Here is a 57,671-nt window from a genome sequence, read left to right as displayed (position 1 = left end):
TGGAATTTGTTGACAAGATCACGGTTAGTCGAATTCGCCGTGGCAATGAATGGTTGATTCCGCATGGTTGGACTGTAATTGAACCAAATGATATTTTGATCTTTTCCGGGGCCTTTAAGGATGCGGATCAAGTAAAGAAATTATTGAGTCATCAAAATTAACCAAAAAAACTAGTTGCAAATTTTGCAGCTAGTTTTTTACTATCTTAATGATTTTGTCCTTCTACGGCTTTTATATCACTTTGACCATCACGCTCAACAATTGCGCCAATTGCTGCGGTTAGGCCTTTAACAATATCAGCTAGTGCCATCGAAGGCTGATTTGGCCTGGTGATAACCTGTTCTGGCAAAAATGGAATATGAATGAAGCCAGCTTTAAGCTTAGGAAATTCTTTTGCGCGCATGTACTGCACTTGGTAAAAAATATGGTTGCAGACATAGGTGCCAGCTGTGTTAGAAACTATTGCTGGTAAACCTGCCGTCCGAATTGCCTTGGCCATGGCCTTGATCGGCAGTTGTGTGAAGTAGGCGGTGTCCCCATCTGGTTGAATCGGTTCATCTAGTGGTTGATAGCCATCATTATCAGGGATGCGGCCATCGTTAATGTTGATGGCTACACGCTCAGGAGTTAGGGCTGACCGACCGCCAGCTTGACCAACATTGAGTACGTAGTCAGGTTGCTCTTTTACGATTGCTTGATGCACGACTTGGGCTGATTTATTAAAAACTGTAGGGATTTCTAATTTAATAATTTTTGCTCCCTTGATGGTATCAGGCAATTTTTTGACTGCCTCAATGGCAGGATTAATCTTATCGCTGCCAAAAGGATCAAAACCAGTTACTAGAATTTTCATTGTTTGTCTCCATTTAGAAAATTTTGAGAATAGTTAAATCATTGAATTTCTTGCTTTGGTCAAAATTTGCATTGTCTCTAAAGTATTCACGAAAGCTAAGTCAGCTTTTTGGGTATCATGTTGGTTGATCATTTGAGCAAAGGCATTAAACTCAGCCGCCATACGGTGAGGATATTTGTTTAAGCTGTAACGCTTAGGCTTTTCATTGCGCATCTCAACTGTGAAATTATCGAGCGTTCCCGTTGAACCGTCAAAGTAGATGCTGCCTTTTTCACCTTCAATAAAGGAACGTGGTGTTACGTAGCTATCTTTGGCCGCAGTGAGGGATGCTTGCTTATCAGGGTAAGAAAGATGAAGAATCCCAGAAGTATCAACGCCTTTTTGCATATTTGCATAATATTGAACTTGATCAGGCAAGCCAAACAACGCAGCTACTAAGTGAATATTGTAGATATTCAAGTCCATCAAGGCGCCACCATCTTTTTTAGGGTCAAAAACTGGGGCAATTTTACCAGTCAAGAAGGCATCATAACGGCTGGAATATTGCGTATAATTCAGATTAATGATGTGGATTGGGGCGATCTTAGCTATTTCTGCTTTAATCTGTTTGAAGTTCTCTAAATAAAGGTTAGTAATGGCTTCAACAATGATTAAGTCTTTTTCGTCAGCGAGCTTTTTTAGTTCTTCAGCTTCGGCAGTGCTTTGGACAAAAGGCTTTTCACAGATGACATTTTTGCCATGTTCAAGCGCAGCTTTAGCAACTTCGTAATGAAGAAAGTTGGGTACAGCCACATAAACTGTGTCAACTTCAGGGTCGGCTAGCAATTCATCATTGTCGGTGTAAGTGCGGGCAATGTGATATTGCTGGGCTAAATCTTGCGCAATTTTTTCACTACGTTTAGTTGATGAAATGGCCGTAATCGTCATGTTTTTTATTTGGTCAGCGGTTGTTAAAAAATCGTGGACGATCATGCCGCTGCCGATAATTCCTAATTTCATTTTTGACCTACTTCTTTTTAGTATTAGTGGTTGGCAAATCTTTGGCGTTGGTTGCGGAAGTTGGGACTTTCAAGAAGTCGTGACTGCCGAAATTGCCGTAACTTTGACCAACCTTAACGTGCATTAATTTGCCTAGTTTTAAGTTAACAAAGACATTAAAGGTGGATAGTTTATCATCCTTAACAACAGCCTTTACATTCATTGATTGGTATTTGCCCAATTTTTGAATTTGCTTGAAAACCTTAGCTTGATTGGTGCTTTGTGCAGTAGTGTTAAAAATTGGTGCTGCCGCCTTTTTCATTAAAGCTTGATCAGTACTTTTAGCAGTTAAAGTGTAAGTATAAACACCATCTTTTTTGCTTTTCTTCATCTTATAAGCTGAAACTAACTGATCACTTGGGTTGGTAATCATGTGATTATTCATAATTGCATCAGTTAATTCAGCGTAATTGTGGCCAGTAAGTTTTTCAAGATCAGCCTTATACCAAGTGTTTTGCCCATTGATGTAAACTTTATTGAGGTTAACCCATTCTTCATTGGAACTGGTTTTACCTTTATTGGTTGTTTGGTTAGTGATATGGTAAACCGTGTTTTTCCCACCAAAGGTAGTATTGGCTAAAGCTACTTGACTTGAAGTATCTGTTCCCAAGGTAACTGATTGAATAACTTGTCCAGATTGAAAGCCTTTCTTCATCTTTTGCACCACTTGAGTCTTGGTTAAAGCTGGCGCAGCTTTCTTTTCTTGTTTACTACAGCCCCCTAATAAAAAGAGGGCGGCGAAGGATAAGCCGATAATTGTTTTCTTTAATTTCATTTGCATTTCTCCTGTATGTTTCAATTAATTCTATTATAACTAAAAAATCTGCTTCTTATTGACGAAGCAGATTATTCTTTAATTTTATTTTGTATTAAGCTTGCCTAAATCAACGGCTGACTTCTTAACTGAAGCGGGTACAGTTAACTTTTTAACTTGGTTAATTTGATCAATTTGCATGGTGAAGTTCTTCTTTTGACCGTCGTCTTTGTAGGTCGAGTCAATATTAACCTTTTTGATATGATAGTTTTGATCAACGTTAATTTGGATGTCATTTTTGATCGGCTTCACATTATCAAGATCAATCCCGATTAAAGCAGTGAAAGCCGAGTCAGAAATAATGGCATTCCAAATTTTCTTGTTGTTTCCTTTATAAATGAGCAGGTAATCTTTGCCGTTTTGCTTTACCTTAAAGGATTTAGCAGTAGGGATAAAAGGCATGAGCAAGCTGCCGTTTAAGCTATCGGTGATGGCGCCGTAAGCACTAGTTTTAGATAATTTAGTCTTGAACCAGTGTTGTGAGTTGGTACCCTTCATTTTGATGTAATTGTTTTTGCCTTCAATCCACATTTGATAGTGGTTAGAATTGCTAGAAACATTGGCATAAATGACAGTTGGCTTTTTAGTGTATTGTGCTTCAGCTTTTTGTTGCGTTTTTTGATTAGCTGATTCATTCCAAGAAGCGTGCATTGAATTAAAATTATCTTTTTCTGCCTTGGTTAAAATAGTTTTAGCAGTAGGTAAATTAGCTGTTTTGTTTGAATCTGTTTTAGAGCAAGCCGTTAAAAAGAGTAATGCTAATAAAACGGTAATGATAATATTTTGGTGTTTAAATTTCATATATAACTTTCTTTCATTAAATTTTTTCTTTTAGTATAGCAAGAATAACGTTACAAAATTGAAAAAACACGATTTTTTTAGCCTTAACTCTATGAAAAAATTTGTGAAATGTGTAAAATATGGATGAAACATTGAATTTTAAAAGGAGATATTTCATGTCAAAATTAGTTTTAATCCGTCACGGTCAAAGTGAATGGAACCTTTCAAACCAATTTACTGGTTGGGTTGACGTTAACCTTTCAGAAAAAGGTGTTGAAGAAGCTAAGAAGGCTGGCCGTTTAATCAAGGAACACGGTCTTGAATTTGACCAAGCTTACACTTCATTATTAACTCGTGCTATCAAGACTTTGCACTTTGCACTTGAAGAAAGTGGCCAACTTTGGATTCCAGAAACTAAGACCTGGAGACTTAACGAACGTCACTACGGTGCTTTACAAGGCTTGAACAAGAAGGCTACTGCTGAAAAGTACGGCGATGAACAAGTTCACATTTGGCGTCGTTCATACGATGTTTTGCCACCAGCTATTGATGATGACAACGAATTCAGTCAAGCACATGACCGTCGTTACGCAAACTTGGACCCACACATCGTTCCTAAGGCTGAAAACTTACACGTATGTCTTGATCGTGTAATGCCATTCTGGGAAGACCACATTGCTCCAGATTTACTTGACGGCAAGAACGTAATTATCGCAGCTCACGGTAACTCACTTCGTGCTTTGACTAAGTACATCGAAAACATTTCTGATGAAGACATTATGAACTTGGAAATGAAGACCGGTGAACCAGTTGTTTACACATTCGACGAAAACTTGGATGTTGTTAACAAGGAAAAGTTGGACGACTAATTTATTAAGTAGTTATTCACACAAATAGAACTTCGGCGTAAGTCGGAGTTTTTTTATGCACCAAAAAAGGCATCACCGTTAAGGGATGCCTTCTTTGTATCAACTTGCTCCAAAAACTATAATTATTTCTTTGATTTCATAATTTTTTTGGAACAACTTCATTATATTATAAATAAAGAAAGATCGCCATTTTTTCTAAGAAAGTGGTGAAAATTGACAGTTGTATATGATAAGTGCTATTTTGAGTTACAGGAGTGTAGAAATTGGGAGAAAAATATGCAAACAATCGATAATTCTCTCTTTCAAGTCTCTGTCGATGAGAATGGGGCCCGGATGGCACATCTGGTGTCTTTAACAGATCAATTTAATTATCTCGGCGAGCAAGAAAGTGAAGAAGGTATGGCACTTGCTTTTCCAGTAATGGATCAAGCCGATAATTTGGCTAACAAGTTGCCTTGGACCGTTGTTGACAAAGGTGATACTCGCGTAAGTCTAACTTTAATTGATACGCCGGAGAGCTATAAGAGTTTTCCATATCATTTTGAAGTAATGACTACTTATGCTTTGGAGGGTAATCAAGTCAACATATCCTTTTATTTGAAAAATTCTTCAAATAAGGAACTGCCATTTTCTTTGGGCTTTATCTTACCAACTTCTTGGCAAAGTGAAAGCCAGGTCAATAAGATTAGTTTGACTGGCAAAGAACATGGCATTGATCTTACTTCAACTGATTTTAAGTTGAGTGCAAAAGAAGGAAGCGTTACAGCTTTTACGGATAAAATTGAATTAGAGGCAAAAAGTAGCCATAATTTTGCGTTAAGCTTGACTTTGAAGTAAAAATTAGTAACGATTTTAATAAGATATACTAAGCAAGTCAGCGATGATTTGCTTTTTTTGTTATAATACATTCAATGTGAATTTACATCATAATAGGTATATTTTATGAAAGATAGAAAACAAAGATCTAATCACCCGCATAATAGTCGGGTAGACACACACAGTTATAAAAATCGTCATATTTGGGTCTGGGTTATTAGTATCGTAGCCTTGCTTGCGGTTGCTGGAGCGGCGTACTTTGCCTCAGTTTATTTCCGTACTAAGTCAGCGGTTGATAAGACCTATGATCCTAAGACTGCAGTGAAAACTACAGGTGAATTTGATGGAAAGAAGAAGTTCGCTGTTTTACTGATGGGGACTGATACAGGTGCCCTTGATCGAACTGAAAAGCGCGGCCGGACTGATACCATGATTTTAGCTGTAGTTAACCCTGCTAAGAAGCGTTACACATTGGTCTCAACACCGCGTGATACGATGGCACAGATGGTTGGAAGCGAGAGCTTCAAGACAGAAAAGATTAACGCCGCTTATGAATTAGGCGGGGCTAAGATGTCAATGGATTCAGTTTCTAAGTTAATCAATGTGCCAATCAAGTATTATGCCGTCGTTAACATGGGTGGAATCATGAAGATGATTCGCTATGTTGGCGGAATTAATATTAGACCAACGCTTAGCTTTGAATATGGCGGTTATATTTTTAAAAAGGGCAAGCTGACCCATATGGGTGGTGCAGGTGCGCTAGCATATTCTAGAATGCGTTATGATGATCCGCGTGGAGATTATGGTCGTCAAGAACGACAGCGGCAGGTAATTACCACCTTGATCAAGAAGGCAGTTTCAATTAGTTCATTATCAAATCTGGATTCAATTTTGACTTCTGTGTCAAGCAATGTTCGGACTAACTTGCCATTTAGTGCGATGCAGCAGATTGCGATGAATTATCGTAGTTGTGCCAATTCGTCATCTAGTGATTATCTACATGGTTACAATGCAATGATCGACGATGCGGCTTATCAAGTACAGCCAACTAGTGAATTGCAACGGATTTCTAACCTGGTGCGCAAAGAATTAGGTTTACCTAAGGAAACGATTTCAAATAATGAAACTTTCCAAAACGAAAAGAATATTGCAAATGGCTTTAGCTTTAAGAGCGAAAAAACGCAGCACTATCATATCTATGATTACACCGAAGAAGGTGATAATTAATGGCGCGCATTTGGGCTACTCTGATTGGCTACGTTTTTGGAAATTTCTTAACGGCGATGATCGTTGGCAAAATCTTTTTAAAAATAAATCCTACTGAATACGGTTCACATAATCCAGGAACGGCTAACATGGGTGCTGTTTTTGGTAAAAAATGGGGTATTTTAACCTGTTTAGGCGATTTGCTTAAAAGTTTAATTGCCTTGTTTATTGTATATTTTGCTTTTCCAGCTCATATTAATATTGCTTATACAGGGCTAGGCCTGATCTTAGGACATTGTTTTCCAATCTGGGATCATTTTCGAGGTGGCAAAGGAGTTGCGGTTGCAGCTCAGGTAGCAGTTTTTTATAATTGGAAAGCTGGCTTTGCTACTTTATTAGTGGCTTTGGTATTAACAGCAATTATGCAAAATTTGACGATTCCGCCTTTAGTGTTTATGCTTTTATTCAGTATAAATACATTCTTGCATAATCAAGAAGCAGGAATTGTTTTTATCGTGATTACTTTGATTATGTGCTTTAAGTTCTGGCATGATATCGTAGACTTTTTCACCGGTCATGGCAAAAAGGTTGATATTCTGCTTTCAATTAAAAAGAAGCTAGGGATCATTAAGTAATGACAGAAATTTTTAGTGAGGACACAGACTAGAGAAAATGAGTGAGATTAACAAGAAAAAATCACTAAATGCTCTTCAAATCATTTGTTTGATTGTCGCAGCATTCTTTATGCTAGTGCAGATGTATTCTTGGGGGAGCACTTTTGGTAGATTACCATTAAGTACCCTAATGAGATTTATTCCAGGACTACTTGGTCACAGTACGATGGTACTAGTACCAATGGTCTTTGGTGCTGTTTATAGCAAAAGAAAGGTTCATCCAACTGAAGCCTTTAAGTTTTGGATTATAGCGGTTGTTACACTAGTGCTTTTATACTTGGTGAACTTCTTTAAACGACCAGGTACTTTTAATATGTGGAAACTCTGGGGAGTATTTTTCCCAGTTTTGACTAGTACATCAGTATTGTTGGCTGGCTTAATTTTTAGCATGCTAGTTCAACCATACTTGTATGAATTACAACATCGCATTACTACTAAGCAAAATGTGTTATTGCTTAGCGCATTAACTTTGACTGGTTTTGCGACTAGTGCAGGTACAATGATCTTTAACAAGTCAATTTATGGCATTTATTTGATCTTGTACTTTGCTTGGGGGATGTTTTTAGCTAACGTTAAAATTCCTAAAAAGGTCTTTGGCTGGTCAATTGCAGCTGGAGTAATGTCTTTCTTCGTAATGTTTATCGGTGTTCCCGGATTTAATGGGGTTTACTGGTACCAACGATTATCTGGTCGAAGTGGCGTTTATTCTTGGAATCCTAAATTTTTAAGTAATATTGCTTCACCATTTTTGTTCTTAATGGTTTTAGCAGCCTTCTTAATCTTTAGAAAAGTGATTGTTAGCTATAGTGCTAAGCAGATGCACTTCTTTATTCCAGTAATTATTTTTATGGACGCTCCAATTATTGGTGGTTTTGTTAAATCGTTCCGCTTTACCAATAGCGCTGGATTTAACAAGTTCTTGATGATTGTCATCATGATGCTAGCTGCCTGGGGCTTAAGCTGGCTATATGAGCGCTATTTATTCAAGGTGAAGCCGGTTAAACGGACGGTTGCTTTTTTCAAGCAACATAATAACTTAGCAGAAATTGTTGAAGATGCTTGGACTAACTTCACTGCTTGGATAGTTGAAAATCGAGTACGACTACTTACATGGGGCTGGTTCTATGTATTAAGTTTTGCTTCATTCTTAATTGAATCAGATAATCTGCGGATCCAAATTACGACTGCAACTGATATCAATGCCGTAATTTTCTTGCTCGGGACTAGATTCTTCGCTATTATTTTGACAGCAATCTTCCTTGATGCAATGTTTGCAATTTTCTACTTCATTACTACGCGTTACTGGACTTCAACAGTTTTAGTAACTGTAATTACAATTGGTTGGGCTATTGCCAACAAGATTAAATTAGATCTTCGTGGGGAACCAATTTATCCAACTGAATTAGACGAAATTGTTAACTGGAAGACCTTGATGCCAATGGTCGGCCAACAAAAGATAATTATGATCGCTATTGCCTTAGTAATCATTATTGCATTGTGTGTCTTCCTTGAAATCAAGTTTCCAATTAAGAAAAAGGGTTCATGGAAACGTCGTGGTATTTGGGCATTGTTGAGTTTGCTTTTGTTCATGACACCAGTGCGCTTTAACCACGATGGCGGAATTATTTATCACATTAACCGTGGCTTTGATAATAAGCAATCGTTTAGAAACCCTGAACGTGATATTCAAATTAACGGTCCATTATTGAACTTCTTGAATTACTTTGACCTGCAGATTATGAATAAGCCAACTAACTATTCAAAATCTACAATTCAACATTTGAACCAAAAGTACAGCAAACTTGCTGATAAAATTAACAAGACAAGAAAGAATACTTTAAAGGATCAAACTATTGTCTACAACTTGAGTGAAAGTTTTGTTGATCCATATACTTTCCCAACAATTAAGATTGATCCAAAAACTCCAAACCCAGTTAAGTTTATCCAATCAATGAAGAAACGTGCCACATACGGTAGCATGCTTAGTGCCGGTTACGGTGGTGGTACTGCCAACATGGAATGGGAAACTTTGACCGGATTCAACATGGGTATGTTCAAGTCAACCTTGACTCCATATGTACAAATCGTACCAAACTACGACTTCTACCCAACCATTGGTATGGACTTCAACTACAAGTCAGCTGTTCACCCATTCATTGGTACTTACTACTCAAGAGTAGAAGACTACAAGAGATTTAAGTTTAACAAGTTCGTTTACCTTGGTTCTAAATACAAGATCATTGATCAAAAGAAACTTGGTAAGAGTACTTACAACTCTGACTTCACTGCTTATGCTAACGGTTTGAGACAAATCAACAGCATGAAGGGTGGTCAATTTATTAACTTGATCTCAATTCAAAACCACATGCCTTACAACAACTGGTATCCAAACAATGAATACATGGGCAAGGTATCTGGTGAACTCTTCAACACTGCCGCTGTTCGTGAGCAAATGGCAACTTACATCAAGGGTACGCAATACACCGACCAAGCTGTTAAGAAGTTTATTGGTCAAATTGATAAGATCAAGAAGCCAATTACCATTGTCTTCTACGGTGACCACTACCCAAGTATCTTGTCACAAAACTACACTGGCAAATATCCTGTTCAAATGCACTCAACTCGCTACTTCATTTACTCAAACAAGTACGCAAGACAACACGGTGCTAAGAACAAGTTGACTCACAACACTAACTTCGTCAACACTAGTGACTTCACTGCTATGATGCTTGAACAAACTAACACTAAGGTAACTCCTTACCAAGCACTTTTGACTGAAGTTCACGAGAAGCTTCCTGCAATTACCATTAACTTTAATGGTGACAAAGGCTTCCAATTGGTTGACCAAAAGGGTCACTTTGTAGATCCTAAGAAGTTGACTTCAGAACAACAAGCTATATTGAACGATTACGAAATGGTTCAATATGATATGACCGCTGGTCAAGCTTATGGCCTAAAAGCTAAGGGCTTTTACAAGATCGGTGACTAGCTAGAAGAAAGCTTGAGAGAAATCTCAGGCTTTTTTTGTGGCAAAAAGAGTTGACGAAAGATGGTCTTCACGTTAAGATATCCTTATCTAAGTAGCAAATCAGCTCAGCGTTCAGAGAACTAGCGGTGTGGTGTGAGCTAGGCAGGCTGATTTTGACGAAGTACTAATGGGGTAGTTTCCATAAAGACTATTAAGAGGCGCGATACGCGCAAACGTGGGTGGTACCACGGCTAATAATGTAATTTAGTCGTCCCTTGGTCTTTTGACCAGGGGACGTTTTTTATTGGAGGAAAAACTATGGCAAAATTTGATATTTTGGAAGATTTAAAATGGCATGGTGCCATTAATCAAGAAACTGATGAGGAAGGTTTGAGAAAGTACTTAGCAGAACATGACGATTTGGCATTGTACTGTGGTACTGACCCAACTGGTGATTCCCTTCACATTGGACACCTTATTCCATTCATGATCTTGAAGAGATTCCAAATGGCGGGCTACCATCCAGTAATTTTAATTGGTGGTGGTACTGGTGCGATTGGTGACCCATCAGGCCGTAAGACTGAACGTACTTTACAAACTGCGGAACAAGTTAAGCACAATGAAGAAAGCTTAACTAATCAAATGAAGAAGTTATTTGGTACTGAAAATTTTGAAATTAGAAACAATGCTGAATGGCTAAGCAAGCTTAACTTGATCGACTTCTTGCGTGATTATGGCAAGTTCTTCCAAGTTAACAATATGATTAACAAGGATGTTGTAGCTAGCCGTCTTGAAAATGGTATTTCATTTACTGAATTTACTTATCAAATTTTGCAAGCAATTGACTTCTACCACTTGAATAAAGATGATGGTGTTCAACTTCAAATTGGTGGTAGTGATCAATGGGGCAACATTACTGCTGGTATTGATTTAATCCATAAGCTTGAAGGCGCAGATCGTCCAGCCTTTGGTTTAACTATTCCATTGATGCTTAAGGCTGATGGTACTAAGTTTGGTAAATCTGCTGGTGGTGCTGTTTGGCTTGATCCAGAAAAGACTAGTCCTTATGAATTTTACCAATTCTGGATTAATCAAGATGACCGTGATGTGGTTAAATACTTGAAGTACTTCACTTTCCTTAGCCGTGAAGAAATCGAAGATTTAGCTGAAAAGACTGAGAAAGAACCTTGGAAACGTGCTGCACAAAAGAAGCTGGCTGAAGAAGTTACCAAGTTTGTTCATGGCGAAGCAGGTCTTGAAGAAGCTAAAATGATTACTGATGCCTTGTTCTCGGGCAATATCAAGAACTTATCAGTTGCTCAAATTGAACAAGGCTTGAAGAATGCTCCAAGTGCGGAAGCTGGCAATGAAAAGAAGAATATTGTTGATTTCTTAGTTGACACTAAGATTGAACCTTCTAAACGTCAAGCTCGTGAAGATGTAAAGAATGGTGCCATTTATGTTAATGGCGATCGTGAGCAAAGTACTGATTTCGAAGTTGATCCATCAAGTGACTTTGATGGTAAGTACGTTATTATTCGTAAAGGAAAGAGAAAGTATACTTTAGTTACAATTAAATAATTAAATATATGATTTTAACATTTTATATATAAAAATAGAGGGATTTTTTCCTCTATTTTTTTAGCTAATAATCGGAGATATTTACTACCAACTAATATTTGTAAAAGATAATGATTTGTGTAAAATAATATTTTACTTCTTAAATTGTTATTTTATTTTCTAAAATCAATTGCTACAATCTATTTATTAAGTTATTCACAAATTCACATTATTACTATACGATTTACTGCTTCAAGTGCAATACCAACATAAAATAGCTGCGTATACCTTTTGCAAATGCTGATGCAAAGCACTTGATTGAAAAAACTGACTTTTAATAAAAATATGTGAAAAGCAGCACTATCTACTTTACTTCTAATCAAACAGTGTTATAGTAATAGTGTAAAGAGAAAGTAAGTAAATAAAAAGAGGTTATTAAAATGTTAGAATCTAAAAAAGCTATTAAGATTATTTCAAGTTTGGTAATCGGTTTGAGTTTAGACTGTGTTCTTACTCCTATTGCTCAAGCTACTTCATTTACTGCTCCTAAATTGGGTACTGCAACACAAGCTCCAACCAATCCTGCTATTAAAAAGGGTGATAAGATCTTTGTTGTTATTAAAGACACCAAAAATCAAAAAGTAGCTGTTTACAATAAAAATGCTGAAAAAACTAGCAAAAAAGTTGCAATGGGTTCTACTTATACCGTAAAAGACGTTAAGAAAGTTAATAAAAAGAAGATTGTCAGAATCAACAAGAGTCAATGGTTGAATATTAAAGACGTCGTTAAGAACTAAATAAAAGCAAATTTAATAACCGTTTTGAATACTTATTTTCTAAAAATACTTGGAGAGAATAAATAAGGACGAGGATGTTCAAATGAATGTCTTCGCCTTTTTTGGTACAATGAAGACGCCGCTTTAGCTCAATAGGTAGAGCACCGCCGTGGTAAGGAGGAGGTCCCCAGTTCAAACCTGGGAAGCGGCTTAGTTGTTGTTTTTGGCAAGAAAGGAAAAATTTTATGAAGCATGAACTTACAATGAATGAAATTGCTAAATTTCAAAAAGAATATGAGCAAAAACCACAAAATCGGGTTGCGGAATTGGCTGTTGTTAATAATGGTGTGGCTAAGGCTAGTTTGGATTCAGAAAAGGTTAGGAAATTGAACCGCACTTTTTCAATTGAAATCCCAACTGATAATGTTACTGATCAAAAGCAATCGGGTCGCTGCTGGCTATTTGCGGCCTTGAATACATTGCGTCATGGTTTTGCTAAGAAGTATAATGCTAAAAACTTTACTTTTTCACAAAATTATTTATTCTTCTGGGATCGAATTGAACGAGCAAATATTTTCTTTGATAATATTTTGAATACCGCAGATCGTCCACTTAGTGACAGAACAGTGCATACTTATATGCAGGGACCTGATACTGATGGTGGCCAATGGGCTATGGCTGTTTCTTTGATTAGGAAGTACGGCTTAGTGCCAACCTATGCTCAAGATGAAAGTTTCACTGCCAACAATACTGCTTTCTTCAATCGTATTTTGAATAATAAGTTGCGAGAAGATGGACTTGTGTTGCGTAAGTTAGCTCAAGCAGGTAAAAATGATGAAATTGAAGCTAAACGTCAAGAATTTTTGAGTGAGGTTTACCGTATGGCAGTAATTGCTTTCGGTCAACCAGTACAAAAATTTGACCTTGAGTTTAAGGATGATGAAGGTAAGTATCATTTTGATGGTGATCTTACTCCACTTGATTTCTTTCACGACTACTTTACTGATGACTTGGATGACTATATTGTTTTGTTCAATGCACCAGATCATGAATTTGATAAGCTGTATGCTTTGCCATTTGAAGACAATGTAGAGGGCGGAAGTCCAGTTCATTTCTTAAACACTAAAATTGAAAATCTTAAAGAAGCTGCGATTAAGCAACTTGAAGCAGGCGAAACTTTTTGGTTTGGTTGTGATGTAGGTAAAGATAGCGATCGTCAAAAGGGAATTTTAGCTCATAACCTCTATCAAACTGATACTATTTTTAATATTGAAACTAAGTTAAGCAAAAAAGAGAGACTGGAAACTGGTGCTTCGGGTTCAACTCATGCCATGACGATGGTTGGTGTGGATGTTGTTAATGGAAAGCCACGTCAATGGAAAATTGAAAACTCATGGGGAAGCAAGGTCGGTGAAAAAGGCTACTTTGTGATGGATGATAACTGGTTTGATGAATATCTCTTCAAAGTAGTTGTTAAAAAACAATATGTACCGGAAAAACTGGTTAAGATTTGGGAAGGCAAAGCAACGCCGGTAGAAGCATGGGACTCAATGGCATAATGGAAATTAAACAAGTTATCGATTTTACTCAAACACACTTAAAGAATGAAAAAACGGGTCATGATTTTTATCATGGCGAACGTGTAGCTAATTTGGCTAGTCAAATGTATTTAGTAGATCATGCTGATGCTCATGAAGATAGCCGGGTAGTTGCTATTATTAAAACAGCAGGTTATTTGCATGACACGATTGATGAAAAAATCTGTGCTGACCCACAAAAGGTGATTGATGAAATTGAAGAGTTATTGCCGCAAGTAGGGTTTAATGAACTAGAGGCATGGGATATTTTATTCACCATTCAACACATGTCATTTTCAGCTAATATTGAGCATCACTATCATTTGCCTTTATCTGGACAATATGTGCAAGATGCTGATCGTCTAGAAAGTTTGGGTGCGATTGGAATTGCCCGTGCCTTTACGTATGGTGGTAAACATGGCAATAAGATTTACGATCCAGAGATTAAGCCAGCCGTTTTAACTAGTCATGATCAATATCGTAACCATGTCGAAACCACAATCAACCACTTTTATGAGAAACTTTTTCATTTAGAAGATTTAATGAATACTCCTGCTGCCAAAAAAGAAGCGGAAAGACGAACTGCATACATGCGCGACTTTGTACGTGAATTTATGCAAGAATGGAATGTTTAGAATAATTTAATTTTGAATAAGCCTTGATACATCAGTATTGAGGCTTGTTTTTTAAATAAATTAAAAATAATATTAAAAAAAACTTGCAAAGCAAAAAATATTTAGCTATACTTATAAACAACTTAAAGAGTTCTATTATTTTACAAACAAGACATAAAAATAATCTCTCTTCACTTGTAATTGCGTAATAATAGTCTAGCTATGATTTGATGAATAGATAGAAGGAGCAACCATGTGAAGGTTGCTCCTTTTTTGTAATAAAAAAGAATGAGGATCAAAATGAAAAAGTGGAAAAAGTATTTTAGTGCAAGTTTATTAACCGTCGTATCAGCTGCAACTTTGGCAGCCTGTTCAAATAAAAGTTCGTCATCTGGTACCAAGCAAACCTTGAATTGGATGACTAAATCAGAATTACAAACTTTAGATTTGTCCAAGGTGACTGATGCAACTAGTTTAGATCAAATTAATAATTCGATGGAAGGACTCTATCGTTTAGGTAAAAATTCTAAGGTGGAAAATGCTTTAGCAACCAAGACTGAAGTTTCAAAAGATGGTAAAGTGTGGCATTTTACTTTGAGAAAGAATGCCAAATGGTCTAACGGTGATCCAGTTACTGCTAAAGATTTCGTCTATTCATGGCGTAGGACTGTTGATCCAAAGACTGCCTCACAATATGCTTATCTTTTCTCAGGAGTAAAGAATGCAGATGATGTTGTGGCAGGAAAGAAGAAGGTTGAAACACTCGGTGTTAAAGCAGATGATAACCAACATTTAACCGTTACTTTGGATAGAAGAATTCCATACTTTAAGTTATTGATGGGCTTCGGAGTTTTCTTCCCACAAAATGAACATGCTGTTGAAAAATATGGCAAAAATTATGGTACCTCATCTAAAACAATGGTTTATAACGGACCATTTGTCTCAAAAGGCTGGACCGGTTCAAACTTGTCTTGGAAGCTAGTTAAGAATAAGGACTACTGGGACAAGAGCAAGGTAAAACTAAGCAAGATTAATTACAGCGTGCAAAAGACACCATCAACCGACTACAACTTGTATCAATCTGGAAAATTAGATGTAGCATTATTGGCACCACAAGCTACAAAACAATTGAAGAACCAGAGTGGTTATACAATTAGACCAGCTTCTTCAACACAATATTTACAATTAAACGAAAAGAACAAGCTTTTCCAAAATACTGACTTCCGCCGTGCACTTTCATTATCAGTTAATCGTAAAGCATTAACTTCAGCTGTAGGTGGTGCTAACAAGCCAGTCACTACCTTTTCGCCAAATAGTATGACTGAAGTAAATGGCAAAGATTATACTGAATTAGTCAAAACTGCTGAAACTGATAAGTTAATGACATATAACCCTACTTTAGCTAAAAGTTATTGGAAGAAAGCACAAAAGGCTTTAGGACAGAGCAAAGTTAACTTCACTTTGCTAACCTATGACGATGATGATGCCAAAAAAGCAGGTGAATACTTGCAAAGTACTATTGAGTCAAACTTGAAAGGCGTTAATGTCAGAGTAAATAGTTTACCTAAAAAGACTGCCTTAGTTCGTAGCCAAAATGGCAACTTTGATGCTTTATTGATGGGTTGGCAAGCTGACTTTACTGATCCAATCTCATTCCTTGACTTGAACACCTCAAATGCTTCATACAACTGGGGTAAGTGGGCTAATAAGGAATATGATAAGTATGTAGCAGCTTCTAAAACTACTGGAAACGAAAATACTCGTTTTGAAGACTTAGCTAAGGCTGAACGTGTATTGTTAACTGAGCAAGGTGTAGTACCACTTTACCAGCCAGCAGAAGCTTGGATGGTTCGTCCAACTGTCAAGGGCGTTGTATATAATGGTGCTGGAGCTAACTATAACTTCAAATATGCTTATGTTGAAAAGTAGACTAAAATCCTAAATATCTAAATAATAGAACTTATAACAATAAACAACTCCTCTATGTAATCAAAAAGTAGACCGAAAAAATCGGTCTGCTTTTTGATTTTCGCTTGAAAAAAGCAAGTTAGGCTAGTAAAGTAAAACTAATAATTTTTTGAATGAGAAAAGGAGAGCATAATGTCTAATTGGGATACAAAATTTGCCAAAAAAGGTTTAACTTTTGATGATGTTTTATTGATTCCAGCAGAAAGCCATGTTTTGCCAAACGAAGTCGATTTGAGCACACAACTGGCAGACAACATTAAATTAAATATTCCATTGATCAGTGCAGGAATGGATACTGTTACTGAGGGTGCAATGGCAATTGCAATGGCTCTCCAAGGTGGGCTAGGCGTTGTGCACAAGAATATGTCAATTCAAGCGCAAGCTGGTGAAGTAGCCAACGTAAAGAGCGTAGTTGTGCCAACTAGTGCTGCAAAGGCCGCAACTGATGATCAAAATCATCTGCTCTGTGCTGCAGCAGTTGGTGTAACCAGTGATACTTTTGAAAGAGCAGAAGCATTGCTTGAAGCTGGTGCTGATGCGATCGTTATCGATACTGCTCATGGTCACTCAGCTGGGGTATTGCGCAAGATCAAAGAAATCCGCGATCATTTTCCAGAAGTAACTTTGATTGCTGGTAATGTTGCGACTGGGGATGCAACTAGAGCACTGTTTGATGCTGGTGTTGATGTCGTTAAAGTTGGTATTGGCCCTGGATCAATTTGTACTACTAGAGTTGTTGCTGGTGTTGGTGTGCCACAAATCACGGCTATTTATGATGCTGCTACAGCTGCACGTGAATATCACAAGCCAATCATTGCAGATGGTGGAATTAAATATTCAGGTGATGTTGTTAAAGCTTTAGCAGCGGGTGGCAATGCTGTCATGCTTGGCTCAATGCTATCAGGTACTACTGAAGCACCTGGCGAAATTTTTGAAGATAATGGCAAGAAGTATAAGCGCTATCGCGGAATGGGGTCTGTTGGTGCGATGGCCCAAGCACACGGTTCAAGTGACCGTTACTTCCAAGGTGGCGTAAACGAAGCTAATAAACTTGTTCCAGAAGGTGTTGAAGCCCGAGTAGAATACAAGGGTGATGTATCTGATGTAGTCTTTCAAATTGATGGCGGATTACGTTCAGGTATGGGATATTGTGGTGCTGCAAATATTCCGGAATTAATTGATAAAGCTCAATTTGTTCAAATCACTAATGCAGGTTTACGTGAATCACATCCACATGATGTTCAAATGACCAAAGCTGCTCCAAACTATAAGTAAAGCAAAATAGATATAATAAAAGTTAAAAATAAGAGAGAAAGCAAAATTTCTCTCTTATTTTTTTAATTTTTTGGAAATTTTCACTAGATATATTTATTTCTTTTGGTATAATTAAAACAACATTAAAAAGTAAATGAAAGCATAAAATAAAATGAGGGAGCAATTAATATGGCTAGATACCTATTAAAACGTATATTTTATATGATCCTCACTTTGCTTATCGTGGCTACGGTAACTTTTTTCTTAATGAAATTGATGCCGGGTTCACCTTATGCTAATGAAGCAAAGATGACGCTAACTCAGCGGCAAATTATGGATCAACAGTATGGTTTAAATAAACCTATCTGGCAACAATATTTGATTTATATTGCGGGGATGCTTCACGGTGATTTTGGGACATCCTTCCAATATAGTAACCAACCGGTAGCTTCATTAATTGGGGCGCGTTTGGGTGCGTCAGTACAATTAGGTTTACAAGCATTAATTTTGGGAGTTGTCCTTGGCGTAATCGCTGGGGCAATTGCTGCTATGAGACAGGGTACTTGGGTTGACTCAACTGCTACTGTAATTTCTATTTTGGGTAAATCAGTTCCTAACTTTGTTTTAGCAGTTTTGCTTCAATACTACATCGGTTTAAAGCTAGGTTGGTTCCCAATTGCTGGTTGGGGGCAATTTTCTCAAACGATTATGCCAACGATTGCTTTGGCAGTTGGACCATTTGCGGAAACAGCTCGGTTTATCCGAACCAGTATGGTTGATACCTTAAGTAGTGACTATATTGAGTTAGGTAAGGCCAAGGGATTGAGCAGAATGGAAGTTATTAGAAAACACGCAATGCGTAATTCAATGATTCCATTAGTAACTCTGATTGGTCCTTATGCTGTAGCCTTGATGACTGGTTCAATGGTTATTGAAAATATCTTTAACGTTCCTGGGATTGGTGAACAATTTGTTAAGTCGATTTTGACTAACGACTATCCAACAATCATGGGAATTACGATGGTTTACTGTATTGGATTAGTAGTAATTCTGTTGATTACTGATATTGTTTATGGATTAATTGATCCAAGAATTAGATTAGATGAAAGCGAGGCCTAGAAGACAATATGACTGAAGAAAAATTAAACCTTCCTGCAGATGCCTTTGAACCCTTACCAAAAGATGAAGCACAGGATAACGAAAACATTGCAGGTCCATCTTTATCGTTTGCACAAAATGTTTGGCTTCGCTTCAAGCAGAGAAAAGCAGCTATTATTTCTGCAATTATTGTTATTTTGATGATTGTAGTAGCTTTTGGTTCAACCCCATTCATCAATAAATCTACTTTAGTTAAATCGCACCCACAATATGCCAATTTGCCTGCTAAAGTGCCAGGAATGAGCGCAATTAACGGGTTGAACGGTAAGATTAAGCAAAATGGCAAGTGGGTTGATGCTTATGCTCAAAATGGTGTGCCTAAAGATAAGTATTTTATCGCAGGTACAGATTATTTAGGCAGATCTTTGGGACAAAGAATTATCTATGGTACAAAGATTTCATTGATCGTCGCTTTAGTTGCAGCTTTCTTTGATTTAACTATCGGGGTCGCGTACGGAATAGTGTCCGGATGGAAAGGCGGGGGAGTCGATAACGTGATGCAGCGGATAATCGAAATTATTTCCTCCGTACCCAATTTGATCATTGTAGTTTTGATGTTGGTGGTATTAAAACCAGGTATTAAGTCAATTATCTTGGCAATTGCTATTTCAAGTTGGACAACAATGGCGCGGCAAGTTAGAGCAGAAACTCTGAGTTTGAAAAATGAAGAATATGTTTTGGCAGCTAGATCATTAGGTGAATCACCTTGGAAAATTGCTTGGAAACACTTAGTGCCTAACCTTTCAAGTATCATCATTATTCAAACGATGTATACTATTCCAACTGCTATCTTCTTCGAAGCCTTCTTAAGTTTCATCGGAATCGGTATTTCAGCCCCAGAAACTTCACTAGGTGTACTTTTGAACGAAGGACAAAAGAATTTTCAATTCTTGCCATATCAGATGTGGTATCCAGCAATCGTATTGTGTGTGTTGATGATTGCCTTTAACTTATTAGGTGATGGTTTGCGTGATGCCTTCGATCCACGGGGACAAAGATAGAAAGGATTAACCTAAATGCCAGAAGAAAGAGTTTTAGATGTTAAAAATTTAAAAATTGATTTCCACACTTATGCTGGTGAGGTTAAAGCTATTCGTAACGTTTCCTTTCACCTAAATAAGGGAGAGACGCTCGCAATTGTAGGAGAATCAGGTTCAGGTAAGTCGGTTACTACCAGAAGTATTATCGGTCTGTTAGCACGAAATGCTCAGATTGAGGGCGGCGAGATTGATTTCCACGGCAAAAATTTGCTAGAGTTATCTGAAAAAGAAATGCAAAAAATTCGTGGGAATGAAATTTCGATGATTTTCCAGGATCCAATGACTTCGCTTGACCCAACTATGAAGATTGGGCAGCAAATTGCGGAGCCATTAATCAAACATAAGGGTGCCTCTAAGAAAGAAGCTTGGGCTAAAGCCTTGGAAATGATGAAGGCCGTGGGAATCCCAAATGCAGAAGAACGAATTAATCAATATCCTCACCAGTTTTCAGGTGGGATGAGACAAAGAATCGTAATTGCGATTGCTTTAATTTGTGAGCCAGAGATTTTGCTGGCTGATGAACCAACTACAGCTCTAGACGTGACTGTCCAAGCTGAAATCTTGGACTTGATGAAAGACTTGCAAAAGCGGGTTAAGACCTCAATTATTTTCATTACGCACGACTTGGGCGTGGTGGCCGGTATGGCAGATAGAGTAGCTGTAATGTACGCTGGTGAATTCTTAGAATTCGGTGGTGTTGATGAAATTTTTTATGATCCACAGCATCCATATACTTGGGGATTAATCAATTCAATGCCTACTTTAAACAGTGATACTTTGGAGTCGATTCCAGGTACGCCTCCTAACTTGCTTGATCCGCCCAAGGGTGATCCTTTTGCACCAAGAAATAAGTATGCCATGAAGATTGATGTGGAAAGAAAGCCACCATTTTTCAAGGTAACTGATACTCACTATGCTGCAACCTGGCTTTTAGCACCAGGTGCACCTAAAGTGGAACCACCAGCTGAAATTACACGTCGCTGGAAAAAATATAACTTGATGAAACAAGAAGATAAACTGCCAGAGGTTAACTAGTCGCGGTAAAGGAGATTTTTATGCCAGAAAAAAAGAAAATTTTGGAAGTAAAACATCTAAAACAATACTTTAAAAATGGTCGTAATGTCACCAAGGCTGTTGACGATGTAAGCTTTAATATCTATGAAGGTGAAACTTTCGGCTTGGTAGGTGAATCTGGTTCTGGTAAGACAACTACTGGGCGCTCAATTTTGCAATTGTATAAGCCAACTAGTGGCGAAGTGATTTTTGAAGGCAAAAATGTAGCAGATTTAAAAAGTCGTGCAGACAAACTAGCTTTTACACGGGATGCACAAATGATCTTTCAAGATCCTTATGCTTCACTTAATCCTAGAATGACTGTTGAGGACATTATTGCTGAAGGATTAGATATTCACCATTTGGTTAAAAATAAAGATGAACGAACTGAGAGAGTAGAGGAATTATTGGAAACTGTTGGCTTAAATGCAAGTCATGCTAGCCGTTTTCCACATGAATTCTCAGGTGGTCAGCGTCAAAGAATCGGGATTGCTCGCGCCTTAGCCGTAGAGCCCAAATTTATTGTTGCAGACGAACCTATTTCAGCTCTAGACGTATCAATTCAAGCTCAAGTAGTTAACTTGATGATTGAATTACAGAAAAAGCGTGGTTTAACTTACTTGTTCATTGCCCACGATTTATCAATGGTTAAGTTTATTTCTGACCGAATTGGTGTAATGCACTACGGTAAACTACTGGAAGTAGGTCCAGCCGATGACGTCTATGATCGACCACTTCATGATTACACGAAGAGTTTGATTTCTGCAGTGCCAATTCCTGATCCAGAAGTTGAGCGGAGCCGGACAAGGATTCCTTATGACGCTCAAAAAGAAGAAATGGACGGAAAGCAACGCTCAATGCATGAAATTCGTCCAGGACACTTCGTACGCTGCTCTGACGATGAAGTCAAGCATTACGAAGAAGTAGCGGCAAGCTACGAAAATTAGATACCAAATCTAATGCAACTCTCTCTATATTAATATTATATTTATGCTAAAAAGGCGATCCGATATGGATCGCCTTTTTATATGATCATTGCTCGTTAAGCTAATGAATCCCATGCTGGTAGGTCAGTGATTGGACCTTCAGCGAGCTTCTTTTGGTTTTCAGTTAAGTACTTCTTGTGGACTACAACTTCGTAAACATAGTCCTTAAACCATTCATTATTCATGACGTAGAAGCCTTTAACACCAGATTTATCGCCCCATGAGTTCTCAACTTTCCATTGACGAACTTCGCCGTTGTCTTCATCAACACCAACTAAAGTCATGGCATGTGACACTTGACCGACGCCGGTCTTTAATCTGTCTGCTTTAGACATTTTAAGGTCAACGCCGAATAAGTCATCTAACTTGTACAAATTAGTGTCAAGGTAACCAGTCTTACGGTCCATTTGACGTAAAACATCGTTACCAAACCAAACAGCTTCGCCGTCTTTTAATTGAGCGATAGCAGCGCTGGACAAATATTCCATTGGTACATTCAAAAGCTTGATTCTCAGTGAGCCTTCGATGTTGTCTTCAGATGGTAGACCATAAAGCTTGTTATAGTCATGATCTGGAGCATTGGTTAAAACAACATAGTCATCAAAATCGACATCGCCCATGTACTTATGCAAGAATTCAAGTGGAGTAAGGTTCTTTTCTAAATGATATTTCTTATCATCATCACGATATTCAAGATCGAAAGTCTTAGGTGGTTCACCTACTGCGATAGCAGTCATTTGGTAAACTTCGCTTAAAAATTTTTCGCGAACCTTTTTAATTTCATCATCTTTGCCGTATTGCTTCAAATGGCGCAATACTAAAGCATCCTTCTTTAACTTATCGCCCAAAGCAGTAGCAAAACCAGTTGTATCGTTGGTGTTAAAAGTTTCTGGCATAGCATATGAAGGAACAACACCATATTTTTCAACTAAAGCAGCAGCCATTTGGAATTGTCCACCATCACTACCAGCAAAGTCTAAGTCAGCCTTAACTTGACGTGAATCAAGTGGCATATCAGCACTGTCTAAGATTCTGTTGTAGAACATGTTGGCACGTTCAATCTTGTCCCAGAAAAAGTTGTAAGCTTGTGAGAAAGTGAAATCTTTAGCCTTGTATTTTTTACCAAAAGCATGACGTAAAACGTTCAAAGTTGCGAACAACCAGCAACGACCTGAATGCTTTTGATTAGTAACGTTGTTGGTGTCAAGTTCGGTTGAAAAGACGCGGGTTAATTGTCCTTGAACACGATCATTATAAGATGCTTCAAGTACACCACTGCGTTGAGCTGCACGAGCAACGACTTTATTTTCAGGTTTTTTATTAAATTCGGCAGAGAACTTTTCTAGTTCTTGCACAGTTAATTCATGAGCCATAAAAAATCTCCTTTTTAATTTTATAATTTTTTTCTAAACTAACTCTATTTTAAAGCAAAATACAAGCGGGTTCAATTAGAACTCGCTTGTAGAGAATTATTAATCCGTTAACTTATTAGACCTCTTGCATAAACCTAATAAATTAATCAATTTTTATAGAATTGCCATCATCGCCGGCAGTTTCCTTAGGCAAAGTGATGGTCAATACACCATTATCATACTTTGCATGAATCTCACTTGCAACTACATTTGGTAATCTATAGCTTCTAGAAATACTGCCCTCACTTCTTTCCTTATGAATGATATTTCTATTTTTATCGCTAGTGTCCTTAAATGATTTTCTTGTGCCGCTGACATTTAACGTACCGTCATTATAGTTAACGTTGATATCCTGCTTATCCATGCCAGGCATGTCAATCTTAACTAGATAGTCCTTATCAGTTTCTGCAACATCAGATTGCATAATGTTTTCAATTTCATTATCGTCAAAGAAGTTTCTTGGAAAACCAAACCAATCATTCATTGCATCCATCATGTCGTTGCGCCGATTCATCATATCGTTTGCCATAAATAAAACTTCCTTTCATTTTTGTATTTGCTTAATTAGAATATAAGGAAAAGATCAACTCATTTCTTGATCTCTTTTCTCCTTACACTGTTTATTGTAGTCGCTTTTTATAGAAATGACACAAATTAGCACTCAAAAATGTATAGTGCTAATTTTAGACTGATAACGCTGCTACAATAACATTCTGAGATTGTAGATAATTATTACGTATAAAAAAATAAAGAAAGTTTGTGAAATAGAAATGGTATATTTTCAGAAAATGACTCCAGAAGGCTATCAACAAATTGAGGATGAAATTGCTCGATTAAAAAAAGATCGGCCACGTAGAATTAAAATTTTGCAGGCTGCACGAGCTTTAGGTGATCTTTCGGAAAATACTGAATATACTGAAGCAAAACGTGATCTAGGTCACTTACAAAGTCGTCTGCGTTACCTAGGCAAACAATTAAAGTATGCCGAAATTGTTAAAGCTGAAGATGATGGTAAGGTTGATCTAGGAAAGACCGTTGTGCTTAAGTTTGATGACGATGATGAAACAGAAGAATACAAAGTAGTTGGGCGAATGGAAGCGGATCTTGCTGCTGGCAAGGTTTCTTTTGATTCTCCATTGGGTCAAGCAATCATGAAAAAGGAGGCTGGTACAACAGCAACGGTGGCGGCACCAGCAGGTGAATATCAAGTAACGATTGTGGAAGTTAAATAAGTTGAGAACTATAATAAACTGTCTTTTTCTGGTATAATATGGGTTTTGTAGGATACAATTCAGAGTAGGAGTGAAGAATTTGAATACGCCACGATCAAGAGAGGGTAATGTGATCCGCTATGCCGTTTATTTAGCTGGCTATGTCGCTGTGTTTGCAGTAGTAAAGCTAGTTACTAGAAAATCTCCGGTTCATATTTGGGATTTGATTTTATTCGGCTTAGTTGCAGCCATGATTCTGTTGTTTTATGTTTATCGTTTCAATCGAGAGCAACGCTTTTTTGCCCGTGATCTTAAACTTCCATGGTTGGGCAGTTTGTCAACTGTTGTTCTATTAACATTAGTGATTACAGTTACACAGATTTCGATTTCATACTTACAATCATATGGCAGGATTAGTCATTATGATTTCCAATTGATATATGCCAAAAGTGAATCAGTTAACATGTTTTGGTTTTTAATCGTTGTCCAAGGAATTGTATTACCAATCCTACAAGAATTTTTGGCGACTGGCTTTTTGTTCAATTATGCTTTTCGGCGAAATACTAAGCAAGTTGCAATTATGGGGATCATTGTTTCAGGTCTGATTTATAGCTTACTGAACTTTCAAAATTCAGTAGTACTCTTTATTATTGATGCAATTTATGGCATGGTGTTTGCTTGGAGCTATATGTACACACAAACATTATTGATGCCAATTTACTTAGCTGTAGTTAGTGGCGTACTTACAGTGATTATGATTTAAAAACAAAAGGATGAGAAAAATTCTCATCCTTATTTTTGTATAAAAAAAGCGGATAGCGTGAATCGAACCCGCATCTACAGCTTGGGAAGCTGTCGTTCTACCATTTAACTATACCCGCAATATGTTTTTATTTTAGCATTTTTTCTATTTGAAGATCAACACTTTTACGATCAATTAAGCTGGTAAAATTTTGAAAAAGCCAGCGGCGTAGTTCGTTGGGCATAACAACTAGAGGCATTCTATTATGGATTGGCGCCATATCTTTGTTAGGCGCGGTAGTAACCATTGAAAAATAATCCTGATCATAAATACCTGCAATTAAGGTAAGTGGTTGATTAGTGCGGAAGGCGTAGCGATCATGGTATTTACGACCGTTTTCAGCAATATGGGTAGTTTTAGCGTATTCAAAGAATTTTTCGGTTAAGATTAAGCAACGTTGCTTGGCAAAGGATTTGTCCCACATTGAAGGCGCTGAATCATAAAATCGCTCAATTCTAGCGTTAAATAAAGGCTTTTTTGGATCAACGGGACTTGGATAGCCCCATTTTTTGTTGCTTAATTGCAATTGACCATTTTGATAAAGCAAAACAGGTGCTACTTGGTTAGGAAAAATATCTTGTGCTTGAATGTCAAAATTTGGTGTAACTAAGGGCAGGTCAAGATCGCTTTTGAGATATTGTTGAATTTGTTTTAAATTAGGTAAACGAAACTGGTTGCACATACGCATTTCCTTTCTTTAGGGCTAGTTTAATCATAGCCTATTTTTTGTTAAAATTAGGTAATTAAACAATTAATATTAATAAAAAAATAAACTTAAAAATTAGAAAAGAGCAAAAAGATGACGAAAGAAATTTTATTAACTGGTGACCGTCCTACTGGTAAGCTGCACATTGGTCACTATATCGGTTCATTAAAGAATAGAGTAAAATTACAAAATTCAGGTAAATATGATCCATATATTATGATTGCGGATACACAGGCTTTGACCGACAATGCTCGTAATCCGGAAAAAATTCGCAATAGTTTGATCCAAGTAGCTTTAGATTACTTAGCTGTTGGTATTGATCCAGCTAAATCAACTATTTATGTTCAATCACAAATTCCTGCTCTATTTGAATTGACTGCTTACTACATGGATTTAGTAACTGTGGCTCGGCTTGAAAGAAATCCAACTGTTAAGACAGAAATTAAGCAAAAAGATTTCAAAGACTCTATTCCAATTGGCTTTTTAAACTATCCAGTTTCTCAAGCTGCTGATATCACCGCTTTTAAAGCAACCGTTATTCCTGTTGGAGATGACCAGGAACCAATGTTGGAACAAACACGTGAAATCGTTAGGACTTTTAACCGTGTTTATAATTGTGATGTTTTGGTTGAACCTAAAGGTTATTTCCCACCTAAAGGTCAAGGACGTTTGCCAGGACTTGATGGTAATGCGAAGATGTCGAAGTCACTTGGCAATGCGATTTATCTTGCTGATGATACAAAGACAGTTCAAAAGAAAGTTATGTCAATGTACACGGATCCTAACCATATTCACGTTGAAGACCCTGGTAAGGTTGAAGGTAACACTGTCTTTACATATCTTGATGTCTTCGATCCAGATAAGGACAAGGTGGCAGAACTTAAGGCAGAATACCAAAAGGGTGGCTTAGGTGACGTTAAGATTAAGCGTTACTTAAACAAGGTCCTTGAAGCAGAGCTTGCACCAATTCGTGAACGTCGCGAAAAGTTTGCTCAAGATGAAGATGCGGTTTATGAAATGCTTCTGGAAGGTTCAAAAAAGGCTAATAAAGTGGCTAATGCAACACTTGAACAAGTCCGTGACGCAATTGGTTTGAACTATTTCAAGAATAGATAAGGCTGAGGTAAAGTTATGCACGATCGAATTCCTTGGAAACAATATTTTATGATGCAGGCGCTAGTAATTGCGCAACGCTCTACTTGTAATCGCGCATTAGTTGGTAGCGTCTTAGTAAAAGATAATCGGATTATTGGCACTGGTTATAATGGTTCTGTTTCAGGGCAACCGCATTGTGACGATGTGGGTCATCAAATGGTTGATGGTCACTGCGTTAGAACTATTCATTCAGAAATGAATGCGATCATTCAGTGTGCTAAGTTTGGTGTTTCTACAGAAAATACCGAGATTTATGTGACACATTTTCCTTGCTATAATTGCTGCAAATCCTTGTTGCAGGCAGGCGTGAAAAAAATTAACTATTATTTTGACTATCGCGATAATCCATTGGCGATGCAACTACTTCATGATAGCGGGGTGCCTTATGAACAGATTAAGATTAATCGCAAATACGTGGAAAGCTTGGCCTATAAACTTGAAGAAGACGAGAATTAATTTAATTTGGTTAATGGGACTAGTAACTGTATTTTTAATAACGACAGGATTTGTCCAGCCAAATATTGAAGATCATGCTCATATTTTAGATAAAGAAACTCGCACTTTGGTTACGGAAAAAAATAATCGCTATTTTCAGACTAAAGAACAACCGCAAATTGTCGTTATAACGGTTAAAAGGCCGAATAAGTTAACACCTAAGATGCTAGATCATTCTAAGCGAACGGTCTTTATTGTGGTAGGACAGAAAGGTAAAAAGCGTAATGTGCAAATTTATTCAACTAAAGATTTGCATAGTGCCTTCACCGAGGTCGCTCGGGGCAATATCTTGCGTGCTGAAGTAGATAAATTGCGTAGTCAAAATAATGCAACTTTTAACAAGGGAATTCGCTTCGTCTTTCGGGCATGTGCGACTAGAGTTGATCAACAATATCAATATGCACTTGATAAATATGATTTGACGCAAGCAGAACAAAATAAAGTCGCGCGTCCACATAGTGTAGCTTTACCAATCGCACTGGCACTGGCATTTTTAATTGCGGGAATTACTTATTTCTTGCGTAGATTTAGTCATCGTGATCCAATTTCTAAGAAATAGTCGGCTTGACTTATTTGCATTTTGTCCTTACACTTTTTGTAGACATAATTAGCGAAAAACTGTTAGGTGAGACTCCTACGTGAACACACGCTATCGCCCAGAAACATCCAGAGATGCCAACGGGTTAAATAGGTGTCGTCGACTTAAGGCGAGATCCAGATAGCTAGCATGTGCTTACGTCACGTAGTGTTAAAACTGAACGACGAGTATGACAGAGCCTTGTTTGGCAAAAGTCACCTGCAGAAATTACAGGTGGCTTTTTTGTTTTGCTTGTCCCAATTAAAGAAGGGAGCAAATGATGTTAAAAGCAGCTAGCAAGAAGCGATCGAATATTGATATTCAGAGTATTCAACGTATTGCACGTGAATCGCGTAGCGAGACGCTGGCGCGTTTACAGGCGAGTGCTGAAGGGCTTTCGACTAATAAGGCTGAAGAAAACCGTAAAGAATATGGTCAAAACGAGATTATCACTAATACCAATGCTTCTAAATGGCGTTTGCTTTGGGAATCGGTTGCGACACCATTTACGGTAGTGTTATTAGTATTAACTTTGCTAACGCTTTTTACCAGTTATATTTTGATACCACAAGGCAATAGTGACTCAATCACAATTATTGTGATGGTTATTATGTTAATTGTGTCAGTGCTGGTTAATTTTATTCAAAAGATTAAGATTGCTAGAGTAACAGATCAGTTGCTCAATCGGGTATCGGTTACTACGAATATTCGGCGTGATGGACACAATGTCGAGCTACCCACAGATGAAGTAGTGATTGGGGATGTAATTAATTTATCGGCCGGCGACATGATTCCAGCGGATATGAAATTGCTAACTAGCAAGGACCTCTTTTGTTCATCAAGTTACTTAGATGGTGACCCTGAACCAGCTGAAAAAGTAGCGAATGTAATAATTAAGCCGAGCATGAGCAATGATTATTTAAACTATCCTAACATCTTGTATGAAGGGACGACGATTGTGTCTGGCTCTGGAACCGGAATTGTTTTTGCTATCGGTAATCACACCGTTTTTGGTAAAGAAGTCCAAGCCATTTCACGTAAAAAAGTAAAAACTACATTGTTTGATCGTGAAATGAAACAACTAGCTAAGATCTTGATTGTCGCTACTGCAATTATCATCCCACTACTGTTTGTCATTAATGGCTTGACTAAAGGCGATTGGGGAGAAAGCTTAATTTTTGCTTTAGCTGCGGCTGTTGGCCTGACACCAGAGGTGCTGCCGATTATTGTTAACTCTAATTTGACTAAAGGCGCACTGGAAATGTCAAAAAGTGGTGCTGTAGTTAAGCAGATGAATGCAATTCAGAATTTAGGTTCTACCGATGTTTTTTGTATTGATAAAACAGGCACCTTAACGCAAAACCAAGTTGTGTTAGAGCGCCACTACGATTTAGATATGCAAGAAACGCCACAGATTCTGAAATTTTCATATCTGAATGCTTACTATCAAACTGGGGTCAAAGATTTAATTGACAAGGCAGTAATTGATGCCGCTGGTGATGAATTAGACGTAAATGAAATTCAACGTGACTACAACAAAATTGATGAAATTCCATTCGACTACACTAGAAAAAGAATGAGCGTTGTGGTCGTTGATAATGATGAACACCATGGACAGCACTTATTAGTAACTAAAGGCGCAGCAGAAGGGATGCTGGCTATTTCTAATAAGGTTGAACTCAACGGCAAAGTTGAAGATTTAACTTCTGAATGGAAAGAAAGAATTTTAAATCAGATCAATGAATTAAATGATGATGGCTTGCGAGTCCTGCTTGTCGGCTATAAGCTTAATCCTGCTCCAGTAGGTGAGTTTTCTGCCAAAGATGAGCATGATTTGACGATCATTGGCTATCTAGCATACTTGGATCCGCCTAAAGAGACTACCAAGGAAGCCTTAGAGGATTTAAAGAACGATAATGTCGACGTGAAAATTTTTACTGGTGATAACGAAGCAGTTACACGTGCGATCGCATTGCAGGTGGGTTTAAACGTCGATACGGTTTATGATGGAAAACAGATCGATGAAGCCAGTCCTGAAGAATTAAAAGAAATCGTGGAAAAATGTGATATTTTTGTTCATTTGACGCCAGAACTGCGGGTAAAGATTATTAACGCATTGAAGACCAACGGTCATACTGTCGGTTATATGGGCGATGGCAATAAAGACGCTTTAGCGATGAAAGTGGCGGATGTGACGGTAACTTCGAATAGCTCGGTTGATATCACTAAAGAATCTGCTGATATTGTATTTGAACAAAAAGATTTGCAGCTGCTTGAAGAAATGATCATGATCGGCAGAAAAGTCTTTTCTAATACGATGAAGTATATTAAAACATTCTTGGTTACCAATATGGGCAGTATTATCGCAATGGCTGTTTCTTCCTTACTGTTGCCGTTTTTGCCACTTTTACCATTGCAGGTTCTAATTTTAAATTTGCTTTTTAGTCTAAGTTGTTTAGTTATCCCCTTTGACAGTGTTTCAGAAAATTATGTCAAAAAACCGCAAAAGTGGTCAATCAGGATGTGGCCAAAATTTGTCTTAAACTTTGGTCCAATTCCGGCAATTGTTGACTTTATTGCGATGGCTTTAATGTTTTACGTAATTTGTCCTTACTTGGTTGGCTCTAATTACCACCACTGGGTCTTCATTTCTTTGTTCTATTCTGGAATTTTTGTGGAATCTCTGTGGACTAGGGTAATGATTATTCATACTTTAAGAGATGAGCGTTTCCCATTTCTTAAACAACATGCAACGCCAATTGTCTTTTTGGTAACCTTTGGTTTGGCAATTTTAGGAACGATGTTGCCATCTTCGAGCATTGCTCCAAGTTTGGGCTTAATGCAGTTGCCATTTAGCTTTTGGGGTGTAGTCCTCTTGCTAGAAGTAATTTATGTTTTGTTGACAACTTTAGTAAAACATTTATATTTGAGAAAAGAAAAATTTTAGTTGATATTGAAAGGAATTCGTGGTTTTAGCCCAATTCCTTTTTTTGCATGTTAAAATAAAATAGATATTTTAGACGATTAAAGGAGTTTGATTAATCAATGGCTGATAAAGATACTTTTTATATTACAACCCCAATTTATTATCCATCTGGTCGTTTAACGATCGGAAATGCTTATACTACTATCGCAGCTGATACAATGGCTCGCTATAAGCGTAGTCAAGGCTATGATACTTTCTTTTTAACTGGTACTGATGAACATGGCTTGAAGATCGAACAAAAGGCTGAAGCACAAGGAATCAAGCCACAAGAGTTTGTTGATAAGATGGCTGCTTCTTACAAAAAATTATGGAAGAGCCTTAACATTTCTTATGACAAGTTTATTAGAACTACTGATGAACAACATGTTCAAGCTGTCCAAAAGATTTTTGAAAAGCTGTTAAAGAAAGGCGATATTTATTTAGGCGAATATACTGGTTGGTATTCAGTTGAAGATGAAGAATACTTCACTGAATCACAATTAGCTGAAGTCTATAAAGATGATGATGGTAATGTGATCGGCGGTAAGGCACCTAGTGGTCATGAAGTACGCCTAGTTAAAGAACCATCTTATTTCTTCAAGATGAGTAAGTACGCAGACCGCTTAGTAGAATACTACAAGGAACATCCTGACTTCATTTTGCCTCATTCACGTGAAAAGGAAATGCTTAATAACTTCATTAAGCCAGGTTTGGAAGATTTATCAGTTACCCGGACTACTGTTAACTGGGGAATTCCTGTTCCAAGTGATCCTAAACACGTGGTTTACGTTTGGATCGATGCTTTGTCTAACTATATTACTGCTTTGGGCTATGGTTCAGACGATGATTCATTGTTTAAGAAATATTGGCCTGCAGACGTTCACTTGGTAGGTAAGGAAATTGTTCGTTTCCACACTATTTATTGGCCAATTATGTTAATGGCTCTTGATTTGCCACTTCCTAAGCACATTATCGGCCATGGTTGGGTATTAATGAAAAATGGCAAGATGTCTAAGTCAAAGGGAAATGCCGTTTATCCAGAATCATTGACTAGTCGTTATGGTGTTGATCCACTTCGCTACTATTTGATGCGTGCTCTTCCATTTGGCGATGACGGTATTTTTACACCAGAAGACTTTGTTGAAAGAATTAATTATGACTTGGCCAACGATTTGGGTAACTTACTTAACAGAACCGTGTCAATGATTAATCAATATCAAGCTGGTCATGTTGATGCAGTTCCTGTTGCTCAAGCTGAATTTGGCAAAGACTTGCAAGATACAGCTGCTAGTGTCATTAATGATTACAGAGAAAATATGAATTCACTTCACTTCTCTAAGGCATTAGACAATATTTGGAAGTTGGTTTCTCGTGCTAACAAGTATATTGATGAAACTACTCCATGGGCTTTGAACAAAGAAGGTAAAAAGGAAGAACTTAGCAAGGTCATGAGCAACTTGGCTGAAAGCTTGCGTTTAATTGCTATTATGATTGAACCAGTAATGACCGAAACTGCACCAATTATGTTCAAGCAACTTGGTTTAAATTGGGACAATGAAGACGCTAAGCATTTGGCCTTTGGTGACTTTGATTGGGATGTTAAGGTAATTGAAAAGCCACAACCAATCTTCCCAAGACTTAAGATGGACGAAGAAGTTAAGTACATCAAGGATGAAATGGCTAAAGCTAAGCCAAAGAAGACCACTAGAAGTGAACAAAAGAAGAATGACGAAATCACCATTGACGATTTTGACAAGGTTAAGATCCAAGTAGGCCAAATTTTGTCAGTTGAACCAGTTAAAGGCTCAAGCAAGTTGCTCATGTTCAAGCTGGACTTTGGTAATGGCAAGGAAACCCAAATTTTGAGTGGTATCCGCAAGTTTTATCCAGATGCAAGTGAGCTATTAGACAAAAAGGTTTTAGCTGTTACTAACTTAAAGCCACGTAAGATGCTGGGTCACCTTAGTGAAGGGATGCTCTTATCAAGTGAAAAGCATGGCAAAATTAAGTTAGCTCTTGTTGGTGATGAACATGCAGTTGGGGCTGAACTCGGCTAATGGAGATCATTGATAATCATACTCATTTGAATGACGAGCCGTTTCGCGGCAAGGAACAATATTATTTAGAACGAGCAAAAGCACTTGATGTAACCAAGGTTATTTGTGCGGGGCAAGATCCCGACTTTAATCAAAGAGCGGTTGACTTAGCACAAAAGTTTGATAATGTCTATGCGATGGTCGGTTACTGTCCCGATGTGGCTAAAGACTATGATCAACAGGCTGAAGATAAACTAATTGAACAATTGAAGCAGCCTAAGGTAGTTGCAATGGGCGAAATCGGACTAGATTATTATTGGGATGAATCGCCGCGCGACGTACAGCGTAATGTTTTTGTGCGGCAAATTGAAGTAGCACATGACTTGAAGATGCCGGTTGATATCCATACTAGGGATGCATTTGGAGATTGTTATAACATCTTGAAAAATAGCAATCTGGAATATGGTGCTGTTTTGCATAGTTTTAACGGTGGTGTTGACTGGTTAAATAAGTTTTTGGATTTGAATGTTTACTTTTCATATTCAGGTGTTGTTTCTTTCACTAAGGCTACGGAAGTACACGAGAGTGCAAAAGCTGCGCCACTTGACCGAATTTTAGTTGAAACCGACGCGCCATATTTAACGCCTAAGCCATATCGTGGTCATCAAAATGAAACTGGCTACGTACGTTATGTGGCAGAAGCAATTGCTAAGTTGAAGGATATTCCACTAGAAAAAGTGGCGGATGCTACTTATAAGAACACAGTGAGAGTTTATGGGCTTAAATAAAAAGAATTTTGATGCGGTAATCGTTGTTGAGGGGAAAGACGATACCATCCGTTTAAAACAATTTTTCCCAGGAATCGAGACAATTGAGACTAATGGATCAGCCGTTTCAGATGAAGTATTGAAGCAAATCCAAAAATTAAGTGAGAGTCGGCAAATTATTGTTTTTACTGATCCTGACTTTAATGGCGAAAGAATCCGGCGCATTGTAACTAAAGCTGTTCCTGATGCAAAGCAAGCTTTTATTACCCGTAAGGAAGGCGAACCTCATAAAAAGGGGAGTCTAGGTGTAGAACATGCTTCAAAAGAAGCACTTGAGCATGCACTAAGTGATTTGCATGAGGTTGAACCGCAAAAAAGTGATTTAACTCCAGCAATTTATCGGCAATTAGGTTTAGCTGGTGGTAGCGGCTCACGAAAATTACGTGAACAAGTAGGCATTAAATTACGAGTTGGCTATGGCAATTCCAAGCAGTTTTATAATCGCTTGCATACTTTTGGCGTTTCATTAGCTGAATTAAAGGCAGCTGTCAAGGAGGTAGAAAATGACAAATAATATTCCAATTGGCTCTCCAGTTAGAACACAAGCAATTGTTAACCGTTACTTTGTCAAAGCTAAAAAGAACTTAGGGCAAAATTTCTTAGTTGATCAGACTGCTATTTTAGGTATTGTTGAAGCTGCTGGGATAAAAAAAGATGATCAAGTCATTGAAATTGGACCAGGTATTGGCTCTTTGACTGAGCAACTACTGTTGGCAGGCGCTAAAGTTTTTGCTTATGAAGTTGATGATAGCTTACCTACGATTTTACAGAATGAACTGCCTAAGAAAATTGATGATCAGCCTTTGGCTAGTCGCTTTAAGATTTTGCTTAAGGATGTATTAAAGGCTAATTTTAAAGAAGATATTGGTGACTTTTTTGACTTCACTAAACCGATCAAAGTTGTAGCCAATTTACCATACTACATTACGACACCGATTATTTTTGCTTTAGCTGAATCTGACTTGCACTTTACTTCGCTGACCTTGATGATGCAAAAAGAAGTGGCAGAGCGATTAGAAGCTCAACCAGGTAGCAAGGATTATGGCCCATTAACGATTTCTGTTCAAACAGAAATGAAAGTTAAGCTTGCTTTACAAGTGGGGCGTAATTCCTTTATGCCACGACCTAAAGTTGATTCTAGTGTAGTTGTTTTGACTCCGCTAAAAGAAAAGCCTGCTATTGAAGATCGCAAGCACTTTATTTGGGTTGTGAAAATGTGCTTTTCACAAAGAAGAAAGACACTGAACAATAACTTAAAGTCATTATTGCCAGATAAAACCAAACGAGATGAATTGATTACAGAATTAGGTGTAGAACCACGAATTCGGCCTGAAGACCTAACAATTGAACAATTCATTAAGATTGCTAAATTTATTCCTGCAAAGTAATGCCTAATATTGAATTTATTATATATTTGTGATATAATTTACGTAAAGGAGCTGTTGTTTAGTGCCAACATCAATTATCACAATTAAACATAAGTTGGATTCTCACTTAGGTGATGCTTTAACAGTAGTAGCTCAAGCGGGTCGTAAGAAAGTTACTAAGAGACGGGGGATTCTAAGAGAGACTTTCCCTGCAGTGTTTGTGGTTGATTTAGACCAACATCAAAATAATTTTAAACATGTTTCTTACAGTTATACCGATTTACTAACTAAGAATATTGCATTAGAGTTTGATGATGAAGCTGAAGAGGCTGAAGCTTAAACACAATTTTTGAAATTGTCACTAGCATTTATTTAAAATGTTAGTGCTTTTTTTTGCCCTTTAGAGTATATTAATTAAGTATAAACCAAACATTAGAAAGGAAATTTCATGAAACGTTCAGAAAGATTGGTGGACATGACCAAATATTTAATGGAGCGTCCCCATACTTTAATTGCACTACCATTCTTTGCTAAGCGTTACGGCGCTGCTAAGTCATCTATTTCAGAAGATTTAGCTATTTTGAAGCACACTCTTGCCAGCAATCAAGATGGTATTTTGGAGACTGTAGCCGGTGCAGCTGGTGGCGTGCGCTATATTCCATTTTTAGGTAAAAAACACGCGGAAGCATATTTGTCAGATTTATCAACTAGGATTGAGGATCCAAGTAGAATTTTAGCCGGTGGTTTTGTGTATCTGTCAGATATTTTAGGCAATACGCAAGATTTACGTAAAATTGGTGAATTAGTAGCTACTCATTATGCTTATGAAGAAATCGATGCTGTCATGACAGTTGAAACAAAAGGGATTGCTTTAGCCCAAGCAGTTGCTCGTTTTTTAGATGTACCATTTGTTACAGCTAGAAAGCGATCAAAGGTAACAGAAGGTGCTACTGTTTCTGTTAACTATATTTCTTCATCGTTGTCTCGAGTATCGAAGATGGAATTACCGACTCGTGCTCTTAAAAAAGAAGCTAAAGTTTTAATTGTCGATGATTTTATGAAGGGTGGCGGTACCCTAACCGGAATGGAAGAATTAGTTAAGGAATTCGATGGTACTATTGCCGGCGTTTGTGTACTCTGTGAAGCCGATTTTGACAAAGAAAAGCTGATTAAGAACTATCTTTCATTAATAAAAATTAGTGAAATTGATACTGCCCAAAAGCTGATTGTAGCAGAACCTGGTAACTTCTTAACTGAAACTGATTTTGACCGTTTCTAAAATGGTATACTAGAATCAAGTTTTGATTATTAAGAGGTTAATATTAATGGAAAAATATGTAGTCGTTCTTGCCGCAGGTAAGGGCACACGAATGAAGTCAAAGTTGTACAAGGTTTTACACAAAGTTTGTGGTAAAACCATGGTTGAGCATGTTGTTGATGCAGCTCAAGGCGTTAATCCTGCAGAAATCGTTACAATCGTTGGTACAGGTGCTGGCGATGTAGAAAAAGTACTGGCAGACAAGTCTAAGTTTGCTTTCCAAGAAAAGCAATTAGGTACTGGTGACGCCGTAATGACTGCGCGTGAAGAATTGGGTGACAAAGATGGTGCTACTTTAGTAGTTACTGGTGATACACCACTTTTCACAACTGATACATTTAATGAACTATTCAAGTATCATGCAGAAAAAGGCAATGCTGCAACTGTATTGACCGCGGAAGCTCCAAATCCATTTGGCTATGGTCGAATTATTCGTGATGATCAAGGCAATGTTTTACGAATTGTAGAACAAAAAGATGGTAAACCAGAAGAATTAAAAGTAAAAGAAATCAATACTGGTGTATTTTGCTTTGACAATAAAAAATTATTTGAAGCATTGAAGCACGTTAATAATGACAATGCTCAAGGTGAATATTACTTAACTGATGTTTTAGAAATCTTGCGCAATAGTGGTGAACGCGTTGGTGCTTACAAGATGCCTGACTTTAGTGAAAGCCTTGGCGTTAATGACCGTATTGCATTAGCTCAAGCTACTAAGACTATGCAAAGAAGAATTAATGAACAACATATGCGTGATGGTGTTTCATTTATCGACCCTGATACTGCTTATATTGATGCAGATGTTAAGATTGGCAACGACACTGTAATTGAAGGTAATGTTGTGATTAAAGGAAACACAGAAATCGGTAGTGATTGCTACATTACTAGTGGTTCAAGAATCGTTGATTCTAAGATTGGTAATAATGTCACTGTTACTTCTTCAACTGTTGAAGAAGCTGAAATGGACGATAATACTGATATCGGTCCTAATTCACACCTTCGTCCTAAGGCAATTATTCGCAAAGGTGCACATATTGGTAACTTTGTGGAAATTAAGAAGGCTGAGATTGGTGAAAATACTAAAGTAGGTCACTTGACTTATGTTGGAGACGCTACCTTAGGTAAAGACATTAACATTGGCTGTGGTACGATCTTCTCTAATTACGATGGTGTAAAGAAGTTCCATACTAATGTTGGTGATCATGCCTTTATTGGCGCTGGCTCAACATTGATTGCTCCAATTAATGTTGCAGATCACGCCTTTATTGCAGCTGATACCACTGTTACTAAGGACGTTAATAAATATGACATGGCAATTGGCCGTGGCCGTCAAGTTAATAAGCCAGATTATTGGCATAAGCTTCCTCTTTCTCAAGATAAAGAATGGGATTAAGAATAAGGCACTAGTGTATCAAGCTAGTGCTTTTTTGTTAAGAATTGCTAAATACTTATTGCAAAATAATAATTGAGACCTACAATAAGGTGTACTAATAATAATTTTTACATGAGGTAGGTAATACTATGAAATTAAGTCATAAGTTAGTTATGGTTTCAGCAGCTGTTTTGATGGGTGTTAGCCCAGTATTAGGCATGGCAGAAAATACTGTATCTGTTCAAGCTGCTACTAAGAGTACTAATGGCGTACATAATACTTACGGTAAAAACAGCAAAGTTAAAGTAACTAAGACTATGAAGTTTGTCGACCGTAATGGTAAGAAAACTTCTAAGACTGCTCCTAAGGGTGGTAGCTACACTATTTGGAACGTCAAGAATATCGACGGTCAAGTTTACTACAGTATTCAAACTGATTTGAAGTACTGGATTCCTGCAACTGCAACTGAAGGTACAGTAACTTATAAGTCAGGCAATACTACTTATACTTTAAAGAGTGATGGCAAGAAGGTAACAACTTCTACTTCAACTAAGAAGGCTGTTAAGAAGACTAATTCAAATAAAAACACTAAAAAAGTAGTTAAAGAATCAACTAAGAAAACTGCCACTAAGACTACTAAAAAAAGCAACTCAGAAAAGACTACTAAGAAAACTTCATCAAAGAAGACGCCAGTGGCTAAGGCAGTTAAGATAACTACTAAGAATAAGGCTTACGTTTACGACAAGAATGGTAAGCGTGTAAAAAACTATTTAGGCACTAGTTACATTGGTAAAAAGATCACTGTTAAAGGTTTAGGTACTAAGACCATTAATGGTGTTAAATATTATGCTTTGCAACCAAATCATTATTACATTAAAGCTTCAGATGTAACTGTTAAGTAATAATTGATAGGAAAAAGACACTTTTTCGTTATGAAAAGATGTCTTTTTCGTTTCTAAATTGGCAAAAAAATATTTTAGATCTACAATATATAAATGAACTTTAAGTTTAGTAAGAATGAGGTATTTATCGATGAAATTAAGTCATAAATTAGTTATGGTCTCAGCAGCTGCATTGATGAGTGTTGCTCCACTTTTGGGTACTGCAGAAAACGTCAACACTGTTCAAGCTGCTCCTAAGAAGACTACTTCAAAGAAGGCAGCAAGCAACAAGATCACTTTGGTACGTAATGCTTATGTGTACGATAAGAATGGTAAGCGTCTTGATAAGTACATGGGCAGTGCAAAATACACTACTATTGCTAAAGGCGTAACTGTTACTTCAACTGGCACTAAGACTATCAATGGTGTAAAGTACTACGATCTTGGTGGTGGTGCTTATATCAAGGCTGTTAACGTAGATGGTAAAGCTGCGTCATCAACTTCATCACTGTCAAAGGGTACTAAGGCTAAGTTTGTTTCTAACTCATACATTTATGACAAGAACGGTAAACGTATCAGCAAGTACCAAGGCAAATCTAAGTTTGTTAAGGGTGATTCAGTCACTACTTACGGTATTCAAACCATTAACGGTAAGAAGTATTACCAACTTGACAAGAAGGGTACTGCTTTTGTACGAACTGTTAACATTGATGGTAAAACCACTTCAAACCAAGAATCATCTGTTTCAAATGATGCAGAATCAACTAAAAAATATGACTACTCATTAAAGAAGAATGCTTATATTTATGATAATAATGGTAAGCGCATCAACAAGTACCAAGGTAAGTCTAAGCTTTTAAAGGGTGCCGCAATTGATGTTTATGGCATTGAAACCATTAAGGGTAAGGATTACTACCAACTTGACAAGAAAGGCACTGCTTTTGTTAAGGCAAGTAATGTAACTAGAACCGTTAAGGCAACTTCAATTACCATGAAGAAGAATGCTTACATCTACAATGGTAACGGTGACACCAAGAAGAAGACAGTTAAGAAGGGTAAGACTGTTAAAGCTACTGAAGCAAGATACATTGGTACTAAGCTTTACTACAAGATTAGTGATAATCAATTCGTTAAGGCTGCTAATGTAGGTAAAATTTCAGGCCCAGAACTAGAACCAGTTAACGAACCAGATGGTGCTGCTACTGTTGATACTGGTGATAATACTGTAGATCCAAACGTAACCAAGGTAACTACGATTAATGTTGCTCCACTTTACAACATTAAGGGACAACCAGATAACGTTAGAGCATTTGGCGAAGGTCAAAGTCAACAAGTTTCAGAATTGAGATATATTGCAACTTCTGCAACTGCTACTCCAGAATTATTCTATAAATTATCAAGCGGTAGAGGCTATTTAAAGGATACAGACGTTGCTGTAAGTGGTAAGACATTAACTCCTGTTAACACTCCAGAACAAGCTAGAGAAGACGTTACTGTTGCCACAGCAGCTAACAAGGCTAAGTTGCTCCAAGACATTAATGAAGCAACTAGCGTTAAGAATTCAGAAGCTTACAAGCTCGCTTCAAGTGATGTAAAGGCTGCATATGACAAGGCAATCAGTGATGGTACTGCTGTTAACAACGATGCTACAGCTACTATTGCTCAAGTTAACGAAGCAGATGCTGCAATTGTTAGCGCTAAGGCTAAACTTGATGGCAAGAGAGTTGCTGTTGCTAACATGACCAATTTAACTTCAGATGAAATGGCAGCTATTATTAAGGTTGTAGCTAATGCTAATAATGTAGCAGAAAGTTCTGTTCAATTAACTACTAACGGTAGTTTATCAATTAGTGTTAACGGAGCTGCACAAATTTTGAACTTAGGCGATTATGTAACACAAGCTGCAGTTGCAAACAACTAAAAATATATAAAATAAGACGTAGTATCTAAAATGACACTACGTCTTATTTTTTAGGATATTTTCGTTGTACTAGAAAGTACAAATATATTCTAACTTTTTTAGCGATTAATAGTTAGTGCTTTTTTATGGTTGCGGCAAAATTCTTGCTATAATTAAGGAGAATGTGGTTCTTTTTAGAGCAACTTTTGCTAAAATAGAGCTGGTTAAATATTTTTACGGAGGAAATTATGTCCTATAAAGACGATATGATGATCTTCGCCCTTAACTCAAATGTACCATTAGCACAAAAGATTGCGGATCGTGTGGGTGTTCCACTTTCCAAGTCTAGTGTTGAACGTTTCAGTGATGGCGAAATTCAAATTAATATTGATGAAACTGTGCGTGGTAAAGATGTCTACCTTGTACAATCAACCAGTAAGCCAGTTAATGACAATTTAATGGAATTGTTGATTATGATTGACGCTGTACGTCGTGCAAGTGCTCGTACAATTAACATTGTGATGCCTTACTACGGTTATGCTCGTCAAGATCGTAAGACTCGTGCTCGTGAACCAATTACTGCTAAATTGGTTGCAGACATGCTTCAAGCTGCAGGTGCTGATCGCATTCTTTCACTTGACTTACATGCACCACAAATTCAAGGTTTCTTTGATATTCCAGTTGATAACTTAATGGGTGCTCCACTTTTGGCAGATTACTTCTTGCGTAACGGCTTAGAGAAGGACGCTGTTGTAGTTTCACCAGACCACGGTGGTGTTACTCGTGCTAGAAAGCTTGCTGAATTCTTAGGTTGCCCAATTGCCATCGTTGATAAGCGTCGTCCAAAGGCTAATGTTGCTGAAGTTATGAACATTATTGGTAACGTTAAGGGTAAGCGTGCTATCATCATTGATGACATGATTGATACTGCTGGTACTATTACTTTAGCTGCTCAAGCCTTAATTGATGCAGGTGCTACTGAAGTTTATGCTAGTGCAACTCATGCTGTTCTATCTGGTCCAGCTATTAAGAGATTGAACGATTCACCAATCAAGAATTTGGTTTTGACTGATTCAATCAATCAACCAGCAGAGAAGAAGCTTGACAAGATGCTTTTGGTATCAGTTGGTCCATTGATGGGCGATGCTATTAAGTGTATCCAAAACCATGAAGCACTTAGCCCATTGTTCAACACCAGATACGAAGCTGACAAGAACAAGTAAGATAAAATTTGATAATAAAAAATGGCTAGCCGAGAGGTTAGTCATTTTATTTTTTTTGGAAAAAATCATCACCATTTATAATAAATAAGAGTGTATTAAAATACACATGAGAAACATCTATAATTAGAGATAGATGTTTTTCATTTAAAGAGGACAAAATTATGACACAATATTTATCATTCGATATTGGCGGGACTAACTTGAAATATGCATTAATTGATCAAGAAGGGCATATTCTTGAAAAAGACCGGGTAAAGACTAATACTGAAAACCTAGATGCATTCATGCAGACGATGTATGAAGTCGCCGACAAGTATCAAGGAAAGTTCGCTGGCATTGCAGTCTGTGCTCCTGGTAAGATTGATACCAAGAATAAAATTATCTATTTTGGTGGAGCCTTGCCATTCTTAGATGGCTTGAATTTAGAAGAGACTTTAGGTAAAAAATATGATGTACCAGTTGGCGTAGAAAATGATGGTAAAGCAGCTGCTTTGTCAGAGCAATGGCTAGGCGAATTGAATGACGTCAATACGGGGATCGCAATTACCTTAGGCACTGCTGTTGGCGGCGGTGTCATAGTTGATAATCGTATTTTACATGGCTGGACTTTTCAAGCTGGCGAATTGAGTTGGATGATTACGAATTCAAGTATTGGTACTAGGAATATGGCTGCTTATGCTGGCTTTAGTTGTTCTGCGGTTAATATGATCAAAAAAGTTAACCTGGCTTTGGGGAATATCGATCTTGATAACGGCTTGACCGCGTTTGAGGCAATTAACAATGGTGATTTAAGAGCACTAGCCGTTTTTAAACGCTATTGCCGCAATGTAGCAATCATGATCCTCAATATTCAGGCAGTAATCAATGGCTCTAAAGTAATTATTGGTGGCGGGATTAGTGCACAGCCAATTTTGATTGAAGAAATTAACAATCAATTTGATAAAATTTTGCAGAATAATCCAATGTTGAATAATCAAGTGATTAAGCCGGTGATTGTGGCTGCTAAGCATGGCAATGATTCTAACTTATATGGTGCACTTTATGCATTACTGTTGGAATTAAATGACGAAGAAGTTAGGTAAATATTGCAACACAAAAAAGGGATGCGTCGCATCCCTTTTTTACATGAGCTAAATAATAATTTAATCTTTGCCAGAAACAATCTTGGCAATCGCAATGCTGGCACTAGCAATGCAAGCTACCATGCCGGTTTTACAACCAATCTTGACTACGTCTTTTACCAAATCCTTATTTTCATGAATGAAGTCAAAAGACATTTTAGTATAGTCCATGCAATAACCATGAACTGTGTCCATCAAGTCTTTAACTTGAGTATAGCCGCTCTTAGGTTCTGCCTTTACTTCATCTTCTGGATTAATTTGAGTTCTTACATCTGTATTTAAATCATGTCTGTTCATCATAAATACCTCGATTCTAGGATTTACCTTAATTTTACTTCTTTTGCTCACGTTTTGGTCTTCTCAAATATCTTAAGGCACCATTCTTAATATATTTTTGAAATTGCTCATAAAGTGGATCGAAAATTTGCGGCTGATCTTCATCGTGACTGAGCATAGTTTTAGGGAAGAAGAAGCGTTCATCTCCTTGGAAAGTACCATTTAATGCGCGAACCAATGGGCTGAGTTGGGATAACTCAATCATGCTGCTGTCGTCTTGCATAATTTCAATTTGACTGTTGGCATTTTTTCCAGTTGGTTTATAAGCATCATATGGTTCGTCAAAAGCAGAATTGATTGCCGTATAATAATCTGGGTCAAATCCAGCTTGTTTAATTAAATTTTTTAACTTAGGCACTAAGTTTTTGGTTTCTTCATCAATGCGGACGCTAGCCAGTGGCTTTCTATATAAATAGCGTTGGGCTAAATCAGATAAAACAGGATCTTGATCCTCAGTCCACATCGAAAAGTTAGTTTCCATTACGCCATCATCAAGCTTGAGATAATCAGCCAAGGTCCAATTGCCTTCAAGGAATTTCGCTAAACTAGGCGTGACTTGTAAGTTGCCTTTTTGATAAACGACTTGAGCTCGCTGCAACAGGTGATGCAAAATAACTTCCATTGAGCGGCCAACACGGTGAAAGTAAACCTGTTGATACATCTGGTAGCGTGAAACGATGTAATCTTCAACTGCATGCATGCCGTTATTTGTAAAACAAATGCCATTTTGGTAAGGACGAATTACTCGTAGAATCCGCGATAAATCAAATCTGCCATAGTTAACTCCAGTGAAATAGGCATCGCGCTGTAAGTAATCCATTCGGTCGGCGTCAGCCTGACTAGAGATCATTTTAACTACTTGTGGGTTGGGGTAGCTTTTGGCGATTACGCTAGCGACTAATTCAGGGAAATTAGGTGCCACTTGCTTTAGGGCTTGGTTAATTTCTGTATTTGGGTCAGTAATGATTTTTTGACCAATTTTTTCATGATTGGTGCCGAAAAGATGCTCGAAAGTGTGGGAATAAGGGCCATGACCAATGTCATGGAGTAAACCGGCACATTCTACTAGTAAGCGGTTGTCATCATCCCAGAGCCCATCTCCTGGCACAATTGACGGGTATTTTTTGCTAAAGATGTCACAGATGCGTCTGGTTAATTCATAAACGCCGAGATTATGCTCAAATCTAGTATGAGTCGCACCTGGAAAAACATAGCTAACAGGCCCTAATTGTTTAATACGACGCATACGTTGAAATTCTTTTGCTTGAAGCACATCTAAAACAACTTTGTCTTCAATATGAATATATCCGTGAACTGGATCACGGAGAACAACCTCTTGTTTTAATTTTTCGCTTTGAAATCTTGCCATAAAAATCCACCAAGTTTAATTTATTAATTTTTTGAACTATATATAATAAAATAGATTATATCTAACTAAAATTATATCAGAGATATAGTAATAATGTTTAAAGGGGGCGCTTGTTTGACAGCAATTACGATTGATTTGACTAGTAAAATTACTCAAGACGATGAGACAGAGACTTTTACGCGACATGCGCAAGGGCAATTGACTGAAGAAGGCGACGTTACACGGATCTCTTATGCCGAGGAAGGCAATATTCCGGTAAAGATGCTCCTAAAAGAAAATGAATTGTTGATTCGCCGCGGCGTTGACAGCAATAATTATTCTTTAATGAAATTTATTCCGGGTGAAAAAGGCAACTGCCGCTATGTAGTTGAAGGGCGCCGCATGGACATGACCAGCGTGACTAACTTGCTTGAATATCAGAGTCAAGATGATGGTTCACGTAAACTTCGGGTTGAATATGACCTCTTTAATGGACTATACTTAATAGGTAACTATGCAGTCACGTTGATTTTTACTTAAAGGCCTAGTAGAATAGTAAAGATTGTATAAGAGAGGACGTACAGCTGTGGGATTAGACAAATTTAAAGACAAAAATCGCGATGAATTGTCAATGATCGAAGTTGCTCGCGCAATTTTGGAAGACAATGGCAAGAGAATGGCATTTGCCGATATTGTTAATGCCGTACAAAAATACTTGAATAAGAGTGACGAAGAAATTCGTGAGCGTTTACCACAATTCTATACTAATATGAACACTGATGGTGAATTTATCTCAATGGGTGAAAATGTTTGGGCACTTCGTTCATGGTTCCCATATGAATCAGTTGATGAAGAAGTTAACCACCCTGAGGATGAAGAAGAAGACGATTCACGTAAGCACCATAAGAAGGTTAATGCCTTCTTAGCTAGTGCAACTGGTGATGATGACATTATCGACTACGATAACGATGATCCAGAAGATGACGACTTAGACGCCACAGACGATGATACTGATGACGATTATGGCGACGAAGATTCTGATTATGATGAAGACAACGACGATACTGATGATGTATTGCCAGATGGCATTGAAGGTCAATTGTCACAATTAAATGATGATGATGATGACGACGAAGATAATTAATTTGCTTGACTTAAGAAGAAAAAGCAGATAATATTTTTGTTGGGCACCCTATGTGCGTTTAGCTCCCCGTTAGTGGGAGCTTTTTTGTTTAAAGGATAAGTTAAAAGGAGCAGAACATGACAAAATACATCTTCGTAACTGGCGGTGTCGTATCTTCACTTGGTAAAGGGATTACTGCATCAAGTTTAGGTCGACTTCTTAAGAATCGTGGCTTGAAGGTCACTATGCAAAAGTTTGACCCATATATTAATATTGACCCAGGTACAATGAATCCATACCAACACGGTGAAGTTTATGTTACCGACGATGGTACAGAAGCTGACCTTGACTTAGGTCACTATGAAAGAATCGTAGATGTTAGAACTAGCAAGTATTCTAACGTAACTACTGGTAAGATTTACCAAGAAGTTTTGGAAAAAGAACGTCGTGGTGACTACCATGGTGCTACTGTACAAGTAATTCCTCATATTACTGACATGATCAAAAAGAAGATCATGCGTGCAGCTTTGACTACTGATTCAGATGTAATTATTTCTGAAATTGGTGGTACTGTTGGGGATATCGAATCAACTCCATTCATGGAAGCTATTCGTCAAATGCGCCGTGAAGTTGGTCCAGAAAATGTAATGTACATTCACTGTACTTTGGTTCCACTTCTTCACGCTGCTCATGAAATGAAGACTAAGCCAACACAACACTCAGTTGCGGAATTGCGTAGTATTGGTATTCAACCAAATATGCTGGTACTTCGTGCTGAACAACCAATTGACCAAGAACACAAAGACAAGATTTCTACTTTTACAGACGTGCCTGTTGATCGAATTATTGAATCAATTGATGCTCCTTCATTATTCGATGTGCCTTTGAACTTCCAAAAGCAAGGCATGGATCAAAAAGTCTGTGATTTCTTACACTTAGAGAGTCCAAAGCCAGAAGCTGACATGGAAGCTTGGAAGAAGCTTGATGAACGTGCTAAGACTTTGAAACATCACACTAAGATTACCTTGGTTGGTAAGTATGTAGAGCTTGAAGACGCTTATATTTCAGTTACTGATGCTTTGCAACATGCTGGTTATCTTTACAACACTAAGATTGATGTTGATAAGGTACAAGCTGAAGACGTAACTGAAGATAATATTGCAGAAATCATGAAGGATTCAGATGGTTTGATTGTCCCTGGTGGTTTTGGTACTCGTGGTCTTGAAGGAATGATTACTGCAATTAAGTATGCTCGTGAACATGACATCCCATTCTTAGGTATTTGTTTGGGGATGCAAATGGCTAGTGTTGAATTTGCACGCGATGTATTAAACCTTGAGGATGCTAATTCTGCAGAAGCAGAGCCAAACTGCAAGAATAATATTATCGACATTATGGCTGATAAGCGTGATGAAGAAAATATTGGTGGTACTTTGCGATTAGGTATTTACCCAGCTACTCTTAAGAAGGGAACTAAGACTCGTGCGGCTTACGATGATCAAGATGTTATTCAAGAACGTCACCGTCACCGTTTTGAATTCAATAATGAATACCGTGAAGCCTTTGAAAAGGCTGGTATGGTCTTCTCAGGCGTTTCACCAGATAACCGCTTAGTTGAAATTATCGAATTACCAAAGAAAAAATTCTTTATTGCAGCACAATATCACCCAGAATTTTTGAGTCGGCCACAACGTCCAGAAGGCTTATTTAAGTCATTTATTGGTGCAGCTAGTGGTCTTCCAGCACAAGAATTTTAAAGTGATTAAAGTTTGATTATACAAAATCTTAAGAAAACAAGAACTGAGAGACCTCAGCTCTTGTTTTTTTTGTAAATATCCTTTAACATTATTATGATTAATTGAAAGTAGAAAAGGATTTGTTTTCGCCAATGAAGCAGATGATAATTCATGGTGGAAAGCCCCTGCAGGGTGATGTTTGGATCGGTGGAGCTAAGAACTCAACAGTTGCTCTTATTCCGGCATCAATTTTATCAAGAACACCAGTGACCTTGGAAGGCGTCCCAAGAATAGCTGATGTGGTTAACTTGATGGACTTGTTAAGTGAGATGGATGTACATTGTGATTTCGGTGAAACCACTTTAAGAATAGATCCAACTGATATCAAAATGAGTCCGTTGCCAGCTGGTAAGATTAAGAGTTTGCGCGCTTCATATTACTTTATGGGTGCGCTACTTGGTCGCTTTGGCAAGGCAGTAGTGGGCTTCCCTGGTGGTGACGATATTGGGCCACGTCCGATTGACCAACATATTAAGGGCTTTGAAGCCTTAGGCGCTAGCGTAAAAAATGAAAATGATCAAATTATAATTACTGCACCAGAAGATGGTTTGCATGGAGCAAAAATCCATTTAAAGATGCCATCAGTTGGGGCAACGATGAATATTATTATGGCTAGTGTGACGGCACAGGGCCAGACTATAATCGAAAATGCCGCAAAGGAACCGGAAATTATTGATTTAGCTACCTTCTTGAACAATATGGGGGCAGTTATTCGTGGTGCTGGTACTGACTCTATTCGAATTGAAGGGGTGGAGCAGCTTAAAGCACAGATTCCTCATACGATTATTCCAGACAGAATTGAAGCAGGGACTTATGTTGCTTTAGCTGCCTGTATTGGTAATGGCATTCGCATTCATAATATTATCGAAGAACACCTTGATTCATACCTGGCTAAAGTTGAAGAAATGGGTGTAGTAATCGATTCAGATGAAGATTCTTTGTATGTTTACCCAGCGGGCGACCTAAAAATGGTCCAGGTGAAGACAGATGTTTATCCTGGTTTTGCGACAGATTTACAGCAACCAATTACACCACTTTTATTAACTGCTAAAAGCGGTGAAGGTGTAGTAATCGATAATATTTATCCTAAACGGATTGGTCATATTGCTCAGTTGCAAAAGATGGGAGCAAATATTAAAGTTGAAGATAATATTATTTTGGCCCATCCAACTAAGCAGTTTCATGGTGCGGAAGTAACTGCAGGTGAGATTCGGGCAGGTGCCTGTCTGATGATTGCAGGCCTGATGGCTGATGGTACAACAACGATCGACAAGGCTGGTAATATCTTGCGTGGTTATGATCGGGTCCAAGAAAAGCTGCGTCAACTTGGAGCTGATGTAACTATCAAGGATGATCCTGCTGTACCGGGTATTTTAGATAATATTTAGTAAATAAAAACCACATGGAAAATCTCCGTGTGGTTTTTCTAATGATATGTCGATTTGTAGGTGAACAAATGAGTTTAATTTTTACAAGACGTGCACAAAATTCAGATGTGGATAAAATTGTGCAAATTTTAAATGATGCGATTTCTTTTTTAAAGGAAAGTGGCTCATCGCAGTGGCAAAGTGGCTACCCTAATCGAGCAACTGTAGAAGATGATATTAAAAATGGGTGTGCTTGGGTATTAACTGTGGATAATGAAGTTGCAGGGTATGCGGCAGTGGTAATTGGCCGTGAGCCAACTTATGCGGATATTGAAGGTAAGTGGGAAAATAATGTGGACACCTATGCGACAATTCACCGCATTGCAGTTTCTAGTAAGTTTAGAGGAATGCATTTGAGTCAATTTTTCTTGAGCAATATTATTTCTCTAACTTATGCACAAGGAATTCACAATTTTAGAATTGATACAAGCCGGAAAAATAAAATTGTCCAGCACATTGCAGTTAGTCATAATTTTATTGAACGAGGGATTATTCAAGTAACTGAAGATCCGGTTGATTCAAGTAGAATAGCTTACGAGTTGAATTTAAGGTAATGAAAAACCACATGGGATGTGAATTCCATGTGGATTATTTTTTTGCTTTATTTATTAATCAAGCAAGTCGTATTTCAAAGTCATTAAACCATGACCTTCGTCAACCATTTGGCCAAGCAGTTCAACAGTGTTGTTATAAACTGTATCAGACATCTTTTGGTTGGCCGCAATTAACTTGTCTTGTAATTCCTTACCTGAAAGGTTCTTTGCTTCTTTGTCAGTATCATGTTGGATCTTGTGACATTGTGCTAAACTCTTTTGTTCAAAGGCATCTTCAAGTTCACCGTAAACACGGTAGTTGGTATCGCCTAATTGAGCAGTTAACTTGTTAAGCCAGAAAATCTTGCTCAAGTTAAATTTAGGAGTGGTTTGCCAAGCTTCAGGGGTAGTAGTGACATTAGTGTAGAATGGCACCATTGAGTTAAAGGTGTTAGGACCAAAGGCTAACCATTGTACACCTGCAATTTCTGCAGGAACATCATTACGAATTTGCAAAATATGGGTTTCAAAGTTTCTGTTAATACCGATAGGACGGAAGGTCTTCTTTTGTTCAGGAGTACCTTGATCGCCATAAGCATCGTAAGGAGTGTCTTGGTAGTGTGAGCTTTCGGCCCATTTAATATCTTCAATTGAGATTAAACGATTAGCATGGCAGATAAAAGGTTGATCTTGATCTGCTGGAGTGCCACCAAAGTCTGGATCGAAATAGTTGTGAATATACCAAGCACGAGGATTATTGTAGTGAGCATCCTTAATAGTTGAAGAACCAAAGATGTGGCGCATGTTGTAGCCTTCACGGTCTGGATTCAAGTGATATTCTTCGATTAAATCCTTTAGGTCTGCTGAACAAGCAAAATTATCAGAATCGTTGAAGTCGAAAGTATCAATATTCAAACGGTTTGGTGCAATAACATATGCATCATCTGGGATACGGCGTGCAATCCAATGATGACCACCGATAGTTTCAAGGTACCAAATGTTATCCTTATCAGAAAAGGCCATACCGTTCATTTCATAAGTACCGTATTTTTCAACTAAATAGCCGACACGTTTAACACCGTCAAAAGCTGAGTGCAAGTATGGTAAAGTCAAAGTGACGAAATCTTCTTCACCGAGACCACCTTCACTTGGGTCAAGTAATGGGTCTACGCCTTGGATACGTGAATTAGTAGTAATAGTTTCAGTAGCGGTCATGGCTACATTTTCAGCGTTAATTCCAGCAGCACCCCAGATACCATTTTTACCTGAAACATCAGGTGCTGAGGTATAGCGCAGTGGAGTTTCAGCCAAATCTGCGTCGTCAATCTTTTGTTTAGAAATTACACTAGTGTAGTGCTTAGGTTGGTCAGCTGGGTTAACAGCTTTAAAGCCTTCAGGGATGATGACGCGACCACCGTCTTCACTACGAGCGATCATCGTAGAGCCATCAATAGTTGCTTTTTTACCAACTAAAATAGTAGTACATTCTGTTTGTTTCATTGGATCAGTCCTTTACTTTTATTATGTTTAAATTATTTCCTAATAATATTGTATGCAAAAATAATCCGATAAGCCAAAGAATATAATTAATTTCCCCGAAAGGCATTTGGACTAACACCGCTATAGCGTTTAAATGCCTTGGAGAAGGTAAATTCATCGCCGTAGCCGACTTTTTTGGCAATTTGCTTTAGATTGTGTGTGGTATTAGTTAATTCTTTTTTAGCGGCTTCCATGCGCAATTGCATGAGGTACTTTTGCGGCGATAATTTAGTGTTTTTTCTGAACAAAGCATATAAAAAGCTGCGTGATACACCTAGCCTATGACAAAGTTCAACAATATTGCAGGTAGGATCAGTGTAATTTTGTTGCAGATAATTAATAGCGATTTGATATTGATCATTTTTAGGTGTTTTGCGGACTGGTGGATGGTTAGGAAAGTCTTTTACTAGATGATAAAAAAGTTGATAGGTTAAAGCTGAAATTTGTAAATTGTTTAATAAGGTCTTTTTCTTTGTCAAACATTGATAAAGGTCATTTAGGGTTTGATAAAAGGCAGTTTTTTGAATTTGACGCAAGAAATTTTTATTAGGTAAATTTGATGCCTTGATGCTTTCATTAACGCCGTTGCCAGCTAGGCCAATCCAGAAGTATTCCCAGGGTTCATTGTGGTCAGCTTGAAAGGAACAAGTTTGACTGCGTGGAACGTAAAAAAGATCGCCAGCTTTTAATTTAACTGCGTGGTGTCTACTAGAAGTAAAGGTACCAGTTCCGCTAATAATGTAATAAAAAATATCGTTTTTACGAAGATTGTCACCTTGAAAGAATTCATCGGGCTGACATTTTTGCCGGCCGTAAAACATGATGTAGCTTTCAAGGTTTTGAATGTTTAAGTTAGGCATGGATTCCCTCACTTTAAAAAAATTACGTTACTTCTATTATAAAAGAGATTTTGCTTAAAAGGTGAAGAATGAAAAACGACCACATTAAGTGGTCGTTCGTGAATATTTATAGAAAATTATGATATGGAATTATGAAATGAAAAGGTATTTTACTTATTGGCACCACTTCTTCCATTGAATAAAAGATTAAGCAGAGTTGCACAGATGCTGGCTACGACGATACCGTTGCCTAAGAACAATTGAATGGTTTGGGGAAGGGGTTGGAAGATTTGCGGATAGACAGTCACGCCCAGTCCCATACCAATTGAAATAGCTACAATTAGAATATTGCGGTTGTTCTCAAAATCAACTTTGGTTAACATTTTGATTCCTTGCACGGCAATCATTGTGAACATGACCAACATGGCTCCGCCTAAAACTGAGTCAGGAATGATGGTAACTAGAGCACCGATTTTAGGAAGTAAGCCCATGGCCATTAATAAGCCAGCAGCCCAGTAAATCGGACGCTTAGTCTTAATGCCGGATAATTGAAGCAAGCCGACATTTTGAGAAAAAGTAGTGTAAGGGAAGGTGTTGAAAAGCCCGCCGAAGATTTGTGCTAATCCTTCTGCACGATAACCTTTTTTGAGGTCTTCTTCGGTGATATCTTGATGAAGTAGGTCGCCAATGGCAAAGAAGACGCCAGTGGATTCGACCAAGGAAACTAAGGCAATGATGATCATGGTCAAACAAGATGACCATTCGAATTCTGGCACCCCGAAGTAGAAAAATTGAGGCAAATGGAACCAAGAAGCTTCGGCAACTGGCTTTAATGAAACAAGCCCCATGCAGCTAGCGATTAGAGTACCAACAATTAATCCAATTAAAACGGAAATGGAACGTAAGAATCCTTTAGTCCAGACTTCGATGGCAATGATGATGAGGATGGTAATAAAGGCAGCGATTAAATTTTTCGCATCACCGAAGTCTTTGGCTTGTGCGTTTCCGCCGCCCATATTTTGGAAAGCGACCGGAATTAAAGTTAGCCCAATTACTGTAATTAAGGTCCCAGTAACTACCGGCGGGAAGAGTTTTTTGATTTTTGAAAACCAGCCAGCAATTAGAAAGACGAAGATTCCAGCAACGATAATGGCACCATACATGGTGTTAATTGAAAATTTTTGCCCAATCATTTCTAGAGGAGCAACAGCCTGAATTGCACAGCCTAAAACGACTGGCAAGCCAATTCCGAAGTATTTGTTACGGAATAGTTGAATTAAAGTGGCTAAACCACACATGAAGATATCAATCGAAACTAGGTAAGTCATCTGTGTGCTATTGAAGTGTAGTGCCGTACCAATTAAAAGGGGAACGGCAACCGCACCGGAGTACATTGCCAGCAAATGTTGCAAACCTAGGACAGCAGCTTTTTTGTGACTAACTTCTTTTTGTGCCATTTTTTGTTATTCTTCTCCCTCGAAGTGTACTTGATCATTTTCAAAGCTATCGATTTTTGCTAGGGCTTCAAAACGTAGACCTTCTTTTTCTACCCATTCGCTACCACCCTGGAAAGTTTTGGCAACAACAGCGCCAACGCCAACAATGTTACAGCCGGCTTGCTTGGCGATGTTAACCATGCCTTTGACTGCTTCACCGTGGGCAACGAAGTCATCGATGATTAAGATATGTTCGCCTGGGTGCAAAAATTTTTCTTCAACGCAGATCTTATTGTTGACCTTCTTGGTGTAAGAAAAAACATCTGCCCAATATACTGCATCGTTTAGTGTAGATGGCTTTTTCTTTCTGGCAAAGATCATTGGCACGTGCAGTTGGTAGGCTGCCATGACACCAGGAGCAATTCCAGACGCTTCACAAGTTAAGACTTTATCGACTTTTTCATCTTTAAAAAGGCGGGAAAATTCTTCACCAACGTGCATCATTAGTTGCGGATCAACTTGGTGATTCAAAAATGAATTAATTTTAAGCACATTTCCGGGTAAAACTTCACCATCTTGTTTAATTCGATCTACTAATTCCTTCAATATTATTCTCCTCAAGAAAGAAATAAGGACTTCTTCTACCTAAAACAGGTAAAAGAAGTCCTTAAGATTATTCTTAACGTTCATTCACCTATAGTCCGGTGTTTACGGTACCGGGTAGAGACTGTCGACCTTATTTCGACGATATATAGATATTTGTGTTGGCTTAATCTTAACAGAATATATTGCCGAACACAAGTGGAAAATTAAGGATTAATGTTCGATTATAGTAAAAATTATTCAGCTGCGATATCGTTATGGCACAGACTGATGATCTTTTCGATAATGCCATATAAGATCCCCGCGATTGGCCAGATGATCCAGCTGCGTTCCCAATCATTGGTAATGAAGCTATATCCTAGATAAAGTAAGACTGCTATTAACCAATAGAGTGTGGCGTATTTGTTCATAATCTTGCGACCAAGTTTTTTCTTAGGAATGTAATCATCTGTTTGTAATAAAATGTTGTAGCTGTCCATAATGATATTGCTTTTGACAAAGAAGAACACACCGATTGGATACAGCTTGCCGACTGACGTTCATCTTTTCAGTTAGTGCTTCTTGGAAAAGATGATTTTTCTTGCGTAATGCCGCAATTTTTTGACCTAATCTCATGATTGATCGTCCTTTCGTTTTGAAATAATTTAATTTAACGAAAATTTGCGGTTGCAGACCACCACTTTTTAATTGCATTTAGCGCAACTAGTAGTTGCGGTCGCTAAAGACGAACAATCACGACTTGTTTTCTGATTTTTTAATTGACCTTTTTAATTTTTCCTAGTAGAGTTAGTTAAAAATGTTTAGTGAAAAGAGGGAGAATTTTTGTGGCTAAAAATCTAGACGATTTTGACAAGATTATTGTTCTTGACTTTGGTAGTCAATACAATCAATTAATCACTCGACGCATTCGTGATTTTGGCATCTATTCTGAACTTTTACCACACGATCTTTCCATGGAGAAGATTAAACAGATCAATCCTAAGGGAATCATTTTCTCAGGTGGTCCTAACAGTGTTTACGATAATGGTGCATTAAAGGTTGATCCTGCAATCTTTAAGTTGGGTATTCCAATTTTGGGTATTTGTTACGGGATGCAATTAATGTCTCATGACTTAGGCGGTAAAGTTGAACAAGCTGAAAACAAGGAATATGGCCGCGCCAACATTACGGTTGAAGATCCAGACAGTATTTTGTTCAATGGCTTGCCTTCAAAGCAATACGTTTGGATGAGCCACGGTGACTTAGTAACTCAAGCACCTAAGGGCTTCGAAGTAACTGCTTCAAGCAAGAACTGTCCAATCGCTGCTATTGCTAACCCGGACAAGAAGTTCTATGGCATTCAATTCCACGCTGAAGTTCGTAACTCAGAATATGGTTTGGATATTTTGAAGCACTTTGCCTTTGACGTCTGTGGTGCTGCTGCCAACTGGACCATGAACGACTTCATCGACATGAAGGTTGATGAGATCCGTAAAGAAGTTGGCGACAAGAAAGTCATCTTAGGTCTTTCGGGTGGTGTAGATTCTAGCGTTACTGCTACTCTTTTACACAAAGCAATTGGCGATCAATTAACTGCAATTTTCGTTGATCACGGAATGCTGCGTAAAGACGAAGGCAATCAAGTAATGCAAGCCTTGAACAAGGATCTTGGTGTTAATATCATTCGGGTTAATGCCCAAAAGAGATTCTTAGATAAGTTGAAAGGTGTAACTGATCCTGAAAAGAAGCGTAAGATTATCGGTAAGGAATTCATCGAGGTCTTTAACGAAGAAGCTAAGAAGTTAAAGGATGTAGATTTCTTAGCTCAAGGTACGCTTTATACTGATGTTATCGAGTCAGGTACCAACACTGCCCAAACGATTAAGTCCCATCACAACGTTGGTGGTCTTCCTAAGGACATGCATTTCAAGCTGATTGAACCACTGCGTAAGTTGTTCAAGGACGAAGTACGTGAACTTGGTGAAAAGCTGGGCATTCCACATGACTTAGTATGGCGTCAGCCATTCCCAGGCCCTGGTCTTGGTATCCGTGTTCTTGGTGAAGTGACTGAAGACAAGCTTAAGATTGTGCGTGATTCTGATGCGATTTTACGAGAAGAAATCAAGAAGGCAGGTTTACAAGAAAAGATCTGGCAATACTTCACTGTTCTTCCAGGTATTCGCTCCGTTGGAGTAATGGGTGATGGACGTACTTATGACTATACGATTGGTATTCGTGCCGTAACCTCAATTGATGGGATGACTGCAGATTTTGCCCAAATTCCATGGGATGTACTTGGTCACATTTCAGATAGAATCGTCAATGAAGTAGATAACGTTAACCGCGTAGTTTACGATGTGACGAGTAAGCCACCTTCAACGATTGAATGGGAGTAATTTAATATATTAACATGAAGAGGAAACCCCAATATGACAGCATTTGAAGAGGGTCAATATTAGTAAAAAACACGGGTTAAAGGTAAGTTGTCTACCGAAAATTGAATATTTTTACTTACTTTTGTTTAAAAGTAAGTGACTGTTGTCCTACTTATCGTCAGTGATAAGTGGGGCATTTTTGTTTCTGTTTGTTGCCACAAAAGAAATGCTGAAATCCAAACGGAGCAGTCTGTTTGATCGTTGTTGTTACTTATGACGAAAACATAAGTAAATCATATATGAAATCTCGAAATGACCTTGAATGAAATCTCAAGGTACTCATTCTCGAATGCAATATCTGATCGGTCGCTAGGGTAAAGGGAAGACTATCAGGCCGCCCTTTCAAGCAGTATATAATATAATCAACAAATTAGTATATACCAATTAATACTGAGCAGAAACTAAACCGACGATTCATAAATTTAGTCAGCCGTTGTCGGTCGCAACCGAAGGCTGAAAATTTATTTTGCCGGGACGGCAAACATGAGGGGGTCATTGCACGATGAAGCCGTTAAAGGATTCATCAACTTCAGTTACACCGTCAACAACTAGAACGGGATAAGGAAACCGAAATTAAGCGGAAAAGGCAATGAAGAACCATCTCTGTATCAAAGATTCAAGCTAAAAAGTCAGTACTTCATGAAGGAAACGACTTAGAGTTATAATTTGAATTTAAACATTATTTCTAGTACCACAATATATGAAAAGAGAGCAGTGAGATTGCGTCTCACTACTCTCAATCGCGAACTTGAATAATTTTAGTGTTTGAAAAGAGATTAGCCTTTGCGGTTAGTCTCTTTTACTATCTGGTAAGTTGACTGCAAACAGAAAAGCCGCCCGGCTCGAGGGCCTAAGTGTATAATTTTTTGCGGTAAGTTGAATAAATAATTAAAAAGCTCAAGTCC

General features: G+C 37.9%; 52 protein-coding genes, 2 tRNA genes, 2 pseudogenes and 2 riboswitches (1 of these 58 running past the window's edge). Of the genes and pseudogenes, 40 read left to right on the top strand and 16 right to left on the bottom strand.

Going from position 1 to position 57,671, the window contains the following annotated elements; genetic code table 11:
- Positions 1–161: the 3' portion of a monovalent cation:proton antiporter family protein gene (locus tag CP352_RS07040; RefSeq protein WP_089150574.1), read on the top strand. It extends 1,678 nt beyond the left edge of the window; the window shows 161 of its 1,839 coding nt (coding positions 1,679–1,839); its start codon lies off the left edge, out of view; the stop codon is at positions 159–161.
- Positions 162–205: 44 nt separating this feature from the next.
- Here the strand turns inward: CP352_RS07040 and pcp are convergent, their stop codons facing one another.
- From pcp to CP352_RS07020, 4 genes are all read right to left on the bottom strand, one after another.
- Positions 206–853, bottom strand: a complete 648-nt coding sequence (gene pcp, locus CP352_RS07035; RefSeq protein WP_089143471.1) for a pyroglutamyl-peptidase I — start codon at positions 851–853, stop codon at positions 206–208.
- A gap of 33 nt (positions 854–886) precedes the next feature.
- On the bottom strand, positions 887–1,852 hold the full coding sequence (locus CP352_RS07030) for a Gfo/Idh/MocA family protein (RefSeq protein ID WP_089150678.1): 966 nt from the start codon (positions 1,850–1,852) through the stop codon (positions 887–889).
- Positions 1,853–1,859: 7 nt separating this feature from the next.
- Entirely contained in the window at positions 1,860–2,666 is an 807-nt protein-coding gene (locus CP352_RS07025) for a hypothetical protein (protein WP_089143469.1), read from the bottom strand.
- A gap of 84 nt (positions 2,667–2,750) precedes the next feature.
- Positions 2,751–3,506, bottom strand: a complete 756-nt coding sequence (locus CP352_RS07020) for a DUF6612 family protein (RefSeq protein WP_013085736.1) — start codon at positions 3,504–3,506, stop codon at positions 2,751–2,753.
- A gap of 155 nt (positions 3,507–3,661) precedes the next feature.
- Here CP352_RS07020 and CP352_RS07015 point away from each other — a divergent pair, with 155 nt between their 5' ends.
- From CP352_RS07015 to CP352_RS06940, 16 genes are all read left to right on the top strand, one after another.
- On the top strand, positions 3,662–4,354 hold the full coding sequence (locus CP352_RS07015; protein WP_005721679.1) for a 2,3-diphosphoglycerate-dependent phosphoglycerate mutase: 693 nt from the start codon (positions 3,662–3,664) through the stop codon (positions 4,352–4,354).
- A gap of 276 nt (positions 4,355–4,630) precedes the next feature.
- Positions 4,631–5,191 (top strand): aldose 1-epimerase, encoded by a 561-nt coding sequence (locus CP352_RS07010; protein WP_023488455.1) that lies wholly within the window; start codon positions 4,631–4,633, stop codon positions 5,189–5,191.
- A gap of 105 nt (positions 5,192–5,296) precedes the next feature.
- A complete protein-coding gene (locus CP352_RS07005; RefSeq protein WP_013085738.1) occupies positions 5,297–6,397 on the top strand; it encodes an LCP family protein in 1,101 nt (366 codons plus the stop codon).
- Positions 6,397–7,011 (top strand): glycerol-3-phosphate acyltransferase, encoded by a 615-nt coding sequence (locus CP352_RS07000; RefSeq protein WP_089146839.1) that lies wholly within the window; start codon positions 6,397–6,399, stop codon positions 7,009–7,011. The genes CP352_RS07005 and CP352_RS07000 overlap by 1 nt, the downstream gene beginning before the upstream one ends.
- A 37-nt stretch (positions 7,012–7,048) precedes the next feature.
- Positions 7,049–10,039: an LTA synthase family protein gene (locus tag CP352_RS06995; protein WP_089147280.1), complete on the top strand. Its 2,991-nt coding sequence runs from the start codon at positions 7,049–7,051 to the stop codon at positions 10,037–10,039.
- A 297-nt stretch (positions 10,040–10,336) separates the two neighbouring features.
- Positions 10,337–11,599 carry a tyrosine--tRNA ligase gene (gene tyrS / locus CP352_RS06990; RefSeq protein WP_089147279.1) on the top strand — a complete coding sequence of 421 codons (1,263 nt, stop codon included), beginning with the start codon at positions 10,337–10,339 and terminating at the stop codon, positions 11,597–11,599.
- Positions 11,600–12,018: 419 nt separating this feature from the next.
- Complete coding sequence (locus CP352_RS06985) at positions 12,019–12,375, top strand: hypothetical protein (protein WP_089147278.1); 357 nt, start codon at positions 12,019–12,021, stop codon at positions 12,373–12,375.
- A gap of 117 nt (positions 12,376–12,492) precedes the next feature.
- Positions 12,493–12,565, top strand: a tRNA-Thr gene (locus CP352_RS06980).
- Between the two features lie 34 nt (positions 12,566–12,599).
- Positions 12,600–13,913, top strand: coding sequence for a C1 family peptidase (locus CP352_RS06975; RefSeq protein WP_013085743.1), 1,314 nt, complete (start codon positions 12,600–12,602; stop codon positions 13,911–13,913).
- Positions 13,913–14,566: an HD domain-containing protein gene (locus CP352_RS06970; RefSeq protein WP_023488458.1), complete on the top strand. Its 654-nt coding sequence runs from the start codon at positions 13,913–13,915 to the stop codon at positions 14,564–14,566. The genes CP352_RS06975 and CP352_RS06970 overlap by 1 nt, the downstream gene beginning before the upstream one ends.
- Positions 14,567–14,845: 279 nt before the next feature.
- On the top strand, positions 14,846–16,474 hold the full coding sequence (locus tag CP352_RS06965; RefSeq protein ID WP_089146836.1) for a peptide ABC transporter substrate-binding protein: 1,629 nt from the start codon (positions 14,846–14,848) through the stop codon (positions 16,472–16,474).
- A 171-nt stretch (positions 16,475–16,645) separates the two neighbouring features.
- The gene (locus tag CP352_RS06960) at positions 16,646–17,788 is read left to right on the top strand and encodes an IMP dehydrogenase (protein ID WP_089146835.1); all 1,143 of its coding nucleotides are present in this window, start codon (positions 16,646–16,648) and stop codon (positions 17,786–17,788) included.
- 168 nt (positions 17,789–17,956) lie between these two features.
- Positions 17,957–18,886 (top strand): oligopeptide ABC transporter permease, encoded by a 930-nt coding sequence (gene opp3b, locus CP352_RS06955; RefSeq protein ID WP_005718454.1) that lies wholly within the window; start codon positions 17,957–17,959, stop codon positions 18,884–18,886.
- An 8-nt stretch (positions 18,887–18,894) separates the two neighbouring features.
- On the top strand, positions 18,895–19,926 hold the full coding sequence (locus CP352_RS06950) for an ABC transporter permease (protein ID WP_005729325.1): 1,032 nt from the start codon (positions 18,895–18,897) through the stop codon (positions 19,924–19,926).
- 15 nt (positions 19,927–19,941) lie between these two features.
- Entirely contained in the window at positions 19,942–21,000 is a 1,059-nt protein-coding gene (locus CP352_RS06945; RefSeq protein WP_089143459.1) for an ABC transporter ATP-binding protein, read from the top strand.
- 20 nt (positions 21,001–21,020) lie between these two features.
- Positions 21,021–21,965 (top strand): ABC transporter ATP-binding protein, encoded by a 945-nt coding sequence (locus CP352_RS06940; protein ID WP_005718459.1) that lies wholly within the window; start codon positions 21,021–21,023, stop codon positions 21,963–21,965.
- A 95-nt stretch (positions 21,966–22,060) separates the two neighbouring features.
- Here the strand turns inward: CP352_RS06940 and CP352_RS06935 are convergent, their stop codons facing one another.
- A complete protein-coding gene (locus tag CP352_RS06935) occupies positions 22,061–23,377 on the bottom strand; it encodes a C1 family peptidase (RefSeq protein ID WP_057726219.1) in 1,317 nt (438 codons plus the stop codon).
- A 142-nt stretch (positions 23,378–23,519) separates the two neighbouring features.
- On the bottom strand, positions 23,520–23,945 hold the full coding sequence (locus CP352_RS06930) for an Hsp20/alpha crystallin family protein (protein WP_089143458.1): 426 nt from the start codon (positions 23,943–23,945) through the stop codon (positions 23,520–23,522).
- A 241-nt stretch (positions 23,946–24,186) separates the two neighbouring features.
- On the opposite strand from CP352_RS06930, the gene greA reads away from it, so the two are divergent.
- Positions 24,187–24,648, top strand: coding sequence for a transcription elongation factor GreA (gene greA / locus CP352_RS06925; protein ID WP_005724077.1), 462 nt, complete (start codon positions 24,187–24,189; stop codon positions 24,646–24,648).
- A gap of 79 nt (positions 24,649–24,727) precedes the next feature.
- Complete coding sequence (locus CP352_RS06920) at positions 24,728–25,390, top strand: CPBP family intramembrane glutamic endopeptidase (protein ID WP_089146833.1); 663 nt, start codon at positions 24,728–24,730, stop codon at positions 25,388–25,390.
- 47 nt (positions 25,391–25,437) lie between these two features.
- On the opposite strand, the gene CP352_RS06915 is transcribed toward CP352_RS06920, so the two are convergent.
- Together CP352_RS06915 and CP352_RS06910 are read right to left on the bottom strand one after the other, a co-directional pair.
- Positions 25,438–25,508: transfer RNA gene (locus CP352_RS06915), tRNA-Gly, on the bottom strand.
- 9 nt (positions 25,509–25,517) lie between these two features.
- Entirely contained in the window at positions 25,518–26,111 is a 594-nt protein-coding gene (locus tag CP352_RS06910) for an SOS response-associated peptidase (RefSeq protein WP_005718467.1), read from the bottom strand.
- 117 nt (positions 26,112–26,228) lie between these two features.
- Here CP352_RS06910 and trpS point away from each other — a divergent pair, with 117 nt between their 5' ends.
- The 15 genes from trpS (at position 26,229) to CP352_RS06835 (ending at position 43,333) form a co-directional block, all read left to right on the top strand.
- Complete coding sequence (gene trpS, locus CP352_RS06905) at positions 26,229–27,251, top strand: tryptophan--tRNA ligase (protein WP_089145437.1); 1,023 nt, start codon at positions 26,229–26,231, stop codon at positions 27,249–27,251.
- A 15-nt stretch (positions 27,252–27,266) separates the two neighbouring features.
- Positions 27,267–27,746 carry a ComE operon protein 2 gene (locus CP352_RS06900; protein WP_089150893.1) on the top strand — a complete coding sequence of 160 codons (480 nt, stop codon included), beginning with the start codon at positions 27,267–27,269 and terminating at the stop codon, positions 27,744–27,746.
- Between the two features lie 13 nt (positions 27,747–27,759).
- Positions 27,760–28,344 carry a TPM domain-containing protein gene (locus CP352_RS06895; RefSeq protein ID WP_198995330.1) on the top strand — a complete coding sequence of 195 codons (585 nt, stop codon included), beginning with the start codon at positions 27,760–27,762 and terminating at the stop codon, positions 28,342–28,344.
- Between the two features lie 51 nt (positions 28,345–28,395).
- Positions 28,396–28,559, top strand: a riboswitch (M-box (ykoK) riboswitch).
- A gap of 83 nt (positions 28,560–28,642) precedes the next feature.
- Positions 28,643–31,309, top strand: coding sequence for a magnesium-translocating P-type ATPase (gene mgtA, locus CP352_RS06890; RefSeq protein WP_098034897.1), 2,667 nt, complete (start codon positions 28,643–28,645; stop codon positions 31,307–31,309).
- Positions 31,310–31,407: 98 nt separating this feature from the next.
- Positions 31,408–33,384, top strand: coding sequence for a methionine--tRNA ligase (gene metG / locus CP352_RS06885; RefSeq protein ID WP_065989842.1), 1,977 nt, complete (start codon positions 31,408–31,410; stop codon positions 33,382–33,384).
- Positions 33,384–34,151: a TatD family hydrolase gene (locus tag CP352_RS06880; RefSeq protein ID WP_065989841.1), complete on the top strand. Its 768-nt coding sequence runs from the start codon at positions 33,384–33,386 to the stop codon at positions 34,149–34,151. The genes metG and CP352_RS06880 overlap by 1 nt, the downstream gene beginning before the upstream one ends.
- Positions 34,138–34,704 carry a ribonuclease M5 gene (gene rnmV, locus CP352_RS06875; protein ID WP_005718476.1) on the top strand — a complete coding sequence of 189 codons (567 nt, stop codon included), beginning with the start codon at positions 34,138–34,140 and terminating at the stop codon, positions 34,702–34,704. Before CP352_RS06880 ends, rnmV begins: the two co-directional genes overlap by 14 nt.
- The gene (gene rsmA, locus CP352_RS06870) at positions 34,694–35,578 is read left to right on the top strand and encodes a 16S rRNA (adenine(1518)-N(6)/adenine(1519)-N(6))-dimethyltransferase RsmA (protein ID WP_065989840.1); all 885 of its coding nucleotides are present in this window, start codon (positions 34,694–34,696) and stop codon (positions 35,576–35,578) included. Before rnmV ends, rsmA begins: the two co-directional genes overlap by 11 nt.
- A gap of 61 nt (positions 35,579–35,639) precedes the next feature.
- Positions 35,640–35,897: a Veg family protein gene (locus CP352_RS06865; protein WP_013085757.1), complete on the top strand. Its 258-nt coding sequence runs from the start codon at positions 35,640–35,642 to the stop codon at positions 35,895–35,897.
- 108 nt (positions 35,898–36,005) lie between these two features.
- A complete protein-coding gene (gene purR, locus CP352_RS06860) occupies positions 36,006–36,836 on the top strand; it encodes a pur operon repressor (RefSeq protein ID WP_061204400.1) in 831 nt (276 codons plus the stop codon).
- A gap of 46 nt (positions 36,837–36,882) precedes the next feature.
- The gene (gene glmU, locus CP352_RS06855) at positions 36,883–38,268 is read left to right on the top strand and encodes a bifunctional UDP-N-acetylglucosamine diphosphorylase/glucosamine-1-phosphate N-acetyltransferase GlmU (protein WP_005725374.1); all 1,386 of its coding nucleotides are present in this window, start codon (positions 36,883–36,885) and stop codon (positions 38,266–38,268) included.
- A 128-nt stretch (positions 38,269–38,396) separates the two neighbouring features.
- Positions 38,397–39,149 carry an SLAP domain-containing protein gene (locus CP352_RS06850; protein WP_005718484.1) on the top strand — a complete coding sequence of 251 codons (753 nt, stop codon included), beginning with the start codon at positions 38,397–38,399 and terminating at the stop codon, positions 39,147–39,149.
- Between the two features lie 130 nt (positions 39,150–39,279).
- Positions 39,280–41,049, top strand: coding sequence for an SLAP domain-containing protein (locus CP352_RS06845; RefSeq protein WP_089150889.1), 1,770 nt, complete (start codon positions 39,280–39,282; stop codon positions 41,047–41,049).
- Positions 41,050–41,276: 227 nt separating this feature from the next.
- Complete coding sequence (locus CP352_RS06840) at positions 41,277–42,251, top strand: ribose-phosphate diphosphokinase (RefSeq protein WP_005724087.1); 975 nt, start codon at positions 41,277–41,279, stop codon at positions 42,249–42,251.
- A 161-nt stretch (positions 42,252–42,412) separates the two neighbouring features.
- On the top strand, positions 42,413–43,333 hold the full coding sequence (locus CP352_RS06835; protein ID WP_089143452.1) for an ROK family protein: 921 nt from the start codon (positions 42,413–42,415) through the stop codon (positions 43,331–43,333).
- Between the two features lie 60 nt (positions 43,334–43,393).
- Here the strand turns inward: CP352_RS06835 and CP352_RS06830 are convergent, their stop codons facing one another.
- Both CP352_RS06830 and CP352_RS06825 read right to left on the bottom strand, forming a co-directional pair.
- Positions 43,394–43,669 (bottom strand): hypothetical protein, encoded by a 276-nt coding sequence (locus tag CP352_RS06830; RefSeq protein ID WP_161986989.1) that lies wholly within the window; start codon positions 43,667–43,669, stop codon positions 43,394–43,396.
- 34 nt (positions 43,670–43,703) lie between these two features.
- Positions 43,704–45,077 (bottom strand): HD domain-containing protein, encoded by a 1,374-nt coding sequence (locus CP352_RS06825; protein WP_089147273.1) that lies wholly within the window; start codon positions 45,075–45,077, stop codon positions 43,704–43,706.
- A 114-nt stretch (positions 45,078–45,191) separates the two neighbouring features.
- Between CP352_RS06825 and CP352_RS06820 the strand changes: the two genes are divergently transcribed.
- From CP352_RS06820 to CP352_RS06800, 5 genes are all read left to right on the top strand, one after another.
- Positions 45,192–45,596 carry a DUF1934 domain-containing protein gene (locus tag CP352_RS06820; protein ID WP_061204461.1) on the top strand — a complete coding sequence of 135 codons (405 nt, stop codon included), beginning with the start codon at positions 45,192–45,194 and terminating at the stop codon, positions 45,594–45,596.
- 46 nt (positions 45,597–45,642) lie between these two features.
- Entirely contained in the window at positions 45,643–46,200 is a 558-nt protein-coding gene (gene rpoE, locus CP352_RS06815; protein ID WP_060462412.1) for a DNA-directed RNA polymerase subunit delta, read from the top strand.
- Between the two features lie 116 nt (positions 46,201–46,316).
- Complete coding sequence (locus CP352_RS06810; RefSeq protein ID WP_005725368.1) at positions 46,317–47,936, top strand: CTP synthase; 1,620 nt, start codon at positions 46,317–46,319, stop codon at positions 47,934–47,936.
- Positions 47,937–48,067: 131 nt separating this feature from the next.
- On the top strand, positions 48,068–49,363 hold the full coding sequence (locus tag CP352_RS06805) for a UDP-N-acetylglucosamine 1-carboxyvinyltransferase (protein ID WP_005725365.1): 1,296 nt from the start codon (positions 48,068–48,070) through the stop codon (positions 49,361–49,363).
- 68 nt (positions 49,364–49,431) lie between these two features.
- Positions 49,432–49,956, top strand: a complete 525-nt coding sequence (locus CP352_RS06800; protein WP_089145710.1) for a GNAT family N-acetyltransferase — start codon at positions 49,432–49,434, stop codon at positions 49,954–49,956.
- Positions 49,957–50,010: 54 nt separating this feature from the next.
- Here the strand turns inward: CP352_RS06800 and CP352_RS06795 are convergent, their stop codons facing one another.
- The 6 genes and pseudogenes from CP352_RS06795 to CP352_RS11335 form a co-directional block, all read right to left on the bottom strand.
- The gene (locus tag CP352_RS06795; protein WP_005721654.1) at positions 50,011–51,435 is read right to left on the bottom strand and encodes a C69 family dipeptidase; all 1,425 of its coding nucleotides are present in this window, start codon (positions 51,433–51,435) and stop codon (positions 50,011–50,013) included.
- Positions 51,436–51,521: 86 nt separating this feature from the next.
- Positions 51,522–52,334, bottom strand: coding sequence for a helix-turn-helix domain-containing protein (locus CP352_RS06790; RefSeq protein WP_089147024.1), 813 nt, complete (start codon positions 52,332–52,334; stop codon positions 51,522–51,524).
- Positions 52,335–52,483: 149 nt separating this feature from the next.
- Positions 52,484–53,770, bottom strand: a complete 1,287-nt coding sequence (locus CP352_RS06785) for a nucleobase:cation symporter-2 family protein (RefSeq protein WP_089147023.1) — start codon at positions 53,768–53,770, stop codon at positions 52,484–52,486.
- Positions 53,771–53,776: 6 nt separating this feature from the next.
- Complete coding sequence (locus tag CP352_RS06780) at positions 53,777–54,355, bottom strand: xanthine phosphoribosyltransferase (protein ID WP_087176811.1); 579 nt, start codon at positions 54,353–54,355, stop codon at positions 53,777–53,779.
- A gap of 71 nt (positions 54,356–54,426) precedes the next feature.
- A riboswitch (purine riboswitch) is annotated at positions 54,427–54,524 on the bottom strand.
- Between the two features lie 64 nt (positions 54,525–54,588).
- Positions 54,589–54,771: pseudogene (locus tag CP352_RS06775) on the bottom strand (XRE family transcriptional regulator); the annotation flags it as partial.
- Positions 54,772–54,868: 97 nt separating this feature from the next.
- Positions 54,869–54,967, bottom strand: a pseudogene (locus CP352_RS11335) (XRE family transcriptional regulator); the annotation flags it as partial.
- A gap of 209 nt (positions 54,968–55,176) precedes the next feature.
- Between CP352_RS11335 and guaA the strand changes: the two are divergent.
- The gene (gene guaA / locus CP352_RS06770; protein ID WP_089147022.1) at positions 55,177–56,727 is read left to right on the top strand and encodes a glutamine-hydrolyzing GMP synthase; all 1,551 of its coding nucleotides are present in this window, start codon (positions 55,177–55,179) and stop codon (positions 56,725–56,727) included.
- The last annotated feature ends 944 nt before the right edge of the window (positions 56,728–57,671 follow it).

This window comes from Lactobacillus sp. UMNPBX1 (assembly GCF_002554085.1).
Classification (GTDB): domain Bacteria; phylum Bacillota; class Bacilli; order Lactobacillales; family Lactobacillaceae; genus Lactobacillus; species Lactobacillus crispatus.
Note: the sequence above shows the minus strand (reverse complement) of the source record. Positions and strands in the feature narration are given on the sequence as shown.

Bases quoted from the DNA above. Each gene is read 5' to 3' on its own strand.
- greA (WP_005724077.1), top strand. From the start codon at position 24,187: ATGGTATATTTTCAGAAAATGACTCCAGAAGGCTATCAACAAATTGAG.
- CP352_RS06965 (WP_089146836.1), top strand. From the start codon at position 14,846: ATGAAAAAGTGGAAAAAGTATTTTAGTGCAAGTTTATTAACCGTCGTA.
- CP352_RS06800 (WP_089145710.1), top strand. From the start codon at position 49,432: ATGAGTTTAATTTTTACAAGACGTGCACAAAATTCAGATGTGGATAAA.
- tyrS (WP_089147279.1), top strand. From the start codon at position 10,337: ATGGCAAAATTTGATATTTTGGAAGATTTAAAATGGCATGGTGCCATT.
- CP352_RS07010 (WP_023488455.1), top strand. From the start codon at position 4,631: ATGCAAACAATCGATAATTCTCTCTTTCAAGTCTCTGTCGATGAGAAT.
- CP352_RS06900 (WP_089150893.1), top strand. From the start codon at position 27,267: ATGCACGATCGAATTCCTTGGAAACAATATTTTATGATGCAGGCGCTA.
- CP352_RS06825 (WP_089147273.1), bottom strand. From the start codon at position 45,077: ATGGCAAGATTTCAAAGCGAAAAATTAAAACAAGAGGTTGTTCTCCGT.
- purR (WP_061204400.1), top strand. From the start codon at position 36,006: ATGAAACGTTCAGAAAGATTGGTGGACATGACCAAATATTTAATGGAG.
- CP352_RS06845 (WP_089150889.1), top strand. From the start codon at position 39,280: ATGAAATTAAGTCATAAATTAGTTATGGTCTCAGCAGCTGCATTGATG.
- CP352_RS06950 (WP_005729325.1), top strand. From the start codon at position 18,895: ATGACTGAAGAAAAATTAAACCTTCCTGCAGATGCCTTTGAACCCTTA.
- rsmA (WP_065989840.1), top strand. From the start codon at position 34,694: ATGACAAATAATATTCCAATTGGCTCTCCAGTTAGAACACAAGCAATT.
- CP352_RS06795 (WP_005721654.1), bottom strand. From the start codon at position 51,435: ATGAAACAAACAGAATGTACTACTATTTTAGTTGGTAAAAAAGCAACT.
- CP352_RS07005 (WP_013085738.1), top strand. From the start codon at position 5,297: ATGAAAGATAGAAAACAAAGATCTAATCACCCGCATAATAGTCGGGTA.
- CP352_RS06895 (WP_198995330.1), top strand. From the start codon at position 27,760: ATGGGACTAGTAACTGTATTTTTAATAACGACAGGATTTGTCCAGCCA.
- pcp (WP_089143471.1), bottom strand. From the start codon at position 853: ATGAAAATTCTAGTAACTGGTTTTGATCCTTTTGGCAGCGATAAGATT.
- CP352_RS06960 (WP_089146835.1), top strand. From the start codon at position 16,646: ATGTCTAATTGGGATACAAAATTTGCCAAAAAAGGTTTAACTTTTGAT.
- glmU (WP_005725374.1), top strand. From the start codon at position 36,883: ATGGAAAAATATGTAGTCGTTCTTGCCGCAGGTAAGGGCACACGAATG.
- rnmV (WP_005718476.1), top strand. From the start codon at position 34,138: ATGGGCTTAAATAAAAAGAATTTTGATGCGGTAATCGTTGTTGAGGGG.
- CP352_RS06790 (WP_089147024.1), bottom strand. From the start codon at position 52,334: ATGCCTAACTTAAACATTCAAAACCTTGAAAGCTACATCATGTTTTAC.
- CP352_RS07030 (WP_089150678.1), bottom strand. From the start codon at position 1,852: ATGAAATTAGGAATTATCGGCAGCGGCATGATCGTCCACGATTTTTTA.
- CP352_RS06975 (WP_013085743.1), top strand. From the start codon at position 12,600: ATGAAGCATGAACTTACAATGAATGAAATTGCTAAATTTCAAAAAGAA.
- CP352_RS06940 (WP_005718459.1), top strand. From the start codon at position 21,021: ATGCCAGAAAAAAAGAAAATTTTGGAAGTAAAACATCTAAAACAATAC.
- CP352_RS06970 (WP_023488458.1), top strand. From the start codon at position 13,913: ATGGAAATTAAACAAGTTATCGATTTTACTCAAACACACTTAAAGAAT.
- CP352_RS06785 (WP_089147023.1), bottom strand. From the start codon at position 53,770: ATGGCACAAAAAGAAGTTAGTCACAAAAAAGCTGCTGTCCTAGGTTTG.
- CP352_RS06850 (WP_005718484.1), top strand. From the start codon at position 38,397: ATGAAATTAAGTCATAAGTTAGTTATGGTTTCAGCAGCTGTTTTGATG.
- CP352_RS06840 (WP_005724087.1), top strand. From the start codon at position 41,277: ATGTCCTATAAAGACGATATGATGATCTTCGCCCTTAACTCAAATGTA.
- mgtA (WP_098034897.1), top strand. From the start codon at position 28,643: ATGTTAAAAGCAGCTAGCAAGAAGCGATCGAATATTGATATTCAGAGT.
- CP352_RS07000 (WP_089146839.1), top strand. From the start codon at position 6,397: ATGGCGCGCATTTGGGCTACTCTGATTGGCTACGTTTTTGGAAATTTC.
- CP352_RS07025 (WP_089143469.1), bottom strand. From the start codon at position 2,666: ATGAAATTAAAGAAAACAATTATCGGCTTATCCTTCGCCGCCCTCTTT.
- CP352_RS06985 (WP_089147278.1), top strand. From the start codon at position 12,019: ATGTTAGAATCTAAAAAAGCTATTAAGATTATTTCAAGTTTGGTAATC.
- CP352_RS06830 (WP_161986989.1), bottom strand. From the start codon at position 43,669: ATGAACAGACATGATTTAAATACAGATGTAAGAACTCAAATTAATCCA.
- CP352_RS06935 (WP_057726219.1), bottom strand. From the start codon at position 23,377: ATGGCTCATGAATTAACTGTGCAAGAACTAGAAAAGTTCTCTGCCGAA.
- CP352_RS06880 (WP_065989841.1), top strand. From the start codon at position 33,384: ATGGAGATCATTGATAATCATACTCATTTGAATGACGAGCCGTTTCGC.
- trpS (WP_089145437.1), top strand. From the start codon at position 26,229: ATGACGAAAGAAATTTTATTAACTGGTGACCGTCCTACTGGTAAGCTG.
- CP352_RS06910 (WP_005718467.1), bottom strand. From the start codon at position 26,111: ATGTGCAACCAGTTTCGTTTACCTAATTTAAAACAAATTCAACAATAT.
- CP352_RS06930 (WP_089143458.1), bottom strand. From the start codon at position 23,945: ATGGCAAACGATATGATGAATCGGCGCAACGACATGATGGATGCAATG.
- opp3b (WP_005718454.1), top strand. From the start codon at position 17,957: ATGGCTAGATACCTATTAAAACGTATATTTTATATGATCCTCACTTTG.
- CP352_RS06810 (WP_005725368.1), top strand. From the start codon at position 46,317: ATGACAAAATACATCTTCGTAACTGGCGGTGTCGTATCTTCACTTGGT.
- CP352_RS07020 (WP_013085736.1), bottom strand. From the start codon at position 3,506: ATGAAATTTAAACACCAAAATATTATCATTACCGTTTTATTAGCATTA.
- CP352_RS06835 (WP_089143452.1), top strand. From the start codon at position 42,413: ATGACACAATATTTATCATTCGATATTGGCGGGACTAACTTGAAATAT.
- CP352_RS06995 (WP_089147280.1), top strand. From the start codon at position 7,049: ATGAGTGAGATTAACAAGAAAAAATCACTAAATGCTCTTCAAATCATT.
- CP352_RS06805 (WP_005725365.1), top strand. From the start codon at position 48,068: ATGAAGCAGATGATAATTCATGGTGGAAAGCCCCTGCAGGGTGATGTT.
- CP352_RS06945 (WP_089143459.1), top strand. From the start codon at position 19,942: ATGCCAGAAGAAAGAGTTTTAGATGTTAAAAATTTAAAAATTGATTTC.
- metG (WP_065989842.1), top strand. From the start codon at position 31,408: ATGGCTGATAAAGATACTTTTTATATTACAACCCCAATTTATTATCCA.
- CP352_RS07015 (WP_005721679.1), top strand. From the start codon at position 3,662: ATGTCAAAATTAGTTTTAATCCGTCACGGTCAAAGTGAATGGAACCTT.